Source organism: Pleomorphomonas carboxyditropha (assembly GCF_002770725.1).
In the GTDB taxonomy this organism is placed as follows: Bacteria; Pseudomonadota; Alphaproteobacteria; order Rhizobiales; family Pleomorphomonadaceae; genus Pleomorphomonas; species Pleomorphomonas carboxyditropha.
The window spans coordinates 57672-113819 of sequence record NZ_NQVN01000009.1; the positions used below are offsets into that span (position 1 = coordinate 57672).

General features: G+C 66.8%; 53 protein-coding genes, 1 other RNA gene and 1 riboswitch (2 of these 55 running past the window's edge). Of the genes, 36 read left to right on the forward strand and 18 right to left on the reverse strand.

Annotated elements, in window-relative coordinates; genetic code table 11:
• The 3 genes from CJ014_RS14350 to preA all read left to right on the forward strand — a co-directional run.
• On the forward strand, nt 1-863 hold the end of the coding sequence (locus tag CJ014_RS14350) for an anthranilate synthase component I (protein WP_100081175.1). The gene continues 1345 nt to the left of window position 1, outside the view; only the last 863 of its 2208 coding nucleotides appear in the window; its start codon lies off the left edge, out of view; it ends in the stop codon at nt 861-863.
• Nucleotides 864-1671: 808 nt separating this feature from the next.
• Nucleotides 1672-3006, forward strand: a complete 1335-nt coding sequence (locus tag CJ014_RS14355) for an NAD(P)-dependent oxidoreductase (protein ID WP_100081176.1) — start codon at nt 1672-1674, stop codon at nt 3004-3006.
• 18 nt (nt 3007-3024) lie between these two features.
• On the forward strand, nt 3025-4332 hold the full coding sequence (gene preA, locus CJ014_RS14360; RefSeq protein WP_100081177.1) for an NAD-dependent dihydropyrimidine dehydrogenase subunit PreA: 1308 nt from the start codon (nt 3025-3027) through the stop codon (nt 4330-4332).
• 59 nt (nt 4333-4391) lie between these two features.
• Here the strand turns inward: preA and CJ014_RS14365 are convergent, their stop codons facing one another.
• Nucleotides 4392-4964, reverse strand: a complete 573-nt coding sequence (locus CJ014_RS14365; RefSeq protein ID WP_100081178.1) for an FMN-dependent NADH-azoreductase — start codon at nt 4962-4964, stop codon at nt 4392-4394.
• 97 nt (nt 4965-5061) lie between these two features.
• Here CJ014_RS14365 and CJ014_RS14370 point away from each other — a divergent pair, with 97 nt between their 5' ends.
• Nucleotides 5062-5796, forward strand: a complete 735-nt coding sequence (locus CJ014_RS14370) for an AraC family transcriptional regulator (protein WP_100081179.1) — start codon at nt 5062-5064, stop codon at nt 5794-5796.
• 1 nt (nt 5797) lies between these two features.
• Here CJ014_RS14370 and CJ014_RS14375 read toward each other — a convergent pair whose 3' ends face one another.
• Nucleotides 5798-6469: a TetR family transcriptional regulator C-terminal domain-containing protein gene (locus CJ014_RS14375; RefSeq protein WP_100081180.1), complete on the reverse strand. Its 672-nt coding sequence runs from the start codon at nt 6467-6469 to the stop codon at nt 5798-5800.
• An 88-nt stretch (nt 6470-6557) separates the two neighbouring features.
• Complete coding sequence (locus CJ014_RS14380) at nt 6558-7106, reverse strand: cupin domain-containing protein (protein WP_100081181.1); 549 nt, start codon at nt 7104-7106, stop codon at nt 6558-6560.
• A gap of 189 nt (nt 7107-7295) precedes the next feature.
• Here CJ014_RS14380 and aptA point away from each other — a divergent pair, with 189 nt between their 5' ends.
• Complete coding sequence (aptA, locus tag CJ014_RS14385) at nt 7296-8615, forward strand: omega-aminotransferase AptA (protein ID WP_100081182.1); 1320 nt, start codon at nt 7296-7298, stop codon at nt 8613-8615.
• A gap of 15 nt (nt 8616-8630) precedes the next feature.
• Here aptA and mgtE read toward each other — a convergent pair whose 3' ends face one another.
• Entirely contained in the window at nt 8631-9998 is a 1368-nt protein-coding gene (gene mgtE, locus CJ014_RS14390; protein WP_100081183.1) for a magnesium transporter, read from the reverse strand.
• 330 nt (nt 9999-10328) lie between these two features.
• Here mgtE and CJ014_RS14395 point away from each other — a divergent pair, with 330 nt between their 5' ends.
• From CJ014_RS14395 to CJ014_RS14430, 8 genes are all read left to right on the forward strand, one after another.
• Entirely contained in the window at nt 10329-10709 is a 381-nt protein-coding gene (locus CJ014_RS14395) for a VOC family protein (RefSeq protein ID WP_100081184.1), read from the forward strand.
• A 147-nt stretch (nt 10710-10856) separates the two neighbouring features.
• The gene (locus CJ014_RS14400; RefSeq protein WP_100081185.1) at nt 10857-11087 is read left to right on the forward strand and encodes a hypothetical protein; all 231 of its coding nucleotides are present in this window, start codon (nt 10857-10859) and stop codon (nt 11085-11087) included.
• A 258-nt stretch (nt 11088-11345) separates the two neighbouring features.
• Complete coding sequence (locus CJ014_RS14405; protein WP_425351920.1) at nt 11346-12596, forward strand: Zn-dependent hydrolase; 1251 nt, start codon at nt 11346-11348, stop codon at nt 12594-12596.
• Between the two features lie 95 nt (nt 12597-12691).
• Nucleotides 12692-14146 (forward strand): dihydropyrimidinase, encoded by a 1455-nt coding sequence (gene hydA, locus CJ014_RS14410; RefSeq protein WP_100081187.1) that lies wholly within the window; start codon nt 12692-12694, stop codon nt 14144-14146.
• A gap of 286 nt (nt 14147-14432) precedes the next feature.
• Nucleotides 14433-15212 carry an ABC transporter ATP-binding protein gene (locus CJ014_RS14415; RefSeq protein WP_100081188.1) on the forward strand — a complete coding sequence of 260 codons (780 nt, stop codon included), beginning with the start codon at nt 14433-14435 and terminating at the stop codon, nt 15210-15212.
• A gap of 30 nt (nt 15213-15242) precedes the next feature.
• Nucleotides 15243-16142, forward strand: coding sequence for an ABC transporter permease (locus CJ014_RS14420; protein WP_100081189.1), 900 nt, complete (start codon nt 15243-15245; stop codon nt 16140-16142).
• A complete protein-coding gene (locus CJ014_RS14425; RefSeq protein WP_100081190.1) occupies nt 16142-17011 on the forward strand; it encodes an ABC transporter permease in 870 nt (289 codons plus the stop codon). The genes CJ014_RS14420 and CJ014_RS14425 overlap by 1 nt, the downstream gene beginning before the upstream one ends.
• A 46-nt stretch (nt 17012-17057) precedes the next feature.
• Nucleotides 17058-18041: an ABC transporter substrate-binding protein gene (locus tag CJ014_RS14430; RefSeq protein WP_425351921.1), complete on the forward strand. Its 984-nt coding sequence runs from the start codon at nt 17058-17060 to the stop codon at nt 18039-18041.
• 317 nt (nt 18042-18358) lie between these two features.
• On the opposite strand, the gene CJ014_RS14435 is transcribed toward CJ014_RS14430, so the two are convergent.
• The 4 genes from CJ014_RS14435 to CJ014_RS14450 all read right to left on the reverse strand — a co-directional run bounded on the left by CJ014_RS14435 (nt 18359) and on the right by CJ014_RS14450 (nt 21799).
• Nucleotides 18359-18682: an ArsR/SmtB family transcription factor gene (locus CJ014_RS14435; RefSeq protein ID WP_100081191.1), complete on the reverse strand. Its 324-nt coding sequence runs from the start codon at nt 18680-18682 to the stop codon at nt 18359-18361.
• Between the two features lie 481 nt (nt 18683-19163).
• Nucleotides 19164-19679 (reverse strand): transglutaminase-like cysteine peptidase, encoded by a 516-nt coding sequence (locus CJ014_RS14440; protein WP_100081192.1) that lies wholly within the window; start codon nt 19677-19679, stop codon nt 19164-19166.
• 744 nt (nt 19680-20423) lie between these two features.
• Entirely contained in the window at nt 20424-21041 is a 618-nt protein-coding gene (locus tag CJ014_RS14445; RefSeq protein WP_100081193.1) for a PilZ domain-containing protein, read from the reverse strand.
• A 92-nt stretch (nt 21042-21133) separates the two neighbouring features.
• Nucleotides 21134-21799 carry a PAS domain-containing protein gene (locus tag CJ014_RS14450; RefSeq protein ID WP_100081194.1) on the reverse strand — a complete coding sequence of 222 codons (666 nt, stop codon included), beginning with the start codon at nt 21797-21799 and terminating at the stop codon, nt 21134-21136.
• A 466-nt stretch (nt 21800-22265) separates the two neighbouring features.
• Here CJ014_RS14450 and CJ014_RS14455 point away from each other — a divergent pair, with 466 nt between their 5' ends.
• The 3 genes from CJ014_RS14455 (at nt 22266) to CJ014_RS27565 (ending at nt 24016) form a co-directional block, all read left to right on the forward strand.
• Nucleotides 22266-23021: a rhomboid family intramembrane serine protease gene (locus CJ014_RS14455; RefSeq protein WP_100081195.1), complete on the forward strand. Its 756-nt coding sequence runs from the start codon at nt 22266-22268 to the stop codon at nt 23019-23021.
• Between the two features lie 126 nt (nt 23022-23147).
• On the forward strand, nt 23148-23582 hold the full coding sequence (locus CJ014_RS14460; protein WP_100081317.1) for a CBS domain-containing protein: 435 nt from the start codon (nt 23148-23150) through the stop codon (nt 23580-23582).
• A gap of 194 nt (nt 23583-23776) precedes the next feature.
• Nucleotides 23777-24016, forward strand: a complete 240-nt coding sequence (locus CJ014_RS27565) for a hypothetical protein (protein WP_133121858.1) — start codon at nt 23777-23779, stop codon at nt 24014-24016.
• Nucleotides 24017-24091: 75 nt separating this feature from the next.
• Here CJ014_RS27565 and CJ014_RS14465 read toward each other — a convergent pair whose 3' ends face one another.
• Nucleotides 24092-24355, reverse strand: coding sequence for a hypothetical protein (locus tag CJ014_RS14465; RefSeq protein WP_100081196.1), 264 nt, complete (start codon nt 24353-24355; stop codon nt 24092-24094).
• Nucleotides 24356-24632: 277 nt separating this feature from the next.
• Here CJ014_RS14465 and radA point away from each other — a divergent pair, with 277 nt between their 5' ends.
• From radA to CJ014_RS14505, 8 genes are all read left to right on the forward strand, one after another.
• Nucleotides 24633-26054 (forward strand): DNA repair protein RadA, encoded by a 1422-nt coding sequence (gene radA, locus CJ014_RS14470; protein ID WP_100081197.1) that lies wholly within the window; start codon nt 24633-24635, stop codon nt 26052-26054.
• Nucleotides 26055-26175: 121 nt separating this feature from the next.
• Nucleotides 26176-26856 (forward strand): CvpA family protein, encoded by a 681-nt coding sequence (locus CJ014_RS14475; RefSeq protein ID WP_100081198.1) that lies wholly within the window; start codon nt 26176-26178, stop codon nt 26854-26856.
• Nucleotides 26857-27183: 327 nt separating this feature from the next.
• A complete protein-coding gene (gene purF / locus CJ014_RS14480; RefSeq protein WP_100081199.1) occupies nt 27184-28653 on the forward strand; it encodes an amidophosphoribosyltransferase in 1470 nt (489 codons plus the stop codon).
• A 15-nt stretch (nt 28654-28668) separates the two neighbouring features.
• Nucleotides 28669-29409, forward strand: coding sequence for an SDR family NAD(P)-dependent oxidoreductase (locus tag CJ014_RS14485; protein ID WP_425351922.1), 741 nt, complete (start codon nt 28669-28671; stop codon nt 29407-29409).
• Nucleotides 29406-30161, forward strand: coding sequence for a peptidoglycan recognition protein family protein (locus CJ014_RS14490; RefSeq protein ID WP_100081201.1), 756 nt, complete (start codon nt 29406-29408; stop codon nt 30159-30161). The genes CJ014_RS14485 and CJ014_RS14490 overlap by 4 nt, the downstream gene beginning before the upstream one ends.
• Nucleotides 30162-30311: 150 nt before the next feature.
• Nucleotides 30312-30911 carry a lytic transglycosylase domain-containing protein gene (locus CJ014_RS14495; protein WP_100081202.1) on the forward strand — a complete coding sequence of 200 codons (600 nt, stop codon included), beginning with the start codon at nt 30312-30314 and terminating at the stop codon, nt 30909-30911.
• Nucleotides 30912-31267: 356 nt separating this feature from the next.
• Nucleotides 31268-31648, forward strand: an RNA gene (gene rnpB, locus CJ014_RS14500) — RNase P RNA component class A.
• 301 nt (nt 31649-31949) lie between these two features.
• On the forward strand, nt 31950-32504 hold the full coding sequence (locus tag CJ014_RS14505; protein WP_100081203.1) for a flavodoxin family protein: 555 nt from the start codon (nt 31950-31952) through the stop codon (nt 32502-32504).
• 169 nt (nt 32505-32673) lie between these two features.
• On the opposite strand, the gene CJ014_RS14510 is transcribed toward CJ014_RS14505, so the two are convergent.
• The gene (locus CJ014_RS14510) at nt 32674-33720 is read right to left on the reverse strand and encodes a uracil-DNA glycosylase (RefSeq protein WP_245427358.1); all 1047 of its coding nucleotides are present in this window, start codon (nt 33718-33720) and stop codon (nt 32674-32676) included.
• A gap of 76 nt (nt 33721-33796) precedes the next feature.
• On the opposite strand from CJ014_RS14510, the gene CJ014_RS14515 reads away from it, so the two are divergent.
• From CJ014_RS14515 to CJ014_RS14525, 3 genes are read left to right on the forward strand one after another with little or no spacing between them, the layout of a single operon-like run.
• Nucleotides 33797-35464, forward strand: coding sequence for an electron transfer flavoprotein-ubiquinone oxidoreductase (locus tag CJ014_RS14515; protein WP_100081204.1), 1668 nt, complete (start codon nt 33797-33799; stop codon nt 35462-35464).
• A 33-nt stretch (nt 35465-35497) separates the two neighbouring features.
• On the forward strand, nt 35498-36181 hold the full coding sequence (locus CJ014_RS14520) for a response regulator transcription factor (RefSeq protein ID WP_100081205.1): 684 nt from the start codon (nt 35498-35500) through the stop codon (nt 36179-36181).
• A gap of 1 nt (nt 36182) precedes the next feature.
• Nucleotides 36183-36722 carry an NUDIX domain-containing protein gene (locus CJ014_RS14525; protein ID WP_342588552.1) on the forward strand — a complete coding sequence of 180 codons (540 nt, stop codon included), beginning with the start codon at nt 36183-36185 and terminating at the stop codon, nt 36720-36722.
• 66 nt (nt 36723-36788) lie between these two features.
• Here the strand turns inward: CJ014_RS14525 and CJ014_RS14530 are convergent, their stop codons facing one another.
• From CJ014_RS14530 to CJ014_RS14540, 3 genes are all read right to left on the reverse strand, one after another.
• Nucleotides 36789-37439: an HD domain-containing protein gene (locus tag CJ014_RS14530; RefSeq protein WP_100081206.1), complete on the reverse strand. Its 651-nt coding sequence runs from the start codon at nt 37437-37439 to the stop codon at nt 36789-36791.
• Between the two features lie 370 nt (nt 37440-37809).
• On the reverse strand, nt 37810-39849 hold the full coding sequence (gene glyS / locus CJ014_RS14535; RefSeq protein WP_100081207.1) for a glycine--tRNA ligase subunit beta: 2040 nt from the start codon (nt 39847-39849) through the stop codon (nt 37810-37812).
• Between the two features lie 158 nt (nt 39850-40007).
• The gene (locus tag CJ014_RS14540) at nt 40008-41243 is read right to left on the reverse strand and encodes a cell wall hydrolase (RefSeq protein WP_100081208.1); all 1236 of its coding nucleotides are present in this window, start codon (nt 41241-41243) and stop codon (nt 40008-40010) included.
• Between the two features lie 226 nt (nt 41244-41469).
• On the opposite strand from CJ014_RS14540, the gene CJ014_RS14545 reads away from it, so the two are divergent.
• Nucleotides 41470-42486: an MDR family oxidoreductase gene (locus tag CJ014_RS14545; RefSeq protein WP_100081209.1), complete on the forward strand. Its 1017-nt coding sequence runs from the start codon at nt 41470-41472 to the stop codon at nt 42484-42486.
• 914 nt (nt 42487-43400) lie between these two features.
• Nucleotides 43401-44300: a DMT family transporter gene (locus CJ014_RS14550; protein WP_100081210.1), complete on the forward strand. Its 900-nt coding sequence runs from the start codon at nt 43401-43403 to the stop codon at nt 44298-44300.
• A gap of 116 nt (nt 44301-44416) precedes the next feature.
• On the opposite strand, the gene apbC is transcribed toward CJ014_RS14550, so the two are convergent.
• Entirely contained in the window at nt 44417-45538 is a 1122-nt protein-coding gene (gene apbC, locus CJ014_RS14555; protein WP_100081211.1) for an iron-sulfur cluster carrier protein ApbC, read from the reverse strand.
• Between the two features lie 133 nt (nt 45539-45671).
• On the opposite strand from apbC, the gene mobA reads away from it, so the two are divergent.
• The 4 genes from mobA (at nt 45672) to CJ014_RS14575 (ending at nt 49039) form a co-directional block, all read left to right on the forward strand.
• A complete protein-coding gene (mobA, locus tag CJ014_RS14560) occupies nt 45672-46331 on the forward strand; it encodes a molybdenum cofactor guanylyltransferase MobA (RefSeq protein WP_165790844.1) in 660 nt (219 codons plus the stop codon).
• A gap of 251 nt (nt 46332-46582) precedes the next feature.
• Nucleotides 46583-47362: an ABC transporter substrate-binding protein gene (locus CJ014_RS14565; RefSeq protein WP_100081213.1), complete on the forward strand. Its 780-nt coding sequence runs from the start codon at nt 46583-46585 to the stop codon at nt 47360-47362.
• A gap of 139 nt (nt 47363-47501) precedes the next feature.
• Nucleotides 47502-48212: an ABC transporter permease gene (locus CJ014_RS14570; protein WP_100081214.1), complete on the forward strand. Its 711-nt coding sequence runs from the start codon at nt 47502-47504 to the stop codon at nt 48210-48212.
• Complete coding sequence (locus tag CJ014_RS14575; RefSeq protein ID WP_100081215.1) at nt 48212-49039, forward strand: ABC transporter permease; 828 nt, start codon at nt 48212-48214, stop codon at nt 49037-49039. Before CJ014_RS14570 ends, CJ014_RS14575 begins: the two co-directional genes overlap by 1 nt.
• An 82-nt stretch (nt 49040-49121) precedes the next feature.
• On the opposite strand, the gene CJ014_RS27365 is transcribed toward CJ014_RS14575, so the two are convergent.
• Nucleotides 49122-49397 (reverse strand): glycine zipper domain-containing protein, encoded by a 276-nt coding sequence (locus tag CJ014_RS27365; protein ID WP_118847924.1) that lies wholly within the window; start codon nt 49395-49397, stop codon nt 49122-49124.
• Between the two features lie 174 nt (nt 49398-49571).
• On the opposite strand from CJ014_RS27365, the gene CJ014_RS14585 reads away from it, so the two are divergent.
• From CJ014_RS14585 to CJ014_RS14595, 3 genes are all read left to right on the forward strand, one after another.
• On the forward strand, nt 49572-50441 hold the full coding sequence (locus CJ014_RS14585) for an NAD(P)-dependent oxidoreductase (protein WP_100081320.1): 870 nt from the start codon (nt 49572-49574) through the stop codon (nt 50439-50441).
• 247 nt (nt 50442-50688) lie between these two features.
• Nucleotides 50689-50852: riboswitch (yybP-ykoY riboswitch) on the forward strand.
• Nucleotides 50853-50857: 5 nt separating this feature from the next.
• Nucleotides 50858-51430 (forward strand): manganese efflux pump MntP, encoded by a 573-nt coding sequence (locus CJ014_RS14590; RefSeq protein WP_100081217.1) that lies wholly within the window; start codon nt 50858-50860, stop codon nt 51428-51430.
• A gap of 200 nt (nt 51431-51630) precedes the next feature.
• Nucleotides 51631-52656 (forward strand): zinc-dependent alcohol dehydrogenase, encoded by a 1026-nt coding sequence (locus tag CJ014_RS14595; protein ID WP_100081218.1) that lies wholly within the window; start codon nt 51631-51633, stop codon nt 52654-52656.
• A gap of 59 nt (nt 52657-52715) precedes the next feature.
• Here CJ014_RS14595 and CJ014_RS14600 read toward each other — a convergent pair whose 3' ends face one another.
• The 3 genes from CJ014_RS14600 to CJ014_RS14610 form a co-directional block, all read right to left on the reverse strand.
• Entirely contained in the window at nt 52716-53894 is a 1179-nt protein-coding gene (locus tag CJ014_RS14600; RefSeq protein WP_100081219.1) for an MFS transporter, read from the reverse strand.
• 59 nt (nt 53895-53953) lie between these two features.
• Nucleotides 53954-54499, reverse strand: coding sequence for a helix-turn-helix domain-containing protein (locus tag CJ014_RS14605; RefSeq protein WP_100081220.1), 546 nt, complete (start codon nt 54497-54499; stop codon nt 53954-53956).
• A 75-nt stretch (nt 54500-54574) separates the two neighbouring features.
• Nucleotides 54575-56148, reverse strand: partial view of a DUF2339 domain-containing protein gene (locus CJ014_RS14610; protein ID WP_100081221.1) — the 3' portion only. Its footprint extends 1117 nt past the window's final position; 1574 of the gene's 2691 nt are visible here — the last part of the coding sequence; its start codon lies off the right edge, out of view; its stop codon occupies nt 54575-54577.

Here is a 56148-nt window from a genome sequence, read left to right on the forward strand (position 1 = left end):
GGTACGGCGGCGCCGTCGGCGCCTTCCTGATGAACGGCGACGTCAACACCGGCCTGACGCTCAGGACCATCCGCCTCAAGGACGGCATCGCCGAGGTGCGGGCCGGCGCGACGCTGCTCTATGATTCGGTGCCCGAGGACGAGGAGAAGGAAACCGAGCTCAAGGCCTCGGCGCTGATTTCGGCCATCCGCGAGGCTGGTAGCGCACCGGTCGCCGCGGCATCGGTGGTCCGCGAGGCGATCGGCGCCGGCACGCGCATCGTGCTGGTCGACCACGAGGACAGCTTCGTCCATACGCTCGCCAACTACTTCCGCCAGACCGGCGCCGAGGTGAAGACGCTGCGCGCTTCCAAGGGCAGGGGCATCGATGCCGCCCTGATCGCCGCCGAGCGGCCCGACCTCCTCGTCATGTCGCCGGGGCCGGGCAACCCCGCCGATTTCCAATGCGCCCGGACGATCGCGGCGGCGCGGGAGCTGGGCCTGCCGGTGTTCGGCGTCTGCCTCGGCCTGCAGGCGATGGTCGAGGCCTTTGGCGGCCGGCTGGCTCAACTGGCCGTTCCCTATCACGGCAAGCCGTCGAAGGTGGCGGTATCGGCCAATTCGCTGTTGTTCGCCGGGCTGCCGTCCGAGATCGTCATCGGCCGCTACCACTCGCTCTACGCCGATCGGGCGCATCTGCCCGGCGCGTTCCGCGTGACGGCGGAGACCGGCGACGGGGTGATCATGGCCATCGAGCACCGGAGCGAACCGTTCGCCGCCGTGCAATTTCACCCGGAGTCGATCATGTCGCTGTCGGCGGACGCCGGTCACGTCATCATCGAGAATGCCATCCAGGGTTTAGTTGGCGCCGGTCGGAAGGCATAGTTCGCCGGCGGCTCAGATTGTTGCGCGGCGGCCCCGGCCGACTTGGCGTTTGTTCCACGCGCGGGCATGCAACCGCCGAAACGCGGCGGCGCCCACGTTCGGCGGGCTGGTGAAAACAACGTCGAATGGGAGTGGCAGCCGGCTTTACCTGCGGCTGCCGTCGGAAATATTTCCAATAGATATCAATTGCATAAATAAAGGAAATGGTTTCCGTTCCGGATAAATCAGCGTTGTTGCAAGGATGTCGCACTCGAATGCGGAATTGAATGTTTCGAGCCGGATACATGCGAAAAGCGGCGGTGAACAACTTTTGGTGCTGGCAGATTGCGTGCAACGCGCTATCATAAAAATTGCGACAACGTTGCTGGCTCAACTCGTCGCGGGGTTTAGCAGCCCCTTCCGCGGTTTTCGCGGACTAGCGGTCCAAACAACTAGAGGGCGCAAGCCCTCTTTTTTTGTCCTGGCGGCATCGTCGTTCACGGCGTCCGTTGGCAGCCACGCTTTTCAACGCATCTCACCGCCTTCCTTCCGCATCGTCGCTTACGGAACGGGCTTGATCGCGCCGTTCATGCTCAAATTTGCGCCTTGACCCCCTGATTTTTTTACCGAAAGATCAAGGAAACAGAAGGACGGAGAAAAACCGCCGGGGAATAGCGGACAAGGCAATCGAAAGATCCGGTTCGGGCTGGTTTCGGCCGTCCTGAACCATGGTTGGATCAAGGACATCGGACGCACCGGACCGGTCGTCTCGATGAACGCGAGCGTTTGTCTTCGTCGTTACTGTGCACCAGCCACGGGACCAATATCCATGCCGGACATTTCTGCGGGACGCCTCGGCGAAGCCGATTACGGAAAGAATTTTTCGGACGTTCATCCGCCGCTCAGCGCGCATGAGGCGGTCGTCGAAAGCGATCGCTGCTACTTCTGCTTCGATGCGCCCTGTACCAATGCCTGCCCGACGTCGATCGACATTCCCCTGTTCATCCGGAAGATCGGCACCGGCAATGTCGTCGGCGCCGCCGAGACCATCTTTTCTTCCAACATTCTCGGCGGCATGTGCGCCCGCGTCTGTCCCACCGAGACGCTGTGCGAGGAAGCCTGCGTCCGCAACCTTGCCGAGGAAAAGCCGGTGCGCATCGGCCTGCTTCAGCGCCATGCCACCGATCACTACCTCGACCGGCACGCCGCCTATGGCGTCCGCGCGCCGGCCACCGGCCGCAAGGTCGCCGTCGTCGGCGCCGGTCCGGCCGGTCTCGCCTGTGCCCACGAACTGGCGCTGAAGGGCCATCAGGTGACGATCTTCGAGGCGCGCGGCAAGGCGGGCGGCCTCAACGAGTTCGGCATCGCCGCCTACAAGGCGACCGACGGCTTCGCCCAGCGTGAGGTCGATTTCGTGCTCGGCGTCGGCGGCATCGCCGTCGAGGCCGGCAAGGCGCTCGGCCGCGACTTCACGCTGGCCGGCCTCAAGGCGGACTATGACGCGGTCTTTCTCGGCCTCGGCCTTCAGGCCGTCAACGCGCTCGGCGTCGAAGGCGAGGAGATCGCCGGCGTCGTCGATGCCGTCCGCTGGATCGAGGAGCTCCGGCAATCGCCCGACAAGTCGGCGATCGAGGTGGGCGCCCGCGTCGTCGTCATCGGCGGCGGCATGACGGCGGTGGATGCCGCCGTGCAGGCCAAGAAGCTCGGCGCCGACGAGGTGACCATCGCCTACCGGCGAGGCTCGGCCGAGATGGGCGCCAGCCGTTACGAGCAGGAGCTGGCGCAGGTGAACGGCGTGCGCATCCTGCATTGGGTGGCGCCGAGGACGGTGGTGTCGGAAGGCAACGCCGTCGCCGCCGTCGATTTCGAGCGCACGGCGCTCGACGCCGCCGGCCGCCTCACCGGAACCGGCCGAAGCGTCCGCCTCCTCGCCGACCAGGTGATGAAGGCGATCGGGCAGACCTTCGTCTCCGGTCCGGTCGAAGCCGGCGAGACCGTCGCTCTCGAAGGCGGCCGCATCGCGGTCGATGCCGACATGCGCACCTCGCTTGCCGGCGTCTGGGCCGGCGGCGACTGCGTGCGCGGCGGCGAGGACCTCACCGTCCAGGCCGTCGATCATGGCAAGCGCGCCGCCCTTTCCATCCACGCCGCCCTTTCCGCTTGATTTTTCGGGAGTTTTGCCATGGCCGACCTCCGCACCAATTTCCTCGGCATCAAGTCGCCGAATCCGTTCTGGCTCGCCTCGGCGCCGCCCACCGACAAGAAATACAACGTCGAGCGCGCCTTCCGCGCCGGCTGGGGCGGCGTCGTCTGGAAGACGCTCGGCGAGGACCCGGCGGTGGTCAACGTCAACGGCCCGCGCTACGGCGCCATTCACGCCGGCGACCGCCGCCTTGCCGGCCTCAACAACATCGAGCTGATCACCGACCGGCCGCTGGAACTGAACCTCCGCGAGATAGCCGAGGTGAAGAAGGCCTGGCCCGACCGGGCGCTGGTCGTCTCGCTGATGGTGCCCTGCGAGGAGCCGAACTGGAATTCGATCGTCGCCCGCGTCGAGGAAACCGGCGCCGACGGCCTCGAACTCAACTTCGGCTGTCCGCACGGCATGAGCGAGCGCGGCATGGGCTCGGCGGTGGGGCAGGTGCCCGAATACATCGAGATGGTCGCCCGCTGGTGCAAGGCGGCGACGCGCATGCCGGTGATCGTCAAGCTGACGCCCAATATCACCGACATCCGCTATCCTGCCCGCGCCGCCAGGAAGGGCGGGGCGGACGCGGTGTCGCTGATCAACACCATCAACTCGATCGTCGCCGTCGACCTCGACAGCTTCGCGCCGGTGCCGACCATCGACGGCAAGGGCAGCCACGGCGGCTATTGCGGCCCGGCCGTCAAGCCGATCGCCCTCAACATGGTGGCCGAGATCGCCCGCGATCCGGAAACCTGGGGCATGCCGATCTCCGGCATCGGCGGCATCGAGACCTGGCGCGACGCCGCCGAATATATCGCGCTCGGCTGCGGCACCGTGCAGGTCTGCACGGCGGTGATGACCTATGGCTTCAAGATCGTCGAGGAGATGATCGACGGCATGAAGAAGTACATGGATGGCCACGGCTTCTCCACCATCGAGGACTTCCGCGGCCTTGCGGTTCGGAACCTCTCCGACTGGAAGTATCTCAACCTCAACTACATCGCCAAGGCCAGGATCGACCAGGATCTCTGCATCAAGTGCGGCCGCTGCCACATCGCCTGCGAGGACACCTCACACCAGGCGATCACCCACATGGTCGACGGCGTCAGGCATTTCGAGGTGAAGGACGAGGAGTGCGTCGGCTGCAATCTCTGCGTCAACGTCTGCCCGGTCGAGGGCTGCATCACCATGCAGCCGATGGCGCCCGGATCGGTCGACCCGCGCACCGGCCGGGTGGTTCCCGCCCAATACGCCAACTGGACGACCCATCCCAACAATCCCTCGGCCATTGCGGCGGAGTGAGCGCAAAAAGAAACCGGCGTCGCGATTGCGGCGCCGGTTTCCGATTGTGAGCGGCCAAGTCAGGCGTCGACGGTTTGCCGCCGCTCCGCACGGATGCGGGCGGCGATGCCGGCGATCTCGGCGTTGGCCGCCTGCATCGCCCGCGCCCGGTGCTCGTCGGAGATGTTGACGCCCTCGGCGCGGACGACGTCGATATCCTTGATGCCGAGCAGGCGGAAGAAGGACCGCAGATAGGGATCGACGAAATCCTCCTCGGGGCCATGATGGAAGCCGCCGCTCGCATAGGCGACGACCACCTTGCGGCCGCCGGCAAGCCCTTCGGGTCCCTTCTCGGTGTAGCGGAACGTCTTGCGGGGAATGGAGATCGAATCGAGCCAGGCCTTGAGGCGGGCCGGAACGGAGAGGTTGTACATCGGCGCCCCGATGACGACGACGTCGGCGGCCAGGAACTCGTCGGCGGCCGGGCTGTCGCCGGCGCGCGGATTGATGGCCGCCGGCTCTTCGCTCGTGAGGTCGTGGTGGATCACCGGCTCGTCCGAGCCGTCGGCGACGGCCGCGACGATGGCGGCGGTCAGCGCGCGGGAAACGGATCCTTCGGTCTGGATGCTGGAATCGATATGCAGGATGGTCACTGTGCCTGGCTCCGAATGATTTTCGAGCGGCAACCTATCGCAGGCTCGGCCGATCTGTTATCGGCATCGGATCATTTGATGTCGAGTTTGGGCCAAAGTGACCGACACCTGTCTCAACCGTCTCGTCGAGAGCGACGCGCGCCACAGCGCCGCCATCCACAGCCACGACCAGGGCCAGCTCACCTATATCGAGCGCGGTGTGCTGAGCCTTGAGGCGGACGGCCGCATCTGGGCGATCCCGCCCGGGCGGCTGCACTGGATTCCGGCCGGCGTGCGGCACGCCTCGCGCTCGCACGGCGAGGTGCGTTTCTGGCTGACGCTGGTGTCGGAAGACTTCGCGAACCGTTTGCCCAGCCGGATTACCGTGCTCGAGGCCTCGCCGCTGCTCGTCGGCGCGCTGGATCGGCTACGGGGGCTGCGGCCGGGCGACGCCTTCGCCGCGCCGTTGCTCGATGTCGTTGCCCACGAGATCGACACCGGCGCCGAGGAAGCGCCCGGCATGCGGCTGCCGACGCCGCCCCGCATGCGCGACTGGGCGCTGGCCTTTCTCGCCGCGCCGAGCATCAAGACCGGCATCGACGCGGCGGCCGGCGCGGTGGCCATGTCGCGCCGCAGCTTCACCCGGCATTTCGAGCGCGAGGTCGGCATGACCTTCGCCGCCTGGAAGCGGGCGGTGATCGTCCACCGGGCGACGGTGCGATTGGCGGAGGGGGCGGCGGTCGGCGACGTTGCCCTGGAGGCCGGCTACGAGAGCGTCAGCGCCTTCATCGCCATGTTCAGGTCGGTGTGCGGCCGGCTGCCGGGTGAAATCCGGCGCGGGGTGGGAACCTGAATCACTTGGGCGTGGGCAGAATGCCGCGCATCAAAATGCCGATCACCGTGTCGGAGGCGGCGCGGAAGGTGGCGGGATCCTCGACGCCGCGCCCCAGCACCGAGCGGATCTGCGCATCGAAGTCGGCGTAATGCTGCGTCGTCGCCCAGATCATGAAGATCAGGTGGACGGGGTCGATGTCGAGCAGCTTGCCGTCCCGGATCCAGCGGCGGATCACCTCGGCCTTTTCCTCGACGATCGACTTGAGGTCGGTTTTGAGGACGCCGTCGAGATGCGGCGCGCCGAGCAGCACCTCGCCGATGAACAGCCGGCTTTCCTGGGGAAAATCGCGCGATTGCTCCAGCTTCTGGCGGATATAGCCGGTCAGCTCGGCCTCCGGATCGCCGTCCTCGGCCATCTCCCCGAACGGGGCGAGCCACATGTCGAGCGTGCGCGTCAGCACCGCCGTATAGAGGTCGTGCTTGCGCCGGAAGTAATAGAGCAGGTTCGGCTTGGACATGCCGGCCTTTTCGGCGATCTGGTCGACGGTGGCGCCGCGGAAGCCGTAGCGCGAAAATACCTCGAGCGCCGCGTCGAGGATGCGTTCCTCGTTTTCCGCCTGAATGCGCGTCCGCTTCTTCGAGCCGCGCGCGCGGGCCAGATCCTGGCTTTCAGTCGCTGTTTCGTAACTCATGCAGCGAATGTCCACGCTATCGAGACATTCGGCAAGCCCGGATCGGTGGCAAAACGCCGGTCGCGGTGGATGAATTTTGTCCGGTTGGTCAGAAGCTCGGCGGCGTGCATACCGAGATCACCTCGCAGATGTCGTCGCCGACGTTGCGGAAGCGGTGCGGTTCGTTGCTTTTGAAATAGTAGGCCTCGCCCGGGCCGAGCACCCGCCGCTTGTCGCCGACGATCACCTCGATCTGCCCCTTGAGCACGATGCCGCCTTCCTCGCCTTCGTGACGCAGGTGGATGCGGCCGGAGCTGCTGCCCACCTCGTAGCGCTCGGAGAGGATTTGCAGCGCCTTGCCGGTGAGATCGCGTCCAACCTGCCGGTAGGAAACGCCGCCGCGGCCGATCTCCATCAGGTCCTCGGCCTTGAAGAAGATCTGCTCGGCCACCGGCTCGTCCTCGGCGAAGAAGTCGGCCATCGGCAGCGGCAGCGCGTCGAGGATGCGCTTCAGCGCGCCGACCGACGGGCTGATGGTGTTGGACTCGATCTGGCTGACGGTGGCGTTGGAGATGCCGGCCCGCCGCGCCAGCTCGCGCTGCGACAAGCCGCGCGCCTCGCGAAACCGCCTGAGCTTGCCGCCGAGATCGAGGGTCACGGCATCCTCCCCTGTTAAGTTGTTTGCTTTCCCGAACAGGTCGCCACAAACCGCCCGCATTTGCAAGGGGAGCGATCTGCACAAGATAACTGCTTGTTCAGGAAACGGGCATGTCGTTATCTACGTGTCGATCCGGACCCGGCTCGAACGCTATCCAGGCCCTGCCGTCCGCCTCGCTCGGAGACCTTCATGAACGTTCCCGTTCCCAACAACCTCGAAGCCTTCTGGATGCCGTTCACCGCCAACCGGCAGTTCAAGAAGGCGCCGCGCCTGCTCGCCTCGGCCTCCGGCATGTATTACACCACCGTCGACGGCCGGAAGCTGCTCGACGCCGCCGCCGGCCTGTGGTGCGTCAATGCCGGCCATGGCCGCCGCGAGATCGTCGAGGCGGTGGCCGCCCAGGTGGGCGAGCTCGACTACGCCCCGGCCTTCCAGATGGGCCATCCCAAGGCCTTCGAGCTGGCGGCGCGGCTCACCTCGATGATGCCGAAGCCGCTCGACCACGTGTTCTTCACCAATTCCGGTTCCGAGTCGGTGGAAACGGCGCTGAAGATCGCCGTCGCCTACCAGCGGGCGCGCGGCAAGGGCACCAAGACGCGCCTGATCGGCCGCGAGCGCGGCTATCACGGCGTCAACTTCGGCGGCATCTCGGTCGGCGGCATTCCCACCAACCGCAAGTTCTTCGGCTCGCTGCTCACCGGCGTCGATCACATGCGCCACACCCACGACATCGAGCGCAACGCCTATTCGCGCGGCCAGCCGGAATACGGCGCCGAGTTCGCCGACGAGCTGGAGCGGATCATCTACCTGCACGACGCCTCCAACATCGCCGCCGTCATCGTCGAGCCGATGGCGGGATCGACCGGCGTGCTGGTGCCGCCCAAGGGCTATCTCGAACGCCTCAGGGAGATCTGCACCAAGCATGACATTCTGCTGATCTTCGACGAGGTGATCACCGGCTTCGGCCGCCTCGGCGCGCCGTTCGCGGTCGACTATTTCGGCGTCGTGCCGGATATCGTCACCACGGCGAAGGGCATCACCAACGGCGTCATCCCGATGGGCGGCGTGTTCTGCTCCTCGGACATCTACGACGCCTTCATGACCGGGCCGGAGCATGCCATCGAGCTGTTCCACGGCTATACCTACTCGGCCCATCCGGTCGCCTGCGCCGCCTCGATGGCGACGCTCGATATCTATGCGAGCGAGGGACTGCTCAATCGCGGTCCGGAGCTCGCGCAGTATTTCGAGGACGCGCTGCACTCGCTGAAGGGCCTGCCGCACGTCATCGATATCCGCAATATCGGCCTCGTCGGCGCCATCGAGCTGCAGCCGATCGACGGCGAGCCGACCAAGCGCGCCTTCGCCGCCTTCCTGAGCGCCTACGAGAAGGGCGTGATGATGCGCACCACCGGCGACATCATCGCCCTGTCGCCGCCGCTGATCGTCAGCAAGGCCGAGATCGACCTCCTGGTGTCGGTGATCGCCGACGTCCTCAAGGCATTGCCCTGAGGACGCGGCGGACGATCAAAGCAGCGTGCCGCGCAGGATCAGCAGCGCCACGCTGAAGTAGATGATGAGGCCCGTGACGTCGACCAGCGTGGCGACGAACGGCGCCGAGGCGCTCGCCGGATCGAAGCCCAGCCGTTTCAACAGGAAGGGCAGCATCGAGCCGGCGAGCGAGCCGAAGGTGACGATGCCGATGAGGCCGACGCCGACCGTCAGGCCGATCAGCTCCCAGTGCGGGCCGTAGTCGAAGATGCCGAGCCCCTGCCAGGCGGCGATGCGGACCATGCCGATCACCCCGAGGCTGGCGCCGAGCGCCACGCCGACCGGCAGTTCGCGCAGCGCCACCCGCCACCAGTCGCGCAGGCGCAACTGGCCGAGCGCCAGGGCGCGGATCAGCAATGACGTCGCCTGCGAGCCGGAATTGCCGCCCGAGCTCATGATGAGCGGGATGAACAGCGTCAGCACCACCGCTTTTTCCAGCTCGTTCTCGAAATGCTGCATGGCGCTCGCCGTCAGCATCTCGCTGATGAACAGCACGCCGAGCCATCCGACCCGCTTGCGGTACATGCTGAAGAAGCCCGTGCCGAGATAGGGCTCGGTCGTGCCCTCGACGCCGCCGAATTTCTGCACGTCCTCGCTGCCTTCGGCCAGGATCGCGTCGATCACGTCGTCGACGGTGACGATGCCCAGCATCTGCTGCCGCTCGTTGACCACCGGCACCGACAACAGGTCGTGGATCGAGATCAAACGGGCGACCTCCTCGCGATCGACGTCGGCGCGGACGGTGATCGGCTCGCGGTCGGGAGCGAGATCGAGGATCGGCTGCTCGGGCTCGCCGATGATCAGCTCGCGCAGCGTCACCACCCGCAGTAGCGCCCGCGTCTTCGGATCGAGCGCATGGATCGCGTAGACCGTCTCGCGCGTGCGCTCGACGTCGCGGATGTGGCGCAGCGTCTCGGCCACCGTGTAGGTGGCGGGCACGCTGACGAACTCGGTCGACATCAGGCTGCCGGCCGTGCCCTCGGGATAGGCGAGCAGCCGCTTGAGCGGCCAGGCGCTGTCGAAGTCGACGCGCTTCAACAGCTCGGAACGGTCCTCGTCGTCGAGGGCGCGCAGCACGTCGGCGGCGCGGTCGTCGGCCATGCCCTTGAGGATTTCGCCGGCCCGCTCGTGCGGCAGGTCGATGAGCAGGTCGCCGGCGCGGGCCAGCTCCGGCCGGTCGAACACGTCGATGGCGCGTTCGAGGGGCAGATGGGCGAGCACCGCCGCCGCGGTTTCCGCGTCTTCCTCGTTGAGACGGGCGACGATGTCGGCGGCGTGCGCGTCGAACAGGTCGGCGAACAGCACCAGATCGACCGCGCCCGGCGCGGTGCGGATGGTATCCATGGTCTCACCTCTCGATCCGTCGTCACGGCGGATCGCAGGCGAGCCAACCCGTGCGGGTCAGACCGGCGTCGGCCGTGACGACAAGGACAATCGACTACTGTCGCTTGGCATGGGGTTGGGTTTCCTTTGAAATCGCGCCGTCCGACGGAGCCGGTCGGCGCGGCGGCAAAATGGGCCGGCGGGCCGCAAAGGTCAAGACGTGGACCGACAGAAAGATGCACCCTCGTTGGTCTTCGTCCGCCGTCGCCGCGGCCGATGATTGCCGTTGCGCAAGACGGCTCTATCGTTCATGTTACGTTCCGCCGACAGGCCAACCGAGAGGAGACCATCATGGCCAAGCACGGTACCTTTGTCTGGAACGAGCTGATGACCCCCGATGTCGCCGCCGCCAAGGCCTTCTACGCCGCCGCCCTTGGCTGGACTTTCACCGAGGAGGATATGGGCGACGACGGCCTTTACACGCTGGTTCATGCCGAGGGGCAGGAGAAGCCGGTGGCCGGCATCTACCAATGGCCGGACAGCCAGCCCGGCTCGCGCGACTGGTTCGCCTACGTCGCCGTCGACGACATCGACGCGGCCGTCGAAAAGGTCGGGCCGGCGGGCGGCAAGGTGCTGCGCGGCCCGTGGGCGATCGCGGGCGTCGGCCGGATTGCCATCGTGCTCGACGCGGCCGGCAGCGCCATCGGCTATCTGCAAGCCGAGCCCATGTGATCGCCGGACCGACCCCCACCCGAGCGCCGGCGGTCGCGACAAAGTGATCCCGATCGTCGGCGCTCCCCGTCGCGGTTGCCATGTTTCGGCCGGACGCCGGAGCAATCCTGCCGCCGTCGAGACGAAACGCGACGGGAGAGTCGGGCCATGACGCCGGCCGTTACCATAACCATGCTGGTGGCCGCCTTTTGCGGGCTTGCGCGGCGGTTCGTCGCCTCGCTTGTCGGGGCATTCCTGCTGGCGATGGTCGGCGTGGCGCACATGCTGGCGCGGCAGCCGGCGTCGGCTCACCACATTCTGCTGCACGGTTTTCATCTGCTGCTGATCTTCAACGTCACCTATGCCGCCTTTGCGATTTTTTCGGCGTTGGTATTTTGAAGCTTTTGCGGGCGACTGCCCGAAAGCGGCAAGCAACCCTGCCGTCAAACGCGGCATCTTTTTGAGTTTCGCCGAAAACTGAGGCTTTGGGTTGCTTCGTTGCTCAAAAATCACCCTTGACCATTTCAGGGGCAAACCCGACTATGCGTTTATCAATTGGTAAAAGTTTTGCCGATCCGCCGTCCCGAGAGATGGCCGGGTGGCCGGGGAATGCCGGGGGCGGCCCGATCGGTTCGCTCTCGCGATCAGGGGAACATGATGACGACGCCGACCGACAACATGCGGGTCAACGGGGCGCGGCTGTGGGACAGCCTTGAGGAAATGGCGACGACGGGGCCGGGTCTGAGGGGCGGCTGCAATCGGCAGACGCTGACCGACGAAGACGCCAAGGGCAGGGCGCTGTTCAAGGCCTGGGGCGAGGCGGCCGGCATGACGCTCGGCATCGACCGGATGGGCACCATGTTCTTCACCCGGCCCGGCACCGATCCCGACGCGCTGCCGGTCTACGTCGGCAGCCATCTCGATACCCAGCCGACCGGCGGCAAGTACGACGGCGTGCTCGGCGTGCTCGGCGCCCTCGAGGTTGTCCGTTCGCTCAACGACCTCGGCGTCAGGACCAGGCATCCGATCGTCGTCGTCAACTGGACCAACGAGGAAGGCGGCCGATTCGCGCCGGCCATGCTGGCGTCCGGCGTGTTCGCCGGCGTCCATACCCTCGACTACGCCTATGGGCGCAAGGATTTCGACGGCAAGGTGTTCGGCGACGAGCTGAAGCGCATCGGCTGGCTCGGCCAGGAGGAAGTCGGCGCGCGAAAGATGCACGCCTATTTCGAATATCACATCGAGCAAGGCCCCATCCTGGAGGCCGAGGAGAAGCAGATCGGCGTCGTCACCCACTGCCAGGGTCTGTGGTGGCTGGAATTCACGCTGACCGGCAAGGAAGCGCATACCGGCTCGACGCCGATGAACATGCGCGTCAACGCCGGCCTCGCCATGGCCCGCATCTTCGAGCTGGTGCAGAAGGTGGCGATGGACAGCCAGCCCAACGCCGTCGGCGGCGTCGGCCAGGTGAAGTTCTCGCCCAATTCGCGCAACGTGCTGCCGGGCACCGTCGTCTTCACCGTCGACATCCGTTCGCCGGAACAGGAAAAGCTCGACCGCATGCGGGCGATCATCGAGGCCGAGGCGCCGAAGCTCTGCGAGCCGCTGGGCGTCCGGTGCGCCGTCGAGGTGGTCGGCCATTTCGATCCCGTCACCTTCGATCCGACGCTGGTCTCCCGCGTTCGCTCGGTCACCGAGAAGCTCGGCTACAGCCACATGAACCTCGTCTCCGGCGCCGGCCACGACGCCTGCTGGGCGGCCAGGGTGGCGCCCGCCACCATGATCATGTGCCCCTGCGAGGGCGGCCTTTCCCATAACGAGGACGAGAAGATCACGCCGGAATGGGCGGCGGCCGGCGCCGACGTGCTGCTGCACGCCGTATTGGAGACGGCGGAGATCGTTGCCTGATGACAGGCGTGTTTCACGGCGATTATGCTGCGGACCCGAACAGTCTGTTCATGACAAGAAAGCTGACGGACAAACCGTCCAACGAGGGTTGAACCATGTCGAAGGTCATCAAGGGTGGAACCATCGTCACCGCCGATCTGACGTATGAAGCCGACGTCCTGATCGAGGGCGAGCGCATCGTCGCGATCGGTCCCGATCTCAAGGGCGACGAGGTGCTGGACGCCACCGGCTGCTACGTCATGCCGGGCGGCATCGATCCGCACACCCATTTGGAGATGCCCTTCATGGGCACCTATTCGGCCGACGATTTCGACAGCGGCACCCGGGCGGGCCTCGCCGGCGGCACCACCATGGTGGTCGACTTCATCACGCCGCGCCCCGACGAGTCGATGCTGAGCGCCCTCCAGAGCTGGCACAACCGGGCGAGCCGCGCCAACAGCGACTATTCGTTCCACATGTGCGTCACCTCGTGGAACAGAGAGATCTTCGACGAGATGAAGGTGATCATCGAGGAGAAGGGCATCAACTCCTTCAAGCATTTCATGGCCTACAAGGGCTCGCTGATGGTGGACGACGACGAGATGTTCCAGTCGTTCCAGCGCCTTGCCGAGCTCGGCGGCCTGCCGCTGGTGCACGCCGAGAACGGCGACGTGGTCGCCCAGATGCAGGCCAAGCTCTACGCCGAGGGCAACACCGGCCCCGAGGCGCACGCCTATTCCCGGCCGCCCGAGGTCGAGGGCGAGGCGACCAACCGCGCCATCATGCTGGCCGACATGGCCGGCGCGCCGCTCTACGTCGTCCATACCTCCTGCGAGCAGGCGCATGAGGCGATCCGCCGTGCCCGCCAGAAGGGCATGCGCGTCTACGGCGAGCCGCTGATCCAGCACCTCCTGCTCGACGACAGCGAATACGCCAATCCCGACTGGGACCATTCGGCCGCCCGCGTCATGAGCCCGCCGTTCCGCAACAAGCTGCATCAGAACAGCCTGTGGGCCGGCCTCGCCGCCGGCTCGCTGAGCTGCGTCGCCACCGATCATTGCACCTTCACCATCGCCCAGAAGCGCAACGGCCTCGGCGACTTCCGCAAGATCCCCAACGGCACCGGCGGCCTCGAGGATCGCATGCCGCTGCTCTGGACCTACGGCGTGCGAACCGGCCGGCTGACCATGAACGAATTCGTGGCCGTCACCTCCACCAACAGCGCCAAGATCCTCAACATGTATCCGAGGAAGGGCGCGGTGCTGGTCGGCGCCGATGCCGACCTCGTGGTCTGGGATCCCAAGCGCTCCAAGGTCATCTCGCCGAAGACCCAGCAGTCGGTGATCGAATACAACGTGTTCGACGGCTACGAGGTGACCGGCCTGCCGCGCTTCACGCTGTCCCGCGGCAAGGTGGTGGTCGAGGAAGCCACCATGAAGACCGAGGAAGGCCACGGCAAGTTCGTGCCGCGCAAGCCGTTCACGGCGGTCGCCAAGGCGCTCGGCCAGTGGAAGGACATCGTGTCGCCGCGGCGCGTCGAGCGTGCCGGCATTCCGGCGACCGGCATCTGAAATCGGCCCGGCCGGCCCGCTTCTTGCTTTGATTTCGGCCGGGTACCGGCCGATGCGGCGAGAGGCGCGGCGCGTCGGTCGGGTGAAGTTTGCATATCTGGCCGTGCCGGCCCGGGCCATCCGGGGTGGCGGACGAGGTGGTCGCCTGTGGCGGCCGGCCGAGCGGGCGGCTGTGTCCTCATCTTGAGTTGGAGCGAACGTCGATCGAACCGCGGGGACTTTCGCTCCAGTCCTCTATCGTCATGCATCCGCTCTTTCCGAATGGATGCTCGGGGTGCCGGCAAGCATGAACGTCATCGACATCGAGGCGCTATCCCTGACCTTCGAGACCGGCGACGGGCCGGTACAGGCGCTCTCCAACATCGACCTTACGATCGCCAAGGGAGACTTCGTCTCCTTCATCGGCCCGTCGGGCTGCGGCAAGACGACGCTGCTCCGCGTCATCGCCGACCTCGAACGGCCGACCGGCGGCGCCATTTCCGTCAACGGCACCACGCCGGAACTGGCCCGCCTCGATCGCGCCTACGGCTACGTCTTCCAGGCGCCCGCCCTTTATCCCTGGCGCACCATCGCCCGGAATGTGGCGCTGCCGCTGGAGATCATGGGCCTCACCCGCGCCCAGCAGCAGGAGCGCATCGAGCGCAACCTCGCGCTGGTCAACCTCACCGGCTTCGAGAAGAAATACCCCTGGCAGCTTTCCGGCGGCATGCAGCAGCGCGCCTCGATCGCCCGCGCCCTTGCCGTCGAGCCCGACCTGCTGTTGATGGACGAGCCGTTCGGCGCCCTCGACGAGATCGTCCGCGACCACCTCAACGAGCAGCTTCTCCAGCTCTGGGCCAAGACCAGGAAGACGGTGGTGTTCGTCACCCACTCCATCCCCGAGGCCGTCTATCTCTCGACCAGGATCGTGGTGATGAGCCCGCGCCCCGGCCGCATCCACGACATTGTCGAGAGCGACCTGCCGCGCGGCCCCCGGCCGCTCGACATCCGCGAGACGCCGGAATTCCTGAAGCTCGCCCAGCGGGTGCGCGACGGCCTGAGAGCGGGGCACAGCTATGACGACTGAGGTCATCCCGCGGGCGGGGAGGGCGGCGGCATGATCAAGCCCTCCTTCTTCCGCCACAGCGTCGTTCCGGTATTGACGGTCATCGCCGTCATCATCGCGCTCTGGTACGTCGCGGCCCTGTTCATGAACCATTCCATGGTGGTGGCCGAGGCGCAGTTGAAGGGCCTCGCGTTCACCCCGTCGGCGACCTGGTACCGGTCCTGGGCGCTCGACAAGCCGCTGCTGCCGGCGCCGCACCAGGTGATCGCCGAATTGTGGAAGAGCACGGCCGGCCTGTCGATCGCCTCCAAGCGCAGCCTCGTCTACCATGGCTGGGTGACGCTGTCGGCGACGCTGCTCGGCTTCCTGCTCGGCACCCTCCTCGGCATCTTGCTGGCCATCGGCATCGTCCACCAGAAGGTGATGGACAAGTCGCTGATGCCCTGGATCATCGCCAGCCAGACGGTGCCGATCCTGGCGGTGGCGCCGATGCTGATCGTCGTGCTCAACGCCGTCGGCATCTCCGGCCTGCTGCCCAAGGCTCTGATCTCCACCTATCTCTCCTTCTTCCCGGTGGTGGTCGGCATGGTGAAGGGGCTGCGCTCGCCGGAAGCGATCCACCTCGACCTGATGCGCACCTACAACGCCGACGAGCTGCAGGTGTTCACCAAGCTGCGCTGGCCGGCATCGGTGCCCTTCCTGTTCGCCTCGCTCAAGGTGGGCATCGCCATTTCGCTGATCGGCGCCATCGTCGGCGAACTGCCGACCGGTGCGGTGGCCGGCCTCGGCGCCCGCTTGCTGTCCGGCTCCTACTACGGTCAGACCATCCAGATCTGGGCGGCGCTGTTCGCCGCCGCCTTCCTCGCCGGCATGCTGGTGCTGGTGGTCGGCTGGTCGGAGCGCCTCGTCATGCGCCTGATGGGCGCCCGTCCCGAGCGGAGGGCCGCCTGATGCTCCTCCTCCTGTTGATCGCCATCCTCGGCGTCGCGCTCGGCATCTCCTGGCTGTGCGTCTACCTCGTCCACCTGGGCGAGAGGCTGCCGGCGACGCGGCGCTTCGTCGACCTTGCGGTGCCGCTGTTGTTCGGCGTCATGCTCATCGCCGAGTGGGAGCTGGTGACGCGCGGCTTCGGCATCCCGGAAATCCTGCTGCCGGCGCCGTCGGTCATCCTGGCGGCGGCGGCCAACGCGCTGCCGACCCTGTGGGAAGACGTGATGCAGACCTTCGTCAGGTCGGTGCTGTCGGGCTACGTCGTCGGCTGCGGTCTCGGCTTTCTGGCGGCGCTCGTCATCAACCGTTCCGATTTCCTGAAGCGCGGCCTGTTGCCGCTCGGCAACTTCGTGTCGGCGCTGCCGATCGTCGGCGTCGCGCCGATCGCCGTCATGTGGTTCGGCTTCGACTGGCAATCCAAGGCGGCGGTCATCGTGCTGATGACCTTCTTCCCGATGCTGGTCAACACCGAGGCGGGGCTCGCCGCCGCCGGCCATATGGAGCGCGACCTGATGCGCACCTACGCCGCCACCTGGGGCGACGAGATGCGCCGCCTGCGCCTGCCGGCCGCCTGGCCGTTCATCTTCAACGCGCTGAAGATCAATTCGACGCTGGCGCTGATCGGCGCCATCGTCGCCGAGTTCTTCGGCGCGCCGACCTATGGCGTCGGCTTCCGCATCTCCACCGAAATGGGCCGCATGAACACCGCCATGGTCTGGGCGGAAATCGGCGTCGCGGCCATTCTCGGGTCGGTCTTCTACGGCGTCATCGCGCTCGTCGAGCGGCGCGTGACCTTCTGGCATCCGTCTGTCCGCAAAGGGCAGAGGTGAACCCGGCGGCGGCAACCGCCGCCGGCAATCAAAAAAGGGGAACGACATGACCAACACCATGACCAAGCTGGCTCTTGCCAGTGCCCTGGCGCTGACGGCCTTCGGGGCCGAAGCCGCCGACAAGCTGACGCTGCAACTGAAATGGGTGACGCAGGCCCAGTTCGCCGGTTATTTCGTCGCGAAAGACAAGGGCTACTACGAGGCCGAGGGGCTCGACGTCGAGATCAAGCCCGGCGGCCCCAACATCGCCCCCGAGCAGATCATCGCCGGCGGCGGCGCCGACGTGATCGTCGACTGGATGGGCGCCGCGCTGGCCGCCCGCGAAAAGGGCGTGCCGCTCGTCAACATCGCCCAGCCCTACAAGAACGCCGGCCTCGAGATCATCTGTCCGGCCGATAGCCCGATCAAGAAGGTGGAGGACTTCAAGGGCCACACCATCGGCGTCTGGTTCTACGGCAACGAGGTGCCGTTCTTCGCCCTGATGAACAAATACGGCCTGAGCACCGAAGGCGGCGCCGACGGCGTCAAGGTGCTGCAGCAGAGCTTCGATGTGCAGCCGCTGATCCAGAAGCAGGCCGACTGCATCCACGTCATGACCTACAACGAGCTCGGCCAGGCCTATGACGCCGGCTATACGCCCGACAAGCTCACCGTCTTCTCCTACACCGAGATGGGCGACAATCTTCTCGAGGACGGCCTCTACGTGCTGGAGCCGAGCCTGAAGGACGCCGCCCTCAAGGACAAGCTCGTCCGCTTCGTCCGCGCCTCCATGAAGGGCTGGACCTACGCCAAGGACAATCCCGAGGACGCGGCCGACATCGTGCTCGACAACGACACCACCGGCGCCCAGACCAAGGAGCACCAGCTCTACATGATCAAGGAGGTCGCCAAGCTCCTGGGAGATTCCACCGGCGTGCTCGACGAGGCCGCCTATGCCCGTACCGAGAAGGCGGTGCTCGACCAGAAGATCATCACCAAGAAGCCGGAAGGCGCCTGGACGCACGAGATCACCGACGCCGCGCTGAAGTGACGACGGCCGGCTGTTGGAAGATCACGCCGCGCGGAGGGACGCTCCGCGCGGCGCTTTGCAACGATATGGGAGCGTCGTCCGGAAGGCGGCGCCGGTTTTTCCTCATAACGCTGTAACGACAACAAGATAAGCGACGCCTGGAGCAATTTCAGCAAAAGCGGGAACCGGTTTTGCGTCCGAAATTGCGGCTAATCAAAGAGATGGAGCATTTCCGGCGAACCTGTTTTCGCCGGAAATACTCTAGCGTTCGTCGGAACGGCGCATGGCCTCGGGGAGGGCACGGCCGATGGCAAACGTTGCCGGGTCGAGGCCTGAATTCAAACGAGAAGTCGGTTCAGTCCGGCCAGAAAATCGCCGAGGCGCTGGCGGTGGGCGCAATAATAGATGGTCCGTCCGTCGCGACGGGTCAGGACGAGGCCGTCCGACCTGAGACGGGCGAGCTGTTGTGATACCGCAGGTTGCGGAAGGTCGAGCTTCCGCTCCAGCTCGCCGACCGAGCATTCCTTGCGGGAAAGATGCACCAGAATGGCGAGACGCTGTTCATGGGACAGCGCCCGGACGGTGCGGCAGAGGTCGTGGATCAGCAACGGGACGGCCACCCTTCCGTCGTCAACTGAATCGTTCTGACTTGTGTCTTGCATGGCTCAGTTCACCTCGACACGAGAGGTGCCTTCCCTGACAATAAATCGTCAACTGTAAGGAAACACAAGACGAGTCAGAGGCGTTTGGTTGACTACGGTGAGGTAGTCCGGCCGGCGTTCGTAATCTTGGCGAGCAAAAATAACAAAGAGAACCAAAAGGCGAAATATGGTGAACAAAATATCGGTTGGAGAGATTTGCGGGGAGATTTTAGAAACGGTGAATTTGCCGGGGGATTTCAAACAGGTAGGCGGCCATCGCGTGAAGCGGGCTTGGACGATCGCCAAGCGGGGGAATCTGCAGTCCGGAGAATCCTAAACCATTGGTTGTTTTTACTCTAGTAAATTTTCTTGAGGAAATCCGAGCGATCACCTGAGGGCGTCTCATCGGCGAGCTTCCCTTTTCCGGTCCGCGGCCCGCCGGCTCGGGAATCGAAACGTCGCCGCATCCGATCCGGATACGGCGACGCCGGCAGGATAGCGATCACTTCAGCGAGCCGACCAACGAGGTGCGGGCATCCTCGATCAGATCCCAGCTATTGGGATCGCGCGTCGACTGACGCTTGAGATAGGTATAGGGCGTGTCGGCCCAGACGAGGATCTTGTCCGTCTTGTTGTCGAGCACCACGTCGCCGCGATTGGTGCGGACGGTCAGAACCGCGTGACCGGAGCCGGTCTCGTCGCGCACCACGGTGATCAGCAGCGCGCTCTGCGGCCAGCCCGACTGTATCAGGTCCCGCCGCTTTTCGAGCACGTAGTCCTCGCAGTCGCCGGCGAGCTTGGGATAGTCCCAGCGTTCGAGTACGCCGTAGATTTCCATGTCGGTGGCCGGCAGCACGGCGGTGTTGACCGCCGTGTTGACCTGGTTGAGCTGGTTCCATACCGCCTGGGTCAGGGTGACGACCTGGTCGATGTCCTTTTGAGGCCGGCAATCGGCGGGATAGGTGGCGCAGAACTGCACGTAGCCGACCGGAGGGGCCGCGACGCCGTGGATGCTCATCAGCTTTTCGGTAGCCCAGCCGGTTTGAGCGGCAAGCATGGCCGAAAAACACAGAACCGTTCTTGTTAGCGTCGCGATCTTTATCATCGTCGTGACGTCTCCCTGTTGTTGTCAGGAGAATGACACAGTTGTTTTTCGGTCGCGTGAAATAGAAAAATCAAAACGCCATTATCTTGGAAATGATCTGTTTACGAAAATTTTCGTCTTGTTTTAGGGTTTGTTTATACTAATAAGAACGGTCATATTTACTTCCCATCCACCATGGCCCGGCCCGGCCGATCCAGGCGTTAACGCTTGACGGACCGATGGGTTGCCACCCGGCCCGGACTCTCCGTCCTGTCCGGTTTCGGTACTGCCGCTTCTCGAAGCTGCATTAACCCTGCCAGAGGGAGGTGTCCTCCGTTGGCACAGATGCGGTGTTTCCGGAAAGACGAAGGCGGGCGCACTGGTTCGCCTCGGACAGGCGCAGGCGTCGCCGGCGGTCCGGCGGGATGACGGCCGGCCTGTGAGGAAATCGAGGCGTGGTTATCGAAGGGGAAACGCCGGAGCATCGGACCGAAAGTGGCTCCGCCTTTCGGCAAAATCCGATGCACCAACAAAGACTAGAGCGGCAGCCCGAGTACGCGAACGTTCGATGACAGCTCTATACATGGGAACAAAGGGATAGGTCGGCGCCCCGGGTACGCTGCACGGATCTATCCGGGCGTCCGTCGCTCTGGAAGACGCGGCGATACCGCGCCGTCGTCAGAGATTGTTCTTCAGCATGTCCTCGGACTGCAGCATCGCGAATTCCACGGCGATGCCGTCGCTGAAGTGGCGCACCACGCGGGCCCGCATGCGCCCGAGCGTGACCGAGGTACCGAGCGGCGGCCGGATGTTGGTGGCGACGGCCGCGCCGGAAAGCGACACGTCGATGATCTTGCAGCGGCTTTCCTGCCCGTCGGGCAGGACCAGGTTGGAGAACGGGCGCTGCGGCGTGATGCGTTCGTGGCGCCGGTCTTCGGGCAGGTTGAGGGTATCGCGGTTGGCGAGCCACGTCAGTTGGGCGGCGAGCCTCTCGCGCTTGCCGGCCGTGGCGTTCACCGTCATGGCGAAGCCGCCCTCGAACAGCCGGGTGATCTGCCCCTCGATGCGGCCGACATGGTCGAGATAGGCGACGACCCGCTCGCCGACATCGCCGGCGACCGGCGTTATCAGCGCCGCGCCGCCGGGCGACATGTCCTGGACCTGGCAGGGATATTCGTTGCGGTTGGGCAGCATGAAGCGGCCGAGCACGTCGATTTTTACGCGCTGAAACCGCCGACGTTCCGGTTTGGGAAATCTGCTCGCACGAAGAGGCGCCGTAGCCGCGAGGGTTGCCATGCCGCTGTCCACTGGTCGGCCAGATCCGGCCACTTTCCATGTAACGGTAAGCATCCAACCTTAAGATTAAGTTTAGTGGGCGTGCGACCGGATCAGTCGGCCCGGCCGCCCTCGATGACGCGGAAATGGCGGAAGGTCCGCCCCGGCAGCGTGTGGGCGGCGGGCCGGCTGCGATCGATGCTGAGCGAGGGCGGCTCGTGGCGGACGGGAGCCCGGCCGTGCGTGCCGTCGACCTTCTCGCTGTTCAGCAGGAAGGCGGGCTTCTCGTCCGGCCAGATCAGCCGCAGGCTCTGCAAGGGCTGCCGCACGACGGGATAGAGGCCGAGCCAATAGGGCTGGTCCATCGGCGCGAAGCAGCCGAGGATGCGGGTGTGGTTCGCTCCCTGGTGCCTGAGCGGCAGGAAAATCACCTCCACCGGCATGATCTGGCCGCGGTCGTTGGTGGCGCTGAGGCCGAACACGGCGGCGGCGCCGTCCTCGACCACCGCCGCCAGCAGGCAGGCGATGGATTCCCGATCCTTGCCCGACCAGAAGTCGAGCACGTTGCGCCCCTTCAGCTCGCGGCCGTAAGCGGCGCAAATGCGGGTGCCGGCCAGGCGGAAGGAATAGGTCTGGCGGTCGAGCGCCTCGAGGATGAAGGTATCGCCGAGAATGCCGCGGATGGCGGCCGGGTCCACTTCGTTGCGCTCCGGCGCCGCCCGCCGGCCGCGCAGGTTCGTCCAATATTCATAAAGAGAACGCGCGACGACGCTTTTCATCGAAATCCCCGCAAGACCAGAGCGACCCGGCTCGATTTGCCTGTGATGGGACGCGGCGCCATGCCATTTCGGCACAGGGGCAACACGTCCTAAACCAACTGATGGGTCCTGAGCAGGCTGCGTGCCAGAAGATGTCCGTTGTCCCCACTGTTCTCGGGGGAAAGGGGATCGGCGGTTGAAAAATGAATGCGTGTAGCGTGGTCGCTCCCTCGACCCTTGCTAGAAAGGGGCAAATTCCGGCAATGACGTTATATTAACTCTGAAGAAACGCGTCGGTCGCGGAGGGCCGAACGCTTTGTGTCGGATTTGGTTTATGGCCGGTTATCGCAATGGATGCATTTTGAAGGATCGGTTCCTCGGCCGCCGGCTGCTCCATCGCGGCACCGCTGCGTTGCCGCTGTGCCTTTTTGACTGCGCTCTGGCACCGCTTCCGTCTTTGCGATAAAGCGCTGTCGGAGCTCGCGGCATGGCGGGCATCGAGGAAGCCGCGATGCAGAGCGATAACGACAATCAGCAACCGATGTTCAACCTGCCTCGGGTGATCCTCGCCTTCATCCTGCTGTCGGTCGGCATTTTCGTTGGCCGCACCTGGTATCTCGGCGGGGACGGGGTCGCGACCTTCCTGCTCACCTTCTGCTTCACGCCGATGCGCTACCAGTACCTGGCGTCGGGCGTCGGGTTTCCCGGCGGCTGGCCGGCCGGTCTGTGGAGCCCGTTCACCTACGTCTTCCTGAGTCCGACGCCGTCCAGCCTGGTGTTCGATCTTCTCTGGCTGACGGCTTTCGGCACCGCGGTGGCGCGCCGCTTCGGAGCGTGGCGCTTCATCTTCTTCTCGGCGACGGCCGCCGTCGTCGGCGCCGGCCTGTTCTGGCTGCTCGCCAGGGATTCCCAGGCGGTGCTGCTCGGCCCGAACTTCGTCGTGGCAGCCCTGCTCGGCGCGGCCATCCGCTTCATCTACGCCGCCGGCCTGGGCGGCATCATGACCATGGGCGGCGACGCCTGGCGACAGCCGGCGCTCGGCATCGTCGAGATGTGGTCGGATGTCCGGGTGCTGCAACTGCTCGGCTTCATCTTCGCGGCCAACACGCTGTTCGCCGTGCTCTATGCCTCCTCCGGCCTCGACGGGCGGATGCTGCTGCACAACGCGCTCGGCTACATCGCCGGTATCCTGCTGTTCTCGCTGTTCGATCCCCGGTCGTCGGCGGCGAACCGGCCCGGCTAAGGGAAAATCCCTAGGTCGGGCTTGCCAGACCGCCCGATTCATTCCATCCTTCATGCGGGAAAACGAGGAGCGAGCCGCCGACCGACAGGCGGCCTTCCTCGTCGGGGACAAGCTGGAGGGATGGAAATGACGACCGTCAAGCAAATTCTGTCCGCCAAGGGCGAAGACGTGATCACCGGCGATCGTTCGATGTCGCTTGGCCAGGCGGTGGCGAGACTCGCCGGCAACCGGATCGGCGCGCTGATTTTCATCGATGAAGATCGCCGCGTCATCGGCATCCTGTCGGAGCGCGACATCGTCGCATCGCTGGCCCTGCATGGCGCGCGCGTGCTCGAGGAGCTCGCCACCGCGCACATGACGCGCAAGGTCAGCACCTGCACGCGGGACGATACGGTCGAGGATCTGATGGACACGATGACCGCCGGCCGTTTCCGTCATCTGCCGGTGGTGGAGGACGGCAGGCTGGTGGGCATGGTGTCGATCGGCGACGTCGTCAAGCATCGTGTCGCCGACATCGAGCATCAGGCGTCCGAGATCCGCAATTACCTTTTCACCACCTGAATCGGCCGCCCAGCGATCGGTTCGGGCATGGTTTTCCCCGGCATGCGGCGCGGAATCGCGTCGCGTGGCAATAAATTTCGCTTTCAGGGTAGGAAGTTAGAACGCTATCGCCTTATTGCCCATAGCGATTGGGCCAAAATTGGTTGCGCTTCGGCGCGAGGCCGCTAAGATTTTCGTCAAGCCCGGTCGATTGGGTGGGCGGCCTGTCTCGCGACGCGGGTGGCCGCGCGAACAACGGTTCCGCCAGCGGCGGAGCTCATGAACAGGTTGAAACGTTCTGTTTCGGCGATCGTCAGGAAGGCGGCTTGCCCGGCGACTTGAAGATCGTGAAGGCACGAAGGAGACCCGCGATGAGCCTGACCCGTAGCCTCAACACCCTCGTCGTCTGCGCCGCGTTTCTGTTCGTCGTTGCCATCGTGGCCGGCGTCATCTGAAATCGCGCAGGTCCAGTCCTCGAGAAGCCGATCGGCGGCAGCCCGCTGGTCGGCTTTTCTCTTTGGACTTCGCATTCAGGCGATGATGATGCGCTCGACTTCGGCGCGCCGGGAATCGAAGCGGCCGAAGATGCGCGCGGAGAGGGCGCGCTCGCCCTTCAGCACGATGGTGGCGTTGCCGTCGAACAGGCAGTCGACGGTGCTGATCGTATTGGAATGCGCCTCGATGCGATCGAGCTCGGGAGCGGCGCCCCCGGCGGCAAGGCTGGTCCAGGCCGGCGTGGCCTCGAAATGGAAGCGGCGGATAGCGTCGGCGATCATGGTCTTGGTCGGGTTCATGGCACGGTCCCTGGCTCCCGAATACGGGAGAACACATACGCGAGAAGCGTTATTTGTTGGCTAATGACGACAAAACTAAGGCGTCTCACCGGCCCGCCACCTTCGTCGGCCCCTCGGCGGCGGCCAACCTCAAGCCTTTGCATTGAAGAAGATTTTCCCGGAGCGCATGGGAGAAGCCGTCGATTTGCTGTGGACAAAACAGGAACATTCGGTCATGTTTCGTCAACCCTGTTCGCAGCTTTCTCGGACGAGGGGCGATTCCCGCGTCGGAGATGTCATGGCCAAGCGCACCACCCAATTCGTCTGCCAGTCCTGCGGCGCCGTCAGTCCGCGCTGGGTGGGCAAGTGCGAGGCCTGCGGCGCCTGGAACTCCTTCGTCGAGGAAGTGGGCGGCGGCGTCGGCATCGGCTCGGCCGTCTTCGGTCAGAAGGGCAGGCCGATGCGCAAGGGGCGCGTCGTGCCGCTGGTGGAACTGTCCGGCGAGATTGCCCAGACGCCGCGCCTCGAATCCGGCATCGTCGAGCTCGACCGCGTCACCGGCGGCGGCTTCGTCCGGGGATCGGCGCTGCTCGTCGGCGGCGATCCAGGCATCGGCAAGTCGACCCTGCTCATCCAGGCGGCGGCGACGCTGGCCCGCAAGGGCGCGCGCGTCGTCTACGTGTCGGGCGAGGAGGCGGTGGCGCAGGTGCGCCTCAGGGCCGAGCGGCTGGGCCTTTCCGACGCGCCGGTGTCGCTCGCCGCCGAAACCTCCGTCGAGGACATCCTGACGACGCTCGCCGACGGTCCGGTGCCCGATCTGGTCGTCATCGATTCCATCCAGACGCTGTGGACGGAGGTGGTCGAGTCCGGCCCGGGCACGGTGACGCAGGTGCGCACCGCCGCCCAGGCCATGGTCCGCTACGCCAAGGAAAGCGGCGCCACCGTCGTCCTGGTCGGCCACGTCACCAAGGACGGTTCGATCGCCGGCCCCAGGGTCGTCGAGCACATGGTCGACGCCGTTCTCTATTTCGAGGGCGACGGCGCCCACCATTTCCGCGTGCTGCGGTCGGTCAAGAACCGCTTCGGCCCCACCGACGAGATCGGCGTGTTCGAGATGACCGGCGGCGGCTTGCGGGAAGTGCCGAACCCGTCGGAGCTGTTCATGGGCGAGCGCGACGGCTCGTCGGCCGGCGCCGCCGTGTTCGCCGGCATGGAGGGCACCCGGCCGATGCTGGTGGAGATCCAGGCGCTGGTGGCGCCGACCTCGCTCGGCACGCCGCGCCGCGCCGTCGTCGGCTGGGACGGCAGCCGGCTCGCCATGATCCTCGCCGTGCTGGAGGCCCATTGCGGCGTGCGGTTCGGCCAGCACGACGTCTATCTCGCCGTTGCCGGCGGCCTGCGCATTCAAGAGCCGGCCGCCGACCTCGCCGTCGCCGCCGCGCTGGTTTCCTCGCTGGCCGGCACGCCGCTCGGCCATGACTGCGTCTATTTCGGCGAGGTCAGCCTGTCGGGCGCCGTTCGGCCGGTAGCGCACGCGGCCGCCCGCCTCAAGGAGGCGGAGAAGCTGGGTTTCGCGCGGGCGGTGGGGCCGAAGCTGGCGAGCGGCGAGGCGCCGGCCGGCCTGAGGCGGGCGGCCGTCGCCCAACTGGTCGATCTCGTCACGCGCATCGCCGCCGATGGGGCCGGCGCGGCGCCGCCGCGCCGCGAGCAGCGTGGATAAGCGAAACGGCGAAAGGCGTCGCCGCCGTCCGTTGATTGAATTTGCGAGTTCGGACCATTACCGTTAGTTCGGTATCGGCGTGAAGGAATCAGGGCCGGGCTTCCGCGCCAAAGGGGCAGAGATGTCGATTACGCTACTCGACGGGATCCTCATCGTGGTCATGCTGATCTCGGCGTTGCTCGCCATGATCCGTGGCTTCGTGCGCGAGGTGCTGTCGATCGCCGCCTGGGTGGCCGCCGCGGTCGCCGCCTTCCTGCTCTACGACGACGTCCTGCCCTTCGTTCAGCCGCATATCTCGCAGAAGCAGCTGGCGCTGGTGGCCTCGGCCGGCGGCGTCTTCGTGATAACGCTGATCATCGTCAGCTTCATCACCATGCGCATCTCCGACTACGTGCTCGACAGCCGCATCGGCCCGCTCGACCGCACGCTGGGCTTCGTGTTCGGCGCGGCGCGCGGCCTCCTGCTGGTGGTCGTCGGCATGCTGTTCTTCAACTGGTTCATTCACGACGAGGCGTCCCAGCCGACCTGGGTCGCCCAGGCCAAGTCGCGGCCGCTGCTCAATGCGCTCGGCGCCCAGCTGATGGCGGCGCTGCCCGAGGATCCCGAAAAGCAGATCCTCGACCAGTTCCAGAATCCCAGCCTCGACGACGGCTCGCCCGTTCCCGACGGCGACGAAAGCCAGCCGCCGGCCGATGATGCCGCGCCCGGCAACGCGGCGCCCGACGATGGCGCCTACAGGCCGGGCGAACAGAACGGCCTCGACCAGCTCATCCAGTCGACCACCACCGCGCCCAAGCCGTGAGAGGCCGTCTGGAAAGTCTACTCCGGCGGCCGTCTGACGTGTCTCCGGGCGGTCTTGGGAGGACGATATGCGAATGCGTCGGATCGGTCCGGCGCATTTGACGTTTTGAAGACGGCGCCGGATGCATTATATGCCTGCCTGCGCGACGATCTTCGGGCGTCCCCGGGCGTTGGACGGAACCGCGCCGTCATTGCGGATCCGGCCGATCGGGTCTTGCGGTCCTTATTTTGGAAGATCCGGCGTGGCGTCGCGGATTTTCCGGCATCCCCGGCCTTGCGTGGCAATCGGTCGGGATCAGATGAAATCTCGAAAGTGGGTAGGCCAACCATGGACGATTTCACCCTCGACCCGTTCGCCGCCGATGCCGACGACCGTTTCCACGAGGAATGCGGCGTGTTCGGCGTGTTCGGCGTGGAAAACGCTTCGGCGCTCGCCGCGCTGGGGCTGCATGCCCTGCAGCATCGCGGCCAGGAGGCGGCCGGCATCACCACCTTCGACGGCAAGGAATTCTACACCGAGCGGCACATCGGCCTCGTCGGCGACAACTTCACCAAGGCCAAGGTGCTGGCCCGCCTGCCGGGCGACCGGGCGATCGGCCACACGCGCTACTCCACCACCGGCGGCTCCGGCCTGCGCAACGTTCAGCCGCTTTACGCCGAGCTGTCGGCCGGCGGCTTCGCGCTGGCCCACAACGGCAACCTGACCAACGCCATGACCATCCAGCGCGACCTTCAGCGCCGGGGCGCCATCTTCCAGTCGACGTCCGACACCGAGACCATCCTCCACCTAGTCGCCACCAGCCAGAAGGCGGCGATGGTCGACAAGGTGGTCGACGCGCTGCGCGTCGTCGAGGGCGCCTATTCCGTCGTCTGCATGAGCCAGGAGAAGATGATCGGTTGCCGCGATCCCTTCGGCATCCGGCCGCTGATCCTCGGCGATCTCGACGGCGCGGTCATCCTCGCCTCCGAGACCTGCGCCCTCGACATCATCGGCGCCCATTTCGTCCGCGAGATCGAGCCGGGCGAAATGGTGGTGGTCACCGAGCGCGGCATCGAGAGCCTTCGCCCGTTCGAGCGGCGGCCGTCTCGCTTCTGCATCTTCGAATATGTCTATTTCGCCCGGCCGGACTCGGTTTATGCCGGCACATCGGTCTACCAGGTGAGAAAGCGCATCGGCGCCGAGCTCGCCCGCGAGACGCCGGCCGTTGCCGATGTGGTGATCCCGGTGCCCGACAGCGGCACCCCGGCCGCCATCGGCTTTGCCGAGGCATCCGGCATACCCTTCGATTTCGGCATCATCCGCAACCACTATGTCGGCCGCACCTTCATCGCGCCGACCGACACCATCCGCCACATGGGCGTGAAGCTGAAGCACAACGCCAACCGCACGGTGATCGAGGGCAAGCGCATCGTGCTGGTGGACGACTCGATCGTCCGCGGCACCACCTCGCTCAAGATCGTGCAGATGATGCGCGAGGCCGGTGCCGCCGAGGTGCACATGCGCATCGCCTCGCCGCCGACCACCGATTCCTGCTTCTACGGCGTCGACACGCCCGAGAAGGGCAAGCTCCTGGCCTCGCGCATGTCGATCGAGGAAATGACGCGCTACATCCAGGTCGACAGCCTCGGCTTCCTGTCGATCGACGGCCTCTACCGCGCCGTCGGCTCCGCCGTCCGCAACAACGAGCTGCCGCAGTATTGCGACGCCTGCTTCACCGGCGACTACCCGACGACGCTGACCGACGCCGCCGGCTCCGGCCCGGTGCGCCAGCTTTCGCTGCTGGCCGACGCCGGCTGACCGCCCACGGGAGGGGTGAGGGTGACTGAAAAACGCATCGTGGTGGTGACCGGCGCCTCGCGCGGCATCGGTTATGAGGCGGCGCTGGCGCTCGGCCGCGCCGGCTGGCATGTCGTCGCCGTCGCCCGGACGCAGGGCGGGCTCGAGGAGCTCGACGACGCCATCCGCGATGCCGGCGGCTCCGCCTCGCTGGTGCCGCTCGACCTTGCCGATCCGGCCCGCATCGACGAACTCGGCGCGGCGCTGAACCAGCGCTTCGGCCGCGTCGACGCCCTTCTCGGCAACGCCGGCCTGCTGGGCGGCGGCCTTGCCCCGGTGGGACACATCGACCCCAGGAAGTGGGATCAGACCTTCGCGATCAACGTCACCGCCAATTACCGGCTGATCCGCTCGCTCGATCCGCTCCTCCGCCAGTCCGAGGCCGGCCGCTGCCTGTTCGTCTCGTCGGCCGCCGCCTGGAAGGGCGCGCCCTTCTGGGGCCTTTACGCCGCCTCGAAGGCGGCGCTCAACGCGCTTGCCCTGGCCTATGCCGAGGAAGTCAGGAACTTCGGCATTGCCGTCAATCTCCTCAACCCCGGACCGCTCAGGACGCGCATGCGCGCCCAGGCCATGCCCGGCGAGGACCCGGACACGCTCGCAACCCCCGCCGATCTCGCGCCGCATATCGTCTCGATCCTCGAGGTGACCGATGGGCGGAGCGGCGCGCTTTACGACTTTCCGACGCTCTCGTGGAAGAAGCTGCAGCCGCCGCAATGAGCCCTCACGATATCGGTCGCGCCTGGTCTTCGCCCAATTCCGGCCATCGGCCGCCGGGCAGCGCCATCGATCATCTGGTCCTGCACTACACCGGCATGCGCTCGGAAGAGGGCGCCCGCGACTGGCTGTGCGATCCGCGCTCGCAGGTGTCGAGCCACTATATCGTGTTCGAGGACGGCCGCGTTTTCCAACTGGTCGACGAGAGCCGGCGCGCCTGGCACGCCGGGCGCTCCTTCTGGCGGGGCGTCACCGACCTCAACTCGCGTTCCATCGGCATCGAGATCGCCAATCCCGGCCACGAGTTCGGCTACCGTCCGTTTCCGGACCGGCAGATCGAGGCGGTGATCGGGCTGTGCCGCTCGATCTTCGCGCGCCATTTCATTCCGCCGCACCAGGTGGTCGCCCATTCCGATATCGCCCCCGATCGCAAGGAGGATCCGGGCGAGCTGTTCCCCTGGGAATGGTGCGCCGCTTTCGGTATCGGCCTCTGGGTGCCGCCGGCACCGTTCGACCACGGATTGGCGTCCTCGCGTGGCGACGAGAACGAAAAGGTGCAGGAACTCCAGCGGCTTCTTCTGGGGATCGGCTTCGACGCGCCGCTCTCCGGCGTCTTCGACCAGCGCACCGAGACCGTCGTTCGCGCCTTTCAGCGCCACTGGCGGCCGGCCCATATCGATGGCCGCGCCGATGCCTCGACCCTGGATACGCTGACCCGCGTCGCCGCCGTCTTCGAGGCTTCGTCAGCCGTCTGATGCTTTGCCGGCTGCGCGATCAATGCGGCGAACATGCGGACAATTTCGCGGCCGCATGGCTGGCATGCGCCACATTGACGGCCCCGCATGGCCCGATTTGTCCGGCAGTTCCTTGCCCCCATCGCTGGGAGGCAATGGAACCGAGACCGCATGACACTGATCAAGACGTTTGCCACCGCCACGCTGTTTCTCACCGGCGCCCTCGTGGTGCCCGCCCTGGCCGACACGGCCCGATCCGCCAAGGCCGAAGCGCCGGCCGCCGTCGCCGATGACGAAAAGCCCGACAACATCTTCGAGCTGCTGTTCGGCGTGAAGGGCAAGCCGAACACCGTCACCGCCGAGAAATTCGACACCTCCGCTCCGAAGGGAGGGCCTGGCGCCACCCTGCGCGGCCGTATCTCCGCCCATGCGAAGGCCGCCGGCCTGCCGGCCGAACTGGCCGAGGCGGTGATCCGCCACGAAAGCCGCTTCAATCCCAGGGCGCGCGGCCGCCACGGCGAGATCGGCCTCATGCAGATCAAGCCGCAGACCGCGCGCGGCCTCGGCTACACCGGCACGGCCGCCGGTCTTTACGACGTCGAGACCAATCTCAAGTGGGGCATGGCCTATCTGGCCGGCGCCTACAAGCTGGCCGGCGGCGACACCTGCGGCACCATCCTGCGCTACAATGCCGGCCACGGCGCGACGCGCATGAACCGCACGTCCCGCGCCTATTGCTCCGAAGTGACCACTTACGTCGCCTCGCTCTGAAGCCACCTTCGGCGGCTTCCGGCGCCAAGCGGCGCCGCGCGAAGCGGAAGCCGAGGGCCGGAGGCCCGCTGGCGATTGAGGCTAAAATAATATCGAAGCCGCCTTCGGCGGCTTCCGGCGCCAAGCGGCGCCGCGCGAAGCGGAAGCCGAGGGCCGGAGGCCCGCCGGCGATTGAGGCTAAACAATATCGAAGCCGCCTTTGGCGGCTTCCGGCGCCAAGCGGCGCCCGCGCGAAGCGCGAAAGCCAAGGGCCGGAGGCCCGCCGGCGACTGAGGCAGGATCAAAGCCGGGCGATCGCCGACAGGCGATGGCCTCGGCCTTGACCTTCCGGCGGGGGCATGCCACATGGCTCCCCGCCAGTCGGTCGGACGACCGCGCGGACAAGCGGCGAAAGCCCGTCCGGGAGGAAAGTCCGGGCTCCACGGAAACACGGTGCCGGGTAACGCCCGGCGAGGGCGACCTCAGGGAAAGTGCCACAGAGATCGAACCGCCCCGGTGCGCCGGGGTAAGGGTGAAAAGGCGGTGTAAGAGACCACCGCGGGACCGGCAACGGGACCGGCATGGCAAACCCCACCGGGAGCAAGACCGAATAGGGATGACGCGGGCGAAGGCCCAGCCTGTTTCCGGGCCAGTCGTCCGGGTTGGTTGCACGAGGCGTCCGGCAACGGCCGCCCCAGATGAATGGTCGTCGGGCGGGAAACCGCTCACAGAACCCGGCTTACAGACCGACTGGCCTTTATTCTCGCGCTTTGCCGCGTCGCCGCCGACAGGGGGCATAGCCGGTGCGCGCCTTACGTTTGTTCACTATCGATTGACAGTATGTTGACCGAAAGGCGGAATGGCTTTTCTTGAAGCGATCCACCGGCAAACCTATTCCTATATCCACAATTCGGCTTAAGCACTTTTGCCAAGGTGCTTGTGAGGGCTCTGCGCTGCGAGCGGTCGCATCGCAAACTCGCCGGATTGCCACCAGTCACGCGCCACCTCCCGGCGCTCGTCAATGGCGGGGCCGGCACCCCGCGAAGGAACAGGTCTGATATGGCTAAGGTCGCAATCGTCTATCATTCGGGATATGGCCACACCGAAGTGGTCGCCAGGGAAGTCGCCGCCGGCGCCGGTGCCGAGTTGGTGCCCATCGACGCCGAAGGCAACGTCAGCGAAGCGGGCTGGGCCAAGCTGGACGCGGCCGACGCCATCATCTTCGGCACGCCGACCTACATGGGCAACTCGAGCTGGCAGTTCAAGAAATTCGCCGACGCCACCTCCAAGGCCTGGTTTACCCGCAAGTGGCAGGACAAGGTGTTCGGCGGCTTCACCAATTCCGCCAGCCTCAACGGCGACAAGCAGGTGACGCTCATCGGCCTGCAGACGCTGGCCTCCCAGCACGGCGGCATCTGGGTCAGCCTCGGCCTGTTGCCGGCCAACACCAAGGCGGCGACCCGCGACGACGTCAACAACCTGGGCGGCTCGGTCGGGCTGCTGGTCTCGACGCCGTCCGACGCCGGCGCCAACGAGGTGCCGACGGGCGATCTCGAGACGGCCCGCGCCTACGGTGCCCGCGTCGCGTCGGTGGCCGGCAAGCTGCTGAACTGATCCTATAGCATTTTCGAGCGAAGTGGATACCGGTTCGCGTGAAGAAAATGCGTTAATTCAATAAGATAGAGCGGTTCTGCGTTTCCATGAAACACGGAAACGCTCTAGCGAGAAGGCCGAAAAGTCCGAAGGCGGCGGCCCGGCCGGGTTGCCGCCTTTCTGCCATCCGTCAGGCCGGCGGCAGCATGCCGCCGTTCTCGAGGAACAGCTTGGCCGTCAGGAAGTCCCGCCACGCCTCGCGCTTCTTGATCGGCGTCCGCAGGAGATAGGCGGGATGGAAGGTCGGCAGCGCCTTGAAGCGCTTGCCGCCGATCTCCAGTTCGCACCAGCGGCCGCGCAGCTTGTTGATGCCCTGCTTGACCGCCTCGCCGCCCAAGAGCGCCTTGGCCGGCTGGGCGCCGAGGAAGACGATCAGCGCCGGGTCGATCAGCTCGATCTGCCTCAGGATGAACGGCCGGCAGATGGCGATCTCCACGTCGGACGGGTCGCGGTTGCCCGGCGGACGCCAGTAGATGACGTTGGCGATATAGGCGTTGTGGCCGCGGCTGTAGCCGATGGCGTCGAGCATGCGGTCGAGCAACTGGCCGGAACGGCCGACGAAGGGGCGGCCGGCGATGTCCTCGTCGCGGCCGGGCGCCTCGCCGACCAGCATCAGCTTGGCGGCCGGGTTGCCGTCGGCGAATACCGTGTTCTTGGCGGTGAGCTTGAGGTTGCAGCCGTCGAAGGCCTGGATCAGCGCCTTGAGCTCGTCGAGCGTCTTCGCCGACTGGGCGGCGGCGCGCGCCTGCATCACCGTGGCTTCGGTCGGCACCTGCGCCGTCTGGCTCGAGGCGGCGGCCGGGCGGGCCGGTGCGCCCGGCGGCGGGAATTCGGCCGCCGGCAGCGGGCGCCGGGCTTCCGGCTGCGGTGGCGACTGTCGCCGGGCCGCCTGGCTTTCCGCCGCCGCCTTCGCCCTGGCGCTCTCCTGGAACCGATCGAGCGGCGCCTCGGCCAGCGTCACGTCGACGCCCATCGCCGCATACCATTCGAAGAGGGCTGCGGCGGCGTCGAGGCCGGGGGAGGGGGGCGTCGGATCGGACGGCATGGCCCTTCTATAGAGCAGGATGATCGCCGAGGGAACGTCGGAGCCGTGCCTGGCGGCGTTCCGCCCGAAAGCGTTTGATCGCGTCCGCGGATCGTGGTTGAAGGGCTGCGATGCGCAGACCGGTGTTTTCACCCAGGCTTCGCCGGGCGACATTGGCGCGGATGATGCACGCGACGTTGGCGATCAGTTGCCGAAAAGAGAGACATTCATGACCCTGCCCGAGCGCGAATCCATGGAATTCGACGTGGTGATCGTCGGCGCCGGCCCGGCCGGCCTCGCCGCCGCCATTCGCGTGAAGCAGCAGGCCGCCGCGAGCAGTCGGGACGTTTCCGTGCTGGTGCTCGAAAAGGGCTCGGAGGTCGGCGCCCACATTCTCTCCGGCGCCGTGGTGGACGTCTCCGGCATCTCGGCTCTCCTGCCCGACTGGCGCGACGATCCGGACACGCCGTTCAAGACGCCGGTCACCGACGACCGCTTCTTCTTCCTGTTCGAAAAGTTCGGCATCCGCCTGCCGAACCTGCTGCTGCCGCCGCTGATGAGCAACCACGGCGCCTATGCGGTGTCGCTGGGCAACGTCTGCCGCTGGCTGGCGCAGAAGGCCGAGGCGCTCGGCGTCGAAATCTACCCGGGCTTTGCCGCCGCCGAGGTGCTCTACGACGACGACAACAGGGTGATCGGCGTCGCCACCGGCGACATGGGCGTTCAAAAGGACGGAACGCCCGGCCCCAACTTCCAGCGCGGCATGGCGCTTCTCGCCGGATACACGCTGTTCGCCGAGGGGGCGCGCGGTTCGCTGTCCAAGAAGCTGATCGCCCGCTACCGGCTGGACGACGGCCGCGAGCCGCAGAAATTCGGCCTCGGCCTCAAGGAGCTGTGGGATATCGCGCCGGACAAGGCGAAGCCCGGCCTGGTGCAGCATTCCTTCGGCTGGCCGCTCGGCGGCGGCACCGGCGGCGGCTCCTTCCTCTACCATCTCGAGAACAACCAGGTGGCCGTCGGCTTCGTCGTTCATCTCAACTACGACAACCCCTATCTTTCCCCCTTCGAGGAATTTCAGCGCTTCAAGACGCATCCGCTCGTCCGCGGCACCTTCGAGGGCGGCCGGCGCGTCGCCTACGGCGCGCGGGCGCTCACCGAAGGCGGCTGGCAGTCGGTGCCGAAGCTCGTCTTTCCCGGCGGCGCGCTGATCGGCTGCTCGGCCGGCTTCATGAACGTGCCGCGCATCAAGGGCAGCCACAACGCGGTGCAGTCGGGCATCCTCGCCGCCGACGCGGTGGTCGAGGCCATCGCCGCCGGCCGCTCGGGCGACGAACTGACGCCCTACGACGCCGGCTGGCGGGCATCGGCCATCGGCAAGGACCTCAAGCGCGTGCGCAACGTCAAGCCGCTGTGGTCGCGGTTCGGCACGCTGCTCGGCATCGGCCTCGGCGGCCTCGACATGTGGCTGGAAACGCTGTTCGGCGTCTCGCCCTTCGGCACCCTGCGGCACGGCAAGACCGACGCCGACTGCCTGAAGCCGGCTGCGCGCTTCAAGCCGATCGTCTATCCGAAGCCGGACGGCAAGCTCACCTTCGATCGGCTGTCGTCGGTCTTCCTGTCAGGCACCGCCCACGAGGAGAACCAGCCGGTGCATTTGAAGCTGCTGGACCCGGACTTGCAGAAGGTTTCGGAGCTCGACGTGTTCGCCGGCCCGTCGGCCCGCTACTGCCCGGCCGGCGTCTACGAGTGGGTGGACGAGCCAACCGGCGGGCCGCGTTATGTAATCAATGCCCCAAACTGTGTTCACTGCAAAACTTGTGATATCAAGGACCCCAACCAGAACATCGATTGGGCGGTCCCGGAGGGAGCGGGAGGACCCAATTATCCAAACATGTAATGGTCATTTCGTTCTAGCGGGTAGGGTGGATTGATGAGCGAGCGGGTAGAAGATGCGCAATCGGCCGATGTCGGCCAGAATTGGACGGCGATCGTTGCCGAGGACCATCCGATCATCCAGTCGGCGGTTGTGCGCATCCTGAAGAAACGCTTCGGCTTCCGGCAGCCGATTCTCGCCACCAGTTACGACGAGCTGGCTGACGCCGTTCTCGATACCGGTGAAAATACGCTGGTCATTACCGACCTCGTCATGCCCGGCATGCGCGGCCTCGACACGATCAAGCACATTCGCTCGTTGGCGCCGAAAGCCTTCGTGGCCGTCTATTCCTCCAATTCCGGCGAGGAGCTGGCGCAAGGCTGCCTCGATCTCGGCTGCCGCGCCTTCATCGGCAAGCGGTCGTCGGAAGACATGCTGGCGGCGGCCATCGAGACGGTGCTCGACGGCGGCACCATCATCGAGGTCGGCGCCGACAATTCGGCGGTGTCGCAGGCCGTGCTGGAGCGTTCGGCGCTGGTGGCCGAATTGTCGCCGCAGCAGCTCAAGGTGTTCCAGCTTCTCGGCGACGGTCTTCTCAACAAGCAGATCGCCTACCAGCTCGGCATCTCCGAGGCGACCGTCAAGGCGCACGTCGGCAAGATCCTCGAGACGCTGAAGATCACCTCGCGCAGCCAGGCCGCCATCACCTCCGCCTGGATGGCCGAGCACGGCCTGATCTGAGGTGATCCGCTCTGTCGGCAGCCGCGTCGTCTATGAAAACCGCTGGATGCGCGTCCGCGAGGACGCCGTCGAGCGGCCGGACGGTTCGCGCGGTCTCTACGGCGTCGTCGAGAAGCCGGATTTCGTCGCCATCGCTGCCATCGACCGGCCGCGCCGCCTGATCCATCTCGTCGAGCAGTATCGCTATCCGGTCGCCGGCCGCTACTGGGAGCTGCCGCAAGGCTCCTGGGAAACGCGGCCGGACGTGCCGCCCGAGGAGGTCGCCCGCGCCGAACTCTCGGAAGAGACCGGCATCGTTGCCAAAAAGATGACGCGCGTCGGCGACTTGTTCCTCGCCTACGGCTATTCGTCGCAGCGCTATCACATCTTCCTGGCCGAGGACCTGGAGCAGGGCGCTGCCGCCCTCGAAGCCGAGGAAGCCGATCTCGTCTCCCGCGCCTTTCCGCTTGCCGAGGTCGAGGCGATGATCGCCGACGGCACCATCCGCGACGCCACCACGGTGGCGGCGTTCGGCCTGATCCGGCTGAAGGGATTGCTATAGCATCGGACCGAAAAGTGGAATTCGGTTTTCGGAAAATCCGATGCGAAAACAAAAGACTAGATCGCCTCAGATCTCTTCCAGCAGGTCGTCGTAGAAGCGCTGCAGCCGGGCGTGGCGCTCGGCGGCCAGCCGGCGGCCGGTCGCCGTCTTGAAGCCTTCGCAGAGCTTGAACAGCTTGGTTATGAAGTGATCGAGCGCGAAGCGGCTGTCGTTGAGCGGCCGCTCTTCGGCCGAGGGGTCGCCGGCGTCGTAAAGATGGTTGTTCAGCCGGCCGGCGACGTAGAAGCAGCGGGCCGCGCCGATCATGCCGATGGCGTCGAGCCGGTCGGCGTCCTGCAGGATGCGGGCCTCCAGCGTGACCGGCTCGATGCCGCCGGAAAAACTGTGCGCCTCGATGGCATGCGCCACCTTTTCCCGCCGTTCCGCCTCCCAGCCGATATCGGCCAGGATGTCGCGCGCCTTCTGCGCCGACAGCCGGGACGCCAGGGGCCGGTCCGGCGAGTTCTTCTCGACGGCGACGCAATCATGCAGCAGCACGGCCGCCACCAGGATCTCGGTATCGCCGCCCTCGTTGTCGGAGATGACGGTGGCATTCTTCCACACCCGCAGAATGTGGGAGAAATCGTGGCTGCCGTCGGTGGAGCAGACGCAAGCGCCCGAGTGAGGCAGAAGAAGGGAAGCGAGGCGGTCGTGCGGAGAGAACAGCGAAAAGGTCAACAGCGCTCATCCGTTAGCGAAAGTTGTGGGCATCAGCATACGCCGAAAGTCTTATATGCCAAGCTTTTTCGTGGAATATACGCGCAAAAAAAGCACGGCCACAATCGTAACGATTTCAAGTTGACTTTGGTTTCGCGGATCGAAACAAAAAAGCCGCTCGCCGAACACTGGCGGGCAGCTTTCCTCGTCAAAAATAACGAGTGCCTAGCCTTTGCCGGTGAGGCGTGTCATGGGGGCGTCCGAAGAAGTCTTGCTGCCAACGGCAGTATGCGCCAGTAACCTCTACCGGCCTGAAGTTCGCTCCGTTCAGCTCGACGAGCCCTCTCCCCCTTGTGGGGGAGAGTTGGAGAGAGGGGTGAGACCGAAGGTCTTAACCTTCGATCTTCGAGAAGTCGGCCACCTGATGGCAGGCGTCGCGCAGCACCGTCAGCAGGGCAAGGCGATTGGCGCGCACGCGTTCATCGGCGTCGTTGACCAGCACCTTGTCGAAGAAGGCATCGACCGGGGCGCGTAGCGTGGCGAGCGCCTTCATGGCGCCTTCGAAGTTCTCGGCAGCGACGGCGTCGTGGGCCGCCTCGGCGGCGGCATCGACGGCGGCGGCCAGCGCCTTCTCCTCGGCTTCCTTGAACAGGCTGGCGTCGACGGCGGCGGCGACGGCCGTGCCCTTCTTCTCCTCGGCCTTCAGGATGTTGGCGGCGCGCTTGTAGCCGGCCAACAGGTTCTTGCCGTCGTCGGTGGCGAGCAGGGCGCCCAGCGCCTCGACGCGCTTGACGATCAGCAAGAGGTCGTCCTGGCCGCCGAGGGCGAACACCGCGTCGACGAGGTCGAAGCGGGTGCCCTGCTCGCGGAGCTGCACCTTCAGCCGGTCGGCGAAGAAGTTGAGGAGATCGGGCGTCTTGCTCGAATAGGCGTTGAGCGGCAGGCGGACGCCATTGTCGAGGATGATACGGATGACGCCCAGCGCCGCCCGGCGCAGCGCGAACGGGTCCTTGCTGCCGGTCGGCTTCTCGTCGATCGCCCAGAAGCCGACCAGCGTATCGAGCTTGTCGGCGAGCGCCACCGCGATGGAGACCGGCGCCGCCGGCACCCGGTCGGACGGCCCCTGCGGCTTCCAGTGCTCCTCGATGGCGGCGGCGACGGCCGCGTCCTCGCCGCCATGCGCCGCGTAGTAGCGGCCCATCAGGCCCTGGACCTCGGGGAACTCGCCGACGACGCCGGACAGGAGGTCGGCCTTGGCGAGCAGGGCGGCACGGGCCGCCTTGTCGGCATCGGCGCCGACCAGCGGTGCGATCTCGCGGGCGAGCGCCACGATGCGCCGCACGCGGTCGCCCTGGCTGCCGAGCTTCTCGTGGAAGGTGATGCCCTCGAGCTTGGGCACCAGCGTCTCCAGGGGAATGGCGAGGTCGCCGTCCCAGAAGAACTTGGCGTCCGACAGGCGGGCGCGGATGACGCGCTCGTTGCCGGCGATGATGGTGGCGCCGCCGTCGGTCGCCGCCATGTTGGAGGTCAGGATGAAGCGGTTGGCGAGGCGGCCGGTCTTGGGGTCCCGCAGCACGAAGCATTTCTGATTGGCGCGGATGGTGGCGCGGATCACCTCGTCCGGCACGTCGAGGAAGGCGGGGTCGAAGGCGCCCATCAGCACCACCGGCCATTCGACGAGGCCGGCCACCTCGTTGAGCAGCCCTTCGTCCTCGACCAGCTCGAGGCCGGCCGCGAAGGCGAGGTCCCGCGCGTCGTGCAGGATGATGTCGCGGCGGCGGGCCGGATCGAGCACCACCTTGGCCTTCTCCAGCTTCTCGACGTAGTCGGAAAAGCGCCGCACCTTGATCGCCTCGGGGGCCAGGAAGCGGTGGCCGTAGGTGACGTTGCCCGAGCGGATGCCGTCCACCTCGAAGTCGATGACGACGGGCTCCTCGGTCTCCGGGCCGAAGCTGCAGACGATCGAGTGCAGCGGCCGCACCCAGCGCAGCGTGCCCGAGCCCCAGCGCTGCGACTTCGGCCAGGGGAAGCCGCGGATGACGGCCGGCAGCAGTTCGGCGATGATCGCCTCGGCGGCGCGGCCGGGCTTGACGAGGTCGGCGACGTAGAAGTTGCCCTTCTTCGGGTCGGAGACGACGCGCGCCCTGGCGATGTCGTCGAGCCCGGCGCCGCGCAGGAAGCCCTGGATGGCACCGGCCGGCGCGTCGGTGCGCGGGCCCTTCTTCTCCTCGCGGATGTCGGGCGAGCGGGTGGTGAGGCCGTGAACGGTCAGCGCGAGGCGGCGCGGCGTCGCAAAGGCGCCGGCGCTTTCATAGGTGAGGCCGGCGTCCACCAGACCGTTCGTCACCAGGCCCTTGAGATCGTCGGCGGCCTTCGCCTGCATGCGGGCGGGGATCTCTTCCGAGAAGAGTTCGATGAGAAGATCGGGCATGGTGGTCCTCGGGTCCTCCCGGCGTCTCGCCGGTCGTCTTGGAATGCTGCGTCTGATTAGTCGGTTCGGGGAAAAATGTCATCCCCGAATAGACGCGCGCCAAGACGGGAGACCACGGGAAACCGAGGCGGGAATTATGCCTGCCGGGCGGCGGCGGCTCAGCTCCAGCCGCCGTTGATGGTCTGGTAGAAGACGTGCAGGCCGATCTTGGCCTTCTTGGTGAACACGCTCGCCCAGTTCGGCCGCACGTAGGTGGCGTGATAGTGAGTAGCCGTGCCCACGTCGTCGAGCCAGGCGGCGCCGCTCGTCACCTCGCCGGCCACCTGCCGCGCCCGCCGCCAGGCCGCCTTGTCGAAGATGACGTCGCGCCGGCCGTCGCAGGCGAACGAGAACTGGCACTCGTTGTACCTGTCGCGGTTCTGGTAGACGACCTTGCAGATCGTGTCGGGATAGGCCGGGTTCTTGACGCGGTTGAGCACCACCTGGGCCACGGCGATCTGGCCCTTGCGCGGCTCCGAGCGCGACTCGAAATAGATCGCCTCGGCAAGGCATTTCTGCTGCGCGTCGTCCCAGACGCTGGCCGGCAGCGGGTTGGCCGCCCACCAGTGATCGCCGGGACGCACCACCGGCGCCGGCGGCGCCGGCTTGTCGCCGGGCATGGCGAACAGCGACGCGAACATGTCCTGGCTGACCACCGAGCTGTCGGGCGCGTAGGCGGCCAGCAGCGCCGAGGCGGCGGCGCCGGTCTCGGCCGGCGCATAGGCGCGCGACGGATAGCTCGCGGCGACCAGCACCGTCCGGTCGGGCTTGTGCTGCGGCAGCGGCGTCGGCGCGAGATCGGCGACGGCGGTGGTCGGCTTGGGGCCGATGAAGCGCGATATGGCGAGAACCGACAGCGGCGCCGCCGACGCCTCGAAGGCCATGGTCGGCAGCACGGCCGGCGGCGTCAGGCGGCTCGTGTCGTTGAAGCCGAGCGAGCCGGCGGAAAAGCCGCGCTCGGTGGCCGGCGTGGTCACCGTCAGCGGCAGGTCGCCCTTCCAACTGCGGTCGATGCGCTCCTCGTCCGGCACGAAGGCGGAGCTGCCCACCGCGCCGGTGACGACGTCGCCCATGCCCTCGATGACGATGGAGCCGCCGTTCATTTCGAGCCGGGCGGAGGAATCCTTGACGTCGGGCAGGCGCGGGGCGACGACCGTGCTCTCGCCGCCCGGACCGATGCCCAGCGTCATCGCCCAGCGGGTCGCCGGACTGATGGAATCGGTGACGAGGCTGGCGATGTCCTGGTAGGCGACGGAGGTGGGGAAGATCGCCACGGCGACGAACAGCGCGCCGGCGGCGGCGAGCCCGACGCGCCCATGTCCGGGCCGGACTCTGGTACGAGGAACGCGACGCATGGACTGACGGCCTCCGGCGGGAACAGGACTGGGACGAACGATGACGGAGACGAAAACTGCTCCCTGCGCCGATGCTGCTGGATTAACCTTGAGAAGCCGTTAATGACGCCCGGCGGGATGGCCATGGTTGGCGCGTTCCCGCGGAAAATGCCGATCTGCGAGCAATTCGAAGCTACTGGCGAACGGGCCATCGTGGTAAATGGCGGGAAAGACGGAAGGAAAGACGATGACGGATTTCGCCGCGGTGCTGCTCGAGCGGGACGACGAAGGCAAGACCATGGCGCGGCTGGCGCGCCTCTCGGACGCGGATCTGATGGACGGCGACGTGACGCTCGCCGTCCGCGCCTCGGCGGTGAATTTCAAGGACGGCCTTGCCGTCACCGGCCGCCTGCCGGTGGTCCGCCGCTGGCCGATGGTGCCGGGCGTCGACGCGGCGGCGACGGTGATCGCCTCGGAACACCCGCGCTGGCAGCCCGGCGACGAGGTGATCCTGACCGGCTGGGGCGTCGGCGAGGCCCATCTCGGCGCCTGGAGCGACAGGATGCGCGTATCGGGCGACTGGCTGGTCCGCCGGCCCGCCACGTTGTCGCCGGTCGAGGCGATGGCGCTCGGCACCGCCGGCCTCACCGTCGCCGAGGGGCTCGACAGATTGCTCCGCCACGGCGTGACGCCGGCCGACGGCCCGGTGGTCGTCACCGGCGCCGCCGGCGGCGTCGGCTCGATGGCGGTGATGCTGCTCGCCCGCCAAGGGTGGAGCGTCACCGCCGTGACCGGCCGGCCGGCGGAGACGGAGCGGTTGCGGCAGCTCGGCGCCGCCGAGGTGATCGGCCGCGAGCTGTTCGCCGGGCCGGCGAAGCCGCTTGCTCGCGAGCGCTGGGCGGCCGCCTTCGACATGGTCGGCTCGGCCGTGCTGGCCCACGTGCTGTCGATGCTGAAGCCGGGCGGCGCGGCGATCGCCTGCGGCAATGCCGCCGGCATGGATCTTCCCGCCAGCGTCGCCCCGTTCATCCTGCGCGGCGTCAGCCTGATCGGCGTCGACAGCGTCCGGGTGCCGACGGCGCGACGCGAGACGATCTGGAGCCATCTGGCGGACACCGTCGATCGCCATCGCCTTGCCGCCATGACGCAGGTAATCCCGCTGGCGGACGCCATCGGGGCGGGCCGGCGGATCGTCGAAGGCGACGTCGCCGGCCGGACGGTGGTGGCGATCGGGTACCCGGAGCAGATTTTCGGGCCAGCTTGAAAAACGCCGCCTGGAAGGCGGCGGCAATGTCCATCAAGCAATTGAAATGGCCTAATCCCGCCCATGCGAGACCGGAAATATTGCGCCAGGGCGCCCGGGAATTTGCCCCGGGTGCCAGGGGGCGCCGACCTATCCCTTGTTCCCCATATATAAAGCTGTCATCCTCGATATAAAGCTGTCATCCTCGCGCAGGCGAGGACCTCGGGCAGAACAAAGCTCAACGCAGATATAGCGCTCCGGCAACGCTGAGGCGCCTGATACATCCCTCGTCACCTTCTCGTCCCGAGGTCCTCGCCTTCGCGAGGATGACACTCTATGGGAGACGATGCGCTCGGCGGCGACGGCGTGATGGGGACTGCGCCAGCGCGCCCGGACAAACTTCCGGGCAAGCTTGAGAAACAGCATGCCCGGGAATTTGCTCCGGGTACCAGTATGCCGACCTATCCGTTTGTTCCCCATATATAAAGCTGTCATCCTCGCGCAGGCGAGGACCTCGGGCAGAACAAAGCTCGACGCCGATATCGCGCTCCAGCAACGCTGGGGCGCCCGATACGCCCCTCACCACCTTCTCGTCCTGAGGTCCTCGCCTGCGCGAGGATGACAATCTATGGGAGGCGATGCGTTCGGCGATGACGGCGTGATAGGGACGTTCGCGTATCCGGGAATTTGCCTCGGGTTACGCGATCGGCGACCAGAGCATCGGACCGAAAAGTCGCTTCCGATTTTCGGACCATCCGATGCGATGACAAAAACTGGATCGTCGCTCCGCGTCCGTCGGGACGCACGGCGATCTGAGACTGGCGGCTGGGGACGGGCAGGGGAGCGTCCGCGGCATGGGTTCCTCCCTTGCCGTGAATCGTTCCATGCACCATGGTGCGCGCCAGATCGATCCTTCCTAGGGCAAATCTCACTCCATGACCGATTTCCGCGAGACGCTGCGCGGCATCGTGGCGATGCTGCTCTGCTGCCTGTTTTTCCTCGTCAACGACACCATCGTCAAAGCCGTGGCCGACGACCTGCCGGTCGGCGAGGTCTTGTTCATTCGGTCGCTGATCGCGACGGCGGTGGTTTTCGTCGCCGTCTGGCGGATGGGGCTGCTGCCGAGCGTGCTGCCGCAGACCTCACGCTTCGTGGTGACGCGCTCGATCTGCGAGGGGTTCGCCACGGTGGTCTACCTCTCCGGCCTGGTGCACCTGCCGATCGCCAATGCCTCCGCCATCTCGCAGGGCGCGCCGCTGGCCATCACGGCGGCCGGCGCGCTCGTGCTCGGCGAGTTCGTCGGCTGGCGGCGCTGGATGTCGGTGGTGGTGGGCTTCTGCGGCATCCTGATCATCGTCCGGCCCGGTCCGGACGGCTTCAACAGTTGGGCCCTGCTGCCGTTGCTGTCGGTGGCCTTCGTCACCGTCCGCGAGCTGTCCACCCGCTTCATCGCCCCGGCGACCAATTCGGCGGTGGTGACGCTGGTCACCCAGGTCATGGTGACCGTCGCCTGCGGCCTTCTGTCGGCGACGGAGGTCTGGCAGGCGATGACGGCGATGCAATTCGGCCTGATCGTCGTCGCCGGCCTCAGTTGCATCTTCGGCGTCCAGTTCTCCATCGACGCCATGCGGCACGGCGACATCTCGCTGGTCGCCCAGTTCCGCTATTCCACCATCCCCTTCGCCATCGTTCTCGGCTGGATCATCTGGGGCGATGTGCCTGATCTGCTGACGCTGGTCGGCATCGCCGTCGTCGTCGGCTCCGGCATCTACATCTTCTACCGCGAGCGGGTGCGGCACCAGACGCTCGCCAGCCGGGCCGAGCCCGGCGTCTAGAGCATCGGACCGAAAAGTGGAATCCGGTTTTCGGTAAATCCGATGCGAGAACAAAAGGCTAGATCGTCGCTTTGCCTCCGTTAGGACGCACGACGATCTAGTGCCCAACTCCCGTCCTACTCGATGACGATGCGGGGCGCGGCGCGCTCCGGCTTGCCGGCCAGCGTGTCGAGAACGCGGTCGGCGATGGCGAGATAGGACTCGGCATGCGGGCCGTTCGGCTCGGTCGCCACCACCGGCAGGCCGGCGTCCGACGTTTCGCGGATCTTCATCTCCAGCGGCACCTCGCCGAGGAACGGCACGCCGATGCGGCGGGCTTCCTGCGCCGCGCCGCCATGGCCGAAGATATCGTGGTGGGTGCCGCAGTTGGGGCAGATGAAATAGGCCATGTTCTCGACGATGCCGAGGACCGGCACCTCGACCTTCTGGAACATGGCGACGCCGCGCCGCGCGTCGAGCAGGGCGAGGTCCTGCGGCGTCGAGACGATGACGGCGCCGGTCAGCGGCACCTGCTGCGCCATGGTGAGCTGGACGTCGCCGGTGCCGGGCGGCATGTCGACCACCAGCACGTCGACGTCGCCCCAGGCGCTTTCGCGCAGCATCTGCGTCAGGGCGGAGACGGCCATCGGCGCCCGCCAGATCATCGGCGTTTCCTCGTCGACCAGGAAGCCGATCGACATGACCTGGACGCCGTAGTTTTCGAGCGGCACCAGCGTGCGGTCCTCGTTGACCTCCGGCTTGTCGCCGGAAAGGCCCATCAGGCGCGGCACCGACGGACCGTAGATGTCGGCGTCGAGAATGCCGACCTTGAGGCCGCGCGCCGCCAGGGCGAGCGCGAAATTGACCGCCGTGGTCGACTTGCCGACGCCGCCCTTGCCGGAGGCGACGGCGATGATCGACTTCACGCCGGCGATGGCGTTCTTCGCCGGCATGGCGTGGGCGTGGCCATGGCCATGCCCCTGCGGCGGCGCCTTGGGCGCGCTGCCGGGCGCCACCTCGGCCGTCAGGGCGACCGTCGCCTTGACGACGCCGGGGATGGACTTCACCGCCGCCTCGGCCGCCGCGCGGATCGGCTCGAATCGCGCCGCCTTGTCGGCCGGCACCGAGATCGACAGCATCACCTTGCCGTCCTTCTCGTAGATGTCCGATACGGCGCCGGCCGCGACGATGTCCTTGCCGGTGCCGGGCATGGTGATCTTGCTGAGGGCGGCGGCGACCTGGTCCTTGAGGCTTGGCATGGCATGCTCCGAATTGGCTTTTGCTCTACCTAATCCATAATGCGGGCGACCGGGAGTGAATTTGCGGCAGGGCAATCACGCCGGCGACTTCAAGGGGGTTGCCCGGCTGCCCCGGATGCCGTTGATTTGCCGCATGACGAAATTCGCCGGTCTCATCCTCGCCGGAGGGCGTTCGAGCCGCATGGGCGGAACGCCCAAGGCCCTCGTCGAGCTTGCCGGCGCGACGCTGCTTCAACGGGCGGTGGACGCGCTCGCGCCGCAGGTCGGCGATCTCGCCGTCAGCCTGCCGCCCGGCCTCGACGTGCCGGACCTCGCCCTTGCCGTCGTCCGAGACGAAGCATCGACATTCGAAGGTCCGCTTGCCGGCGTTGCCGCCGGTCTCGCGCGGGCGTCGGCCCTGTCGCCCCGGCCGACCCATCTGCTGACCGTGCCGGTCGATCTGCCGTTCCTGCCCGGCGAACTGGCCGAACGCCTGGCGGCCGGCATCGACGGCCCGGATACCATCGTCTTCGCCGCGGGACCGGGCGGCAGGGCGCCGCTTTGCGCGCTGTGGCCGCTGTCGGCGGCGCCGCGGCTTTCGGCCTTCCTGGCCGGCGCCGAGCGGCGGGTCGGCGCCTTCCTTGCCGGCGAACGGACGGGAAGCGTCGTCTTCGCGCCCGTCGGCATCGGCGGGCGGACGGTCGATCCCTTCTTCAACATCAACACGCCGGCCGACCTTGCCGAGGCGGCCGGACTGATCGGCGCCGGCCGTCCGTGGTCATCCCGGCGTGCAGAATCCGGACCGGCGCAATAATGTCCCCCGTTGCATCCCGTCGCGGAATGAGATGAAGATGCGGGCGGATCGGCGTCAGCACAAGGTTTAGGCAGTGCGTCGGTTCGCCGGAAGGTTTGGGCGCGCTCGGCCGTTTCAACGAAGGATCTCAATTCCTCCGACGGCGGCGCCGAAAACGGACAGGGGGCTGCCGGCCGAACGCGACGCTCGCCGCAAGGCGATCGGCTCGCGCCGGTCGCGACGGCCGATCAACAGGCTCAGAGGGGATAACCATGAAGTTCGCCAACACACTCGTTACCGCCGCCGCTTTGCTCGCGCTGTCGCTCGGCGGCGCTGCGGCCAAGGAGTGGAAGAAGGTCGTCATCGGCACCGAAGGCGCCTATCCGCCCTTCAACTACGTCGACACCGACGGCAAGATGAAGGGCTTCGACGTCGACATCGCGCTCGCCCTTTGCGAGGAGATGAAGGTGGAGTGCGAGGTGGTCGCCCAGGATTGGGACGGCATGATCCCGGCGCTGCTCGCCGGCAAGTTCGACGCCATCATCGCCTCGATGTCGATCACGCCGGAGCGCAAGAAGGTGATCGACTTCTCCGAGAAGTACTACAACACGCCGCCGGCCATCGTTGCCCCCAAGGACACCGACATCAAGGGCGTCACGCCGGCCGATCTCGCCGGCAAGACCGTCGGCGCGCAGGTGTCGACCATGCACGCCGACTATGTCGAGAAGGTCCTGACCGAGAGCGAGCTCAAGACCTATCCGACCGCCGACGAATACAAGCTCGACCTCGCCAACGGCCGTCTCGACGCCGCCAACGACGACAGCGTCGTGCTTTCCGAGTGGCTGAAGACCGAAGCCGGTGCCTGCTGCAAGCTGGTCGGCATGGTGACGCCGGTCCTCGAGATCCACGGCCCCGGCGCCGGCATCGGCGTCCGCAAGGAGGACACCGACCTGCGCGACATGTTCTCGGCGGCCATCAAGGCGATCCGCGCCAACGGCAAGTACCAGGAGATCAACAAGAAGTACTTCGACTTCGACGTCTACGGCGGCTGAGCCGGGATATCGAAGGCAACCGGTTGAAACGGCGCGGGATTTGCTTTCGGAAAAGCAGTCCCGCGCTTGTTGCAGGCAGGGGATCCGGCGGCGGCGGAAAGGCCATCGCGACAGAGGCGTGGACGGGGAGACCGGCCGGATGGCCAACTACATGGAACTGCTGTCTTTCGGCGACAGCGGCTGGGGCGACGAACTGGCAAGCGGCGTGCTGGTGACGGTGACGCTGGCGCTCGCCACGCTGCCGCTGGGCTTGCTCATCGGCTTTCTGATCGCCGTGGCGAAAAACTCGACCGAACCGCTGCTGCGCAACGCCGCCCACGTCTACACGACGATCTTCCGCGGCCTGCCCGAACTCCTGACGCTGTTCCTCATCTACTACGGCGGCCAGATGGCCATGTCGGCGCTGTGGCGCCTGCTGTTCGGCCATGCCTTCGAGGTCAACAGCTACCTTGCCGGCATGATCGCGCTGGCGCTGGTGTTTTCCTCCTACGCCAGCGAGGTGTTCCTGTCGGCCTTCAGGGGCATCACCCTCGGCCAGTACGAGGGCGCCTACGCTCTCGGCCTGTCGCGCTCCCGCACCATGCTGCTGGTCATCCTGCCGCAGCTCGTCCGGCTGGCGCTGCCGGGTCTCTCCAACCTGTGGCTCAACCTTCTGAAGGATACCTCGCTGGTGTCGATCATCGGTCTCACCGATCTGCTGCGCAACACCAACATCGCGGTCGGCGTCACCAAGCAGGCGTTCTTCTTCTTCTTCGTGGCCTGCTCGCTCTATCTCATGATGTCGATCATCTCGTCCTTCGGGCTGCGGCGCGTATCGGCCTGGGCCGAACGCGGACAGGGGAGGCGTTGATGACCTACGTCGACGCCCCCTCCACCGAGCGGCCGCCCGCCGCCGCCCGCCGCCGCTGGACCGCCGCCCGCGTCACCGGCCTGCTGCTGATGGCGCTCTGGGCGCTGCTCGGCCTTTCCATCGTCTACATGCTGGTCGCCGGCTACGATCCCGAGAAGATCGCCAGATACGGCCCGCGCATCCTGAACGGCATCTGGGTGACGCTGCATCTCGTGGTGCTGTCCATCCTGCTCGGCGCGCTGATCTCGATCCCGGTCGCCATTGGCCGCCTGTCCCATAATCCGATCATCGGCGGCATCGCCTTCGGCTACTCCTACTTCTTCCGCGGCACGCCGCTTCTGGCCCAGACCTTCCTGGTCTATTACGGCGCCGGACAGTTCACCGCCGCGCTGAAGGCGGTCGGTCTCTGGATGTTCTTCCGCGACGCCTATTTCTGCGCCGTCCTCACCTTCTCGCTCAACACGGCCGCCTATCAGGCGGAAATCCTGGCCGGCGCCATCCGCGCCGTGCCGTCCGGCCAGTGGCAGGCCGCCGACTCGCTCGGCCTCCGGCCGTTCACCACCATGTTCAAGATCATCCTGCCGCAGGCGCTGATCACCGCGCTGCGGCCCTACGGCAACGAGGTCATCCTGATGATCAAGGCGTCGGCCATCGCCTCGATCATCACCGTCCTCGACCTGATGGGGCAGACCCGCTACGCCTTCTCCAAGACCTATGACCTGCAGATCTATATCTGGGCCGCGGTGATCTACCTGATCACGGTGGAGGTGCTGCGGCGCCTGTGGGAGATGATGGAGCGCCGTCTCACGCGCCATCTTCGGCGCTGACAAAACAACAAGGCCCGAAGCGCGGGGGCTTCGGGCCTTGGAGAAAATGCCTGCGCGGCTCGTCGGGGCCGCGCCGGCGCTATCAGCGGCAGGCCGCGCGGTAGGGCCGGCCGTAGCGGTCGTAGGCGATGCAGTCTTCGCGCGGCGCGGTGGCGCCGGCAATCGCCGCTCCGCCGATGCCGCCGACGGCGGTACCGATCAGGGCGCCCTTGCCGCCGCCGGCGACAGCGCCGACCGCCGCGCCGCCAAGCGCGCCGATGGCAGCGCCGGTGGTGACGCGCTGCTGGGTGGGCGTCTGGTTGGCGCAGGCGCCAAGGCCGAGTGCCAGCACGGTGACTGCAATAGCGAGAACTTTCATGACTGCCTCCAATCTGGTCCTGTCGGTGACTTCAACGCGTCAGCGGCAAAAGGGTTCCCCGCGCCGCGGCATCGCCGCCATCTGGTTTGCCACCGCGTCTTTTGCTAGATGCGGCAGGGACATGCGCTCGCGACAATAAGCGAAAACACTGCAAATGGATAGATGAGGTTGATGATGGCAAAGGTCGTATTCCTCGGACTCGGCGTAATGGGCTACCCGATGGCCGGTCATCTTAGGACGCGCGGCGGCCACGACGTGACGGTCTACAATCGGACCGGCGCCAAGGCGGAGGCCTGGGTAAATGCCTTCGGCGGACGCGCCGCGCCGACGCCGCGCGAGGCGGCGGCGGAGGCCGATTTCGTGTTCGCCTGCGTCGGCAACGACGACGATCTCCGCTCCGTCGTGCTCGGCCCGGACGGCGCCTTCGCCGGCATGAAGGCGGGCGCCGTCTTCGTCGATCACACCACCGCCTCGGCCGGCGTCGCCCGCGAGCTCCAGGAAAAGGCGGCCGCCCTCGGCCTCGATTTCCTCGACGCGCCGGTGTCCGGCGGGCAGGCCGGCGCCGAGAACGGCGCGCTGACCATCATGGTCGGCGGCGACGACAACAGCTTTGCCGCCGCCGAGCCGGTGATGCGCGCCTATGCGAAGATGATCGTCCACCTCGGGCCGTCGGGCTCGGGGCAGCTCGCCAAGATGGTCAACCAGATCTGCATCGCCGGCGTGGTGCAGGGCCTCGCCGAGGCCATCCATTTTGCCAAGTCGACGGGCCTCGACGTCGAGAAGACCATCGCCGCCATCTCCAAGGGGGCCGCCCAGAGCTGGCAGATGGAGAATCGCTGGCAGACCATGACGGCCGGCAAGTTCGACTTCGGTTTCGCGGTCGACTGGATGCGCAAGGATCTCGGCATCGTTCTCGACGAGGCGCGGCGGAGCGGCGCCCGCCTGCCGCTGACCGCCCTCGTCGATCAGTTCTATGCCGACGTCCAGGCCGCCGGCGGCAACAGGTGGGACACGTCGAGCCTGATCTCCCGCCTGGAGAAGTGACCGGCGAGTCGGGCGGCCGATGGCGATGCAACGCCGCCGGCCGCTGCCGGCATGGGTGCCATTCGCCTTTCGCAAGGCTGGCCGCCGCTCCTTCGCGGCCGGCGCATGATTGAATCGAGAAGGGTAGTTTTGTCAGGGCGGTAGCGACCCGCATGGCGGGATCCGCCGCTCCCCTCCTATTTGCAAATGAGTTGCATTTTCAGTTAAGTATTTGAAATTGCTTGATTTTCGAATCGTCGGCCGCTATCGAACGGCCATCGGGGAGTAGCCACCGTCGCTTCCGACGGGATCGCGTCAACATGCTCGCACTCTTTGCGTGGCGCGGTCGACCGAAAGGTCCGGCAAGACCGTGGTGACGCCATCTTCGGGCGAGATGTGACGACGTCATCCGGTTTTGCGCTCGACTGGTTCCGCCGATGTCTCCGATTTCCATCGTCGTGCTCGCCGTGGGCATGTCCATCGACAGCCTGCTCGCTTCGGTCGGCGGCGGCGCCGGCCTCCGGCGCCAGTGCCGTTTCTGCGATGCGATACTGGTCGGCGCGGTGTTCGCGGTCGTCCAGATGATCACGCCGCTGCTCGGTTGGGTCGCCGGCGCCGCCGCCAGTTCCTATGTCGCCAGCTTCGACCACTGGCTGGCCTTCGGCCTGCTGACGCTGGTGGGCGGCCGCATGGTTCTCCTCGCCTTCCGTGACGAGGAGGAGGGCGTTTCCCCGGCAAGCTTCATCGCCACCCCGGCGACGCTGGTGATGACCGCCATCGGCACGTCCGTCGACGCCATGGCCGTCGGCGTGTCGCTTGCCTTCGTCAAGGCCAACATTCTCGTCATCGTGGCGGCGATCGGCGCCACCACCTTCCTGATGTCGGCCGGCGGCGTGTTGATGGGCCGGCTGATCGGCAACCGGTTCGGGCGCTCGGCCGAGGTGGTCGGCGGCCTGGTGCTGATCGGTCTCGGCTGCCTGATCCTGCGCGAGCACCTGCTGGCCGGGTGATCGGCCGCTACGCACGAACGCGTATGAAGTCTGGAGCCGTTAAAACATAAATCCGTTTATCGACGTTTCAAAACGATTTGCCGATTTTCTCAATGCATTTAGGCACATACCGGTAAAGATGACCGGGAAATTCCTGATATTGCCTCCTATTCGCAACTGGCCTAGCCGTTGGGTTATATATTTGCGAAAGGAAGAGAGTCATGGCAGCCACGATGACGGCGGCGGTCGTTCGCCAACTGGGCAAGCCCCTTGAAATCGAGGAGATGCCGATCCCCGAGCCGGGTCCGAAGGAAATCCTGGTTCGCCTGTTCGCCTCCGGCGTCTGTCATACCGACCTGCACGCCGTGCGCGGCGACTGGCCGGTCAAGCCGCAGCCGCCGTTCATTCCCGGCCACGAGGGCGTCGGCAAGGTGATCTCCGTCGGCAAGGACGTCGAGCGCATCAAGATCGGCGATCGGGTCGGCGTTCCCTGGCTGCACACCGCCTGCGGCTACTGCGAGCATTGCCGCACCGGCTGGGAAACGCTGTGCGGCAAGCAGAAGAACACCGGCTACTCGGTCAACGGCTCGTTTGCCACCCACGCGCTGGCCGATCCCAACTTCGTCGGCGTGTTGCCCGATAACCTCGGCTGGGCCGAGGCGGCGCCCGTCCTCTGCGCCGGCGTCACCGTCTACAAGGGGCTGAAGGAGGCGGAAGTCGCCCCCGGCCAGTGGGTCGCCATTTCCGGCATCGGCGGCCTCGGCCATATGGCCATCCAGTACGCCCGCGCCATGGGCATGCGGGTGATCGCCGTCACCGGCTCGCCGTCCAAGATCGAGCAGGCCAAGCGCCTCGGCGCCGAGATCGTCGTCAACACCCGCGAGGTGGACCCCGGCAAGGAGGTCCAGCGCTTGGTCGGCGGCGTGCATGGCGTTCTGGTCACCGCCGTGTCGCCGACCGTGTTCGAGCAGGCGTTCGACATGCTGAGGCCGCATGGCACCATGTCGCTGGTCGGCCTGCCGCCGGACCGCTTCGCCATGCCGATCTTCGACACGGTGCTGAAGCGCATCACCGTGCGCGGCTCGATCGTCGGCACGCGCCAGGATCTCGAGGATTCGCTGACCATGGCCGCGAACGGCTTCGTCACCGCCGAATACACCTGGGACAAGCTCGAGAACATCAACGCCATCTTCGCCCGCATGGACAAGGGCGAGATCGCCGGCCGCGTGGTGCTCGATCTGCAGTGACCGCCGTCTCCCCGGAGAGGTCGCATGAAGGCTCCGGAGCGATCCGGGGCCTTCGCCTTTCAGGCCTTGCCGGCGAGCCGCTCGCCGAGCGCAAAGCCGGCGAACGACAAGAGCGACAGGCCGGCGACCAGCGGCGCCACCACCGGCCAGCCCCAGCGGCTCGCCGCGTAGCCGACGAGCGGCGGCCCGATCAGCGAGCCCGTCGCGCCGAACTGGGCGAACACGCCGTTCGCGGCGGTGACCAGCGACAGCGACGCGCCGCTGCGGCGCAACAGCACCGGCAGGCGGGCGAAGGCGATGGCGGCGACCAGGCCGGAGATGGCGTTGGCGACGATCACCGCCGCCGCCACCATGGCGCCCGACAGGTGCGCCGCGAGGCCCTCGCCGGGAAACCCCGGGAAAAACAGCGCCGCCGGCAGCGCGAGACCGGTGGCGATCAACGCCAGCGGCCGCCGGGCGCTATCGCCGTTGCCGATAAGGCGGGCCGCCGCGACGCTGCCGGCGATGGTCGCCGCCGACGTCGCGCCGGTAACCACGCCGGCGGTGGCGATCGAAAAGCCCCAGGCCTCGGCAAGATAGGCCGGCAGCATGCCGAGGATGCCGACCTCCAGCGTCGTATAGAAGCCGAACCCGAGGGCCAGCGCCCATACGGCGGGCGGCGGCAGCGTAAATCCCGTCTGCCGGTGCTCGGCGAGGGCCGGCAGGCGGAAGGTGCGCGGCAGCGTCACCAGCACGGCCAGCGCCCAGAACACCAGGATCGGGCGCCAGTCGATCAGGCTGGCGGCGAGGCCGGACAGGATGGTGCCGGCGGCGATGCCCACCGGCACGAAGGTGCTCCAGAGGGCCAGCGCCGCCGCGCTGTGGCGGCCGGCCGTCATGGCGATCAGGCTCGGCGCGGCGATGACCACCATCAGGTAGCCGATGCTCTCGACGAGACGGGCGGCGTAGAGCAGCGCCGCGTCGGGTGCCGCCGCCGCCGCCAGGCCGGCCATGGCGACGAGCGCCGACCCCGCCGCCAGCACGCCGCGGCCGGGAAGGCGGGCGGCCAGGATGCCGGCGATGCTGCCGAGGCCAGCGCCGCCCGCCTCGATCAGCGATATCATCAACCCGGCGCCGGTGAGCGTCAGGCCGAGGTCGGCGCGGATCGCCGGCATCAGCGCCGCCATCTTGCCGAGCTGGGCGGCGGCCAGCACCCCGGCGAGCCAGAGAAGAAAAATGGTCGGCCAGCGTCCGGTCATTGTCGTCGATCCTTTCGGACGACGGCTAGCAGCGCCTCCGGCGCGGTTCCACGCATGAATTATGCGGGGCGGTCGTAGAAGGACGTGACGAGCCGGCCGGACGAGCCGTCGGAAAGCCGCACTCGCTCCCACAGCATCGGGCCGGGGCGAATGGGGATGTCGGGATCGTCGTTGGCGCCGGTGTCGAAGGCGAGCGACGCGAGCTGGCCGTCGCGCCAGCCGAGATCGTCGAGACGGGCTTCGGCGGCGAGGATTTCCTCCGACGCGTAGACGAGCAGCGACCGGCCGAGATAGTCGCCGAGGTCGACCCGCCAATCGGCGGCGCGGGCCGGCGAGGCGGCGAGCAGCCGGTGGGTAAGATCGCAAATGAGGTGGACCGGGCTCATCGACGTCTCGACGAGCCGCTTCAGTGCCGCGTCCTGCGCCGGATCGGGGCGCACCGCGAAGATCGCCTGCAAGGCCTGCGTCTGCTCCACCGTCAGCGGCAGGCTGCCGTTTTCCCAGCGCGACACGGTGGGCTGGGTGACGCCCATCAGGTCGGCGAGATGCGACTGCTTCATGCCGGCGAGGCGGCGCAGGTGCCTGAGCGGGAGAGCGGCGTGCATGGCGGATTGCCTCGGTGACCGGCCGTTGCCGGGCCGGAAAGGATACGTGGCCTTCCAGCGCCCGGCAAGCCGGCCTCAGCGCCGCCTGAGCGCCGTCTGGTAGGCAAGGCCGATCGCCACCAGCACGCCGCCGAGGCCGATGAAGGACAAGGCCCGCAGCGCGCCGGTGAGGCCGGCGGTATCGACCAGGAACACCTTGGCCACCACGCCGGCGACGATCACCGCCGCCACCGTCCGCACCGTCCGGCTCGCGGTGGCGACGCCGATGCCCAATACGATAAGGCCGAGCGCCAGCCAGACCGCCGAATAGGCGTAGAGCTCGCCTTCCCGCACCTCGCCCCAGCCGAGATCGCCGCCGTGCCAGCCGGCGCGCACGGCCAGCGTCGCCCACATGGCGATCAGCAAGCCGCCGACCGTGGCGGCGATGGCGACGGAGCGGCGCGGCAGGTCGGTGCGGCGGCGCGCCACGCCGGCGACCAGCAGGGCGAGCACGGCCGGCGCCAGGTAACCGACAATGAGCCTGCCGTCGAAGCTGCCGCCGTCGATCGGCTCGCCGGTGACCACCGGGTTGTTGACGATCAGAAGACCGATGGCCGCCATGACGAGGCCGAGGCCGCCGAAGATCGGCGTGCCCCAGCCCATCACCACCGAGGGCCGGCGGGCGCCGAGCCAGTTGAGGCCGAGCGAGATCGCCAGCATCACCATGCTGAGGAGGCTCTGCTCGGCGAGGCCGGACACCGGCGCGAACAGGTCGCCGCCGTTCATGGCGTGATGGATCTCGAGCGTCGCCGTCAGCGCCGCGAAGATGACGGCCAGCGCCTCGAACACCGGCACGGGGCGCGGATCGCCCGGCGTGCGGCCGAAGCGCCAGGCGGCATAGGCGAAGCACAGCGTCGGCACGCCGTAGCCGTAGAGCAGCGGGTTGAACAGCACCGTCGTCCCGAGGTCGTCGCCGACGATGCGCGGGTCCCAGGCGACGCGGGCGATCACCACCGCGGCGACCGCCAGCGCGGTGGGCCGCAGGGCGGCGACCGGCCGCCGCGCTTCCACCCAGGCGATGGCGGCGACCAGCAGGGCGAGGGCAACGGTCAGCATGCCCCTTTCGAGCGCGATGGTGAGCGCGGTGCCGAGGGCGGCGACGCAGCCGATCGCGTAGGCGGCGATGGCGCCGTCGCGTCCCCTGGCGTCGGCCGCGAGGCGGCGGTCGAGATATTCGGTGGCCGAGGCGAGATAGCCGGCGGCGATCAGCGCCGCGACGGCGAAGGCGGGCGATGCCGAAAGGTCGCGGTGGGTGCCGAGATAGGCGAAGGCGACGAGGCCCGGCGCCGCGAAGGCGCCGGCGACGGCGAGCTGCGGCCGGCCACGCGAGGCAATGGCGCCGGCGAGGCCCGCCGCCGTCAGGATCAGCCCGAGCAGGATGCCGACGCCGAGATAGTCGCTGCCGGCCGGCGAGGCGAGAAGGTCGGCAAAGCCCGGCACGGTCGGCTCGCCGGTCACCGGGTCGATGACGACGTTGGAGACCGTCACGTTGAGGAGGCCGTAGGCGAGCAGCGTGGCGATCACCGCCGTCGCCGCGAGGCCGCGCGCCGCCGGCCACTCCGAGGCGAGCGCCATCGACAAAAGAGCGAAGGCGACGATCAGCGCGATGG

Excerpts from the sequence above, each read along its gene's own strand:
- apbC (WP_100081211.1), bottom strand. The coding sequence starts at position 45,538 with ATGCCAAGCCTCAAGGACCAGGTCGCCGCCGCCCTCAGCAAGATCACC.
- CJ014_RS14445 (WP_100081193.1), bottom strand. The coding sequence starts at position 21,041 with ATGGCAACCCTCGCGGCTACGGCGCCTCTTCGTGCGAGCAGATTTCCC.
- CJ014_RS14600 (WP_100081219.1), bottom strand. The coding sequence starts at position 53,894 with ATGACCGGACGCTGGCCGACCATTTTTCTTCTCTGGCTCGCCGGGGTG.
- CJ014_RS14375 (WP_100081180.1), bottom strand. The coding sequence starts at position 6,469 with ATGAGTTACGAAACAGCGACTGAAAGCCAGGATCTGGCCCGCGCGCGC.
- CJ014_RS14550 (WP_100081210.1), top strand. The coding sequence starts at position 43,401 with ATGACCGATTTCCGCGAGACGCTGCGCGGCATCGTGGCGATGCTGCTC.
- glyS (WP_100081207.1), bottom strand. The coding sequence starts at position 39,849 with ATGCCCGATCTTCTCATCGAACTCTTCTCGGAAGAGATCCCCGCCCGC.
- CJ014_RS14420 (WP_100081189.1), top strand. The coding sequence starts at position 15,243 with ATGATCAAGCCCTCCTTCTTCCGCCACAGCGTCGTTCCGGTATTGACG.
- CJ014_RS27365 (WP_118847924.1), bottom strand. The coding sequence starts at position 49,397 with ATGAAAGTTCTCGCTATTGCAGTCACCGTGCTGGCACTCGGCCTTGGC.
- CJ014_RS14465 (WP_100081196.1), bottom strand. The coding sequence starts at position 24,355 with ATGAACCCGACCAAGACCATGATCGCCGACGCTATCCGCCGCTTCCAT.
- CJ014_RS14585 (WP_100081320.1), top strand. The coding sequence starts at position 49,572 with ATGGCAAAGGTCGTATTCCTCGGACTCGGCGTAATGGGCTACCCGATG.
- CJ014_RS14505 (WP_100081203.1), top strand. The coding sequence starts at position 31,950 with ATGGCTAAGGTCGCAATCGTCTATCATTCGGGATATGGCCACACCGAA.
- CJ014_RS14575 (WP_100081215.1), top strand. The coding sequence starts at position 48,212 with ATGACCTACGTCGACGCCCCCTCCACCGAGCGGCCGCCCGCCGCCGCC.
- CJ014_RS14435 (WP_100081191.1), bottom strand. The coding sequence starts at position 18,682 with ATGCAAGACACAAGTCAGAACGATTCAGTTGACGACGGAAGGGTGGCC.
- preA (WP_100081177.1), top strand. The coding sequence starts at position 3,025 with ATGGCCGACCTCCGCACCAATTTCCTCGGCATCAAGTCGCCGAATCCG.
- CJ014_RS14570 (WP_100081214.1), top strand. The coding sequence starts at position 47,502 with ATGGCCAACTACATGGAACTGCTGTCTTTCGGCGACAGCGGCTGGGGC.
- CJ014_RS14545 (WP_100081209.1), top strand. The coding sequence starts at position 41,470 with ATGACGGATTTCGCCGCGGTGCTGCTCGAGCGGGACGACGAAGGCAAG.
- mobA (WP_165790844.1), top strand. The coding sequence starts at position 45,672 with ATGACGAAATTCGCCGGTCTCATCCTCGCCGGAGGGCGTTCGAGCCGC.
- CJ014_RS14405 (WP_425351920.1), top strand. The coding sequence starts at position 11,346 with ATGACGACGCCGACCGACAACATGCGGGTCAACGGGGCGCGGCTGTGG.
- CJ014_RS14590 (WP_100081217.1), top strand. The coding sequence starts at position 50,858 with ATGTCTCCGATTTCCATCGTCGTGCTCGCCGTGGGCATGTCCATCGAC.
- aptA (WP_100081182.1), top strand. The coding sequence starts at position 7,296 with ATGAACGTTCCCGTTCCCAACAACCTCGAAGCCTTCTGGATGCCGTTC.
- hydA (WP_100081187.1), top strand. The coding sequence starts at position 12,692 with ATGTCGAAGGTCATCAAGGGTGGAACCATCGTCACCGCCGATCTGACG.
- CJ014_RS14440 (WP_100081192.1), bottom strand. The coding sequence starts at position 19,679 with ATGAGCATCCACGGCGTCGCGGCCCCTCCGGTCGGCTACGTGCAGTTC.
- CJ014_RS14455 (WP_100081195.1), top strand. The coding sequence starts at position 22,266 with ATGGCGGGCATCGAGGAAGCCGCGATGCAGAGCGATAACGACAATCAG.
- CJ014_RS14515 (WP_100081204.1), top strand. The coding sequence starts at position 33,797 with ATGACCCTGCCCGAGCGCGAATCCATGGAATTCGACGTGGTGATCGTC.
- CJ014_RS14565 (WP_100081213.1), top strand. The coding sequence starts at position 46,583 with ATGAAGTTCGCCAACACACTCGTTACCGCCGCCGCTTTGCTCGCGCTG.
- CJ014_RS14355 (WP_100081176.1), top strand. The coding sequence starts at position 1,672 with ATGCCGGACATTTCTGCGGGACGCCTCGGCGAAGCCGATTACGGAAAG.
- CJ014_RS14520 (WP_100081205.1), top strand. The coding sequence starts at position 35,498 with ATGAGCGAGCGGGTAGAAGATGCGCAATCGGCCGATGTCGGCCAGAAT.
- CJ014_RS14490 (WP_100081201.1), top strand. The coding sequence starts at position 29,406 with ATGAGCCCTCACGATATCGGTCGCGCCTGGTCTTCGCCCAATTCCGGC.
- CJ014_RS14430 (WP_425351921.1), top strand. The coding sequence starts at position 17,058 with ATGACCAACACCATGACCAAGCTGGCTCTTGCCAGTGCCCTGGCGCTG.
- CJ014_RS14475 (WP_100081198.1), top strand. The coding sequence starts at position 26,176 with ATGTCGATTACGCTACTCGACGGGATCCTCATCGTGGTCATGCTGATC.
- CJ014_RS14450 (WP_100081194.1), bottom strand. The coding sequence starts at position 21,799 with ATGAAAAGCGTCGTCGCGCGTTCTCTTTATGAATATTGGACGAACCTG.
- CJ014_RS14460 (WP_100081317.1), top strand. The coding sequence starts at position 23,148 with ATGACGACCGTCAAGCAAATTCTGTCCGCCAAGGGCGAAGACGTGATC.
- CJ014_RS14395 (WP_100081184.1), top strand. The coding sequence starts at position 10,329 with ATGGCCAAGCACGGTACCTTTGTCTGGAACGAGCTGATGACCCCCGAT.
- CJ014_RS14540 (WP_100081208.1), bottom strand. The coding sequence starts at position 41,243 with ATGCGTCGCGTTCCTCGTACCAGAGTCCGGCCCGGACATGGGCGCGTC.
- CJ014_RS14595 (WP_100081218.1), top strand. The coding sequence starts at position 51,631 with ATGGCAGCCACGATGACGGCGGCGGTCGTTCGCCAACTGGGCAAGCCC.
- radA (WP_100081197.1), top strand. The coding sequence starts at position 24,633 with ATGGCCAAGCGCACCACCCAATTCGTCTGCCAGTCCTGCGGCGCCGTC.
- CJ014_RS14495 (WP_100081202.1), top strand. The coding sequence starts at position 30,312 with ATGACACTGATCAAGACGTTTGCCACCGCCACGCTGTTTCTCACCGGC.
- CJ014_RS14425 (WP_100081190.1), top strand. The coding sequence starts at position 16,142 with ATGCTCCTCCTCCTGTTGATCGCCATCCTCGGCGTCGCGCTCGGCATC.
- purF (WP_100081199.1), top strand. The coding sequence starts at position 27,184 with ATGGACGATTTCACCCTCGACCCGTTCGCCGCCGATGCCGACGACCGT.
- CJ014_RS14605 (WP_100081220.1), bottom strand. The coding sequence starts at position 54,499 with ATGCACGCCGCTCTCCCGCTCAGGCACCTGCGCCGCCTCGCCGGCATG.
- CJ014_RS14400 (WP_100081185.1), top strand. The coding sequence starts at position 10,857 with ATGACGCCGGCCGTTACCATAACCATGCTGGTGGCCGCCTTTTGCGGG.
- CJ014_RS14415 (WP_100081188.1), top strand. The coding sequence starts at position 14,433 with ATGAACGTCATCGACATCGAGGCGCTATCCCTGACCTTCGAGACCGGC.
- mgtE (WP_100081183.1), bottom strand. The coding sequence starts at position 9,998 with ATGGATACCATCCGCACCGCGCCGGGCGCGGTCGATCTGGTGCTGTTC.